Origin of the sequence: Photobacterium rosenbergii (assembly GCF_033022775.1) — a bacterium.
Taxonomy (GTDB): Bacteria; Pseudomonadota; Gammaproteobacteria; order Enterobacterales; family Vibrionaceae; genus Photobacterium; species Photobacterium rosenbergii_A.
Genome location: NZ_JAWJZI010000025.1, coordinates 1 through 44349 on the forward strand (window position 1 = coordinate 1; position 44349 = coordinate 44349).

The window sequence follows — 44349 nt, forward strand, 5'->3', positions numbered from 1 at the left end:
GGTGAATAGCGCAGTTTGGTAGCGCATCTGGTTTGGGACCAGAGGGTCGGGGGTTCGAATCCCTCTTCACCGACCACCATTGAAAAGCCTCGTCAAAAATGACGGGGCTTTTTTCATTTCTGCCACCCACTATCTATTATTTCCCCCCATCCGAGCCCAGCGAAGCGGGATTGCTGTGATCAGACACAATTTCCCTTTAAATCCAATAGTGTGATCTACTGCTAATAATCTTTCGTTACAGATTACCCGTCTGCTTTTTATGGTTAATCCGATATATCGCTTTGAAGTATAGTAATAGTACAGTGTTTGTTTCTATATTGTTAATCTGGGCTTTTTGCTATTTGCTTATTTATGCAATTGCAAAAAGTGTTAGCTATATCATATAACTGGATTTGCAGTGGCTTTGACTGCTAGTTATCTGTGTTATGTGTGGTGGTCTTACCTGCATTTGCTCCTGATTTCTTACTCTTCTTTCTCGTAATGTGATTATTTATTCTTTTTTTATTCGTTTTGCTGGTTTTTACGAATGCATTGTTGATTTTTTGTGAAATATTTGACAGATTGTGTTCTGAACATATATTCAGCAAATTATGCTGAAAGAAGGGATTCTCTTTTTCAGACAGGGCAGAACGCTGCCAAGCAGTTGGGGTCTGGTAATGGCTTTATTGGAAGTGAAAAACCTGCGTATCGAATACCCATCACGACATGGGGTTCATGCTGCAGTGAAATCGCTCTCGTTCTCGATTGAGCGAGGGGAGATTGTCGGCGTCGTCGGTGAGTCCGGTGCCGGTAAGTCAACCGTGGGTAATGCGGTTATTGATTTGCTTAGCCCGCCGGGTCGGGTGGCGAGTGGTGATGTATATCTTGATGGCGAATTGATTTCGGGCCTGACGGCCGAGCAGATGCGCTCGGTGCGCGGTTCTAAAATCGGCTTTATCTTTCAGGATCCGATGACCTCGCTCAACCCGCTGTTTACGGTTGAGCAGCAGTTGACCGAAACCATTGTGACCAACCTGAAGGTCAGTCAGGATGAAGCCGTCAAGCGCGCGATCAGCCTGATGGAGCAGGTGGGGATCCCGCAGCCTGAGCTGCGTATCAAGCAGTATCCGCACCAGTTTTCAGGCGGTATGCGCCAGCGGGTGGTGATTGCGATTGCCTTGGCTGGAGAGCCTGATCTAATCATTGCCGACGAGCCTACCACGGCGTTGGATGTGTCTATCCAGGACCAAATCCTCAACCTCATCCGCGATCTGTGCCAGAAGAAAAACGTCGGCTGCATGCTGGTGACCCACGATATGGGGGTCGTTTCCAATGTGACCGACCGCGTGGCGGTGATGTACCGCGGTGACTTGGTCGAAATGGGCGATACCGAGCAGGTGCTTTGCCGCCCTAACCATCCCTATACCCAGAGCCTGATCTCTGCGGTGCCGCGTTCCGATATCAAACTCAAGCGTTTCCCGCTGGTGAGTTATATCGAAGAAGCGCAGGAAATGACCCAGTTGGATGTCAAGAACCACTGGCTGGGGCAGAGCGAAGATCAGCGCAGTTATACCGGTGCCTTGTTGCAGGTCGAGAACGTTAACCTGCGTTTTGTTACCAAGGATTCTTTCTTTGAGAGCCGCCGCGAATACGTCCAGGCCAATAATGATGTCAGCTTTGAGATCTTCGAGGGTGAAACCTTTGGTTTGGTCGGTGAGTCAGGCTCCGGCAAGTCGACCATTGCCCGGGCTATTACCGGTTTGTATCCGCCTAACTCCGGCAAAATTACCTTTGAAGGTGTCGATTTGACGGCCCTCAAAAATGAAGCTGAGCGCCGTCCGCTGCGTCGCCAGATGCAGATGGTATTCCAGAACCCGTATACCTCGATGAACCCGCGGATGAGGATCGCCGATATCATCGCCGAACCTATCCGTTTCCACAAACTGACCGGCAACGAGAGCCAGACCCGCCAGATTGTCAACGATCTGCTTGATCATGTTGGTTTGGGCAGTGCGTCTGGTGTGAAGTACCCGCATGAGTTTTCCGGTGGCCAGCGCCAGCGGATCTCGATTGCCCGGGCATTGGCCACCCGTCCCCGCTTATTGATTTGTGATGAACCGACATCGGCGTTGGATGTATCGGTCCAGGCGCAAATCCTCAACCTACTCAAAGATCTGCAGGACGAGCTGAATTTGACCATGCTGTTCATCAGTCACGATTTGCCGGTGATCCGCCAGATGTGTGACCGTATCGGGGTCATGCAAAAAGGCACGTTGTTGGAGGTCGCCCCGACCGAGCAGCTGTTTACCAACCCACAGCATGAATACAGCCGCCAACTGATCTCGCTGATGCCCGAATTCAAGGGCATGAGCCAGGAAGGACTCAAGTTAGCTTAATCCATTCAAGCCGTTGGCTACAGCGGCACAGGACACAACAAAAGCAAACACAACAGCAAGGGAGTTACCTCCCCGCATAAAGGAGCTATGCAATGAAAACCATTAAGACCAAGTTGGCCGTTGCCCTAATGGCTGCCGGCCTGAGCTTAAGTGCCGCCGCCGCCGATATCAAGGTTGCCTATGATGCTGACCCGGTATCGCTTGACCCGCATGAGCAGCTATCTGGCGGTACGCTGCAGATGTCTCATATGGTCTTTGACCCATTGGTGCGCTACACCCAGGATCTGGACTTCGAACCTCGCTTGGCAGAAAGCTGGAAGCGTGTAGATGACAAGACATTCCAGTTTACTCTGCGTAAGGGTGTGAAGTTCCACTCCGGCAATGAAATGACTGCCGATGATGTGGTATGGACGTTCAACCGCCTGAAAGCGTCTCCGGATTTCAAGGCAATCTTCGAACCGTATACCGAGCTGAAGAAAGTTGACGATTACACGGTAGAGCTGATTTCTAAAGGGCCTTACCCGCTGGTATTGCAGACTGCTACTTACATCTTCCCGATGGATAGCAAGTTCTACAGCGGCAAGACGGCAGACGGCAAAGACAAGGCCGAGTTGGTGAAGCACGGTAACTCTTTTGCCTCGACCAATGTATCAGGCACCGGTCCTTTCATCGTGACAGCCCGTGAGCAAGGCGTGAAAGTCGATTTCGAACGGTTTGCCGATTACTGGGACAAAGACTCTAAGGGTAACGTCGACAAGCTGACGCTGGTCCCTATCAAAGAAGATGCAACCCGTGTAGCAGCACTGCTGTCTGGCGGTGTAGACATGATTGCCCCTGTTGCACCGAATGACCACAAGCGTGTGGAAAGTGCAAAGGATGTGGATCTGGTAACCCTGCCGGGTACCCGTATTATCACTTTCCAGATGAACCAGAATTCCAACGAAGCCCTGAAAGATGTGCGTGTACGTCAGGCGATTGTCCACGCGATTAACAACGAAGGTATCGTGAAGAAAATCATGCGTGGTTTTGCGACAGCTGCGGGTCAGCAGGGTCCTGAAGGCTATGCAGGTTATGATGATGCATTGGTTCCGCGCTACGACGTGAAGAAAGCCAAGGAGCTGATGAAAGAAGCAGGTTATGAGGACGGCTTCCGTCTAACCATGATGGCACCAAACAACCGCTACGTGAATGACGCTAAAGTGGCACAAGCCGCGGCGGCGATGCTGGCGAAGATCGGTATCAAGGTTGACCTGAAGACGTTGCCAAAAGCCCAGTACTGGCCTGAGTTCGATGTCTGTGCAGCAGATATGATGATGATCGGCTGGCACTCGGATACTGAGGATTCAGCGAACTTCTCTGAGTTCCTGACCATGACACGTAACGAGGAAACGGGTAAGGGCCAGTATAACTGTGGTCACTACTCGAATACTGACGTGGACAAGTTGGTAGAAGCCTCAAACGTGGAAACAGATCCGGCTAAGCGTGCCGAGATGCTACAGCAGGTTGAAGCGACTTTGTACAACGAAGCTGCGTTTGTTCCGTTGCACTGGCAAAACCTGGCGTGGGGTGCAAGCAGCAAGCTGAACATCAAGCCAATTGTCAATGCCATGAACTTCCCGTACTTCGGTGATCTGGTAGTTGAAGAAAAATAGTAAAACCGCCGTCGGGTAACCGGCTGGCTTGTCAGCACCGGCATTAGCCGGTGCTGTTTTTAAGGATGAAAAAAGGGGCAGGGAATGTTTACGTTTCTGGTCAAGCGCCTGTTTCAGGCACTGATAGTGATGTTTGTGATCAGTCTGGTGGCGTTTGCCATTCAGGATAACCTTGGCGACCCGCTGCGAGAGCTGGTGGGGCAGTCGGTATCAGAAGCTGAACGTCAACAACTTCGCGACGAGCTGGGTCTTAACGATCCGTTTATTACCAAGTACAGCCGTTTTGTCGCCAATGCGGTGCAAGGCGACTTGGGTACTTCCTACTTCTTCAAGCGTCCAGCGACCGAGGTGATCCTCGATAAGCTGGTTGCTACGCTGGAATTGGTGTTCGGGGCAACCCTGATCATAATCGTGGTGTCGATCCCGCTCGGGGTCTATTCGGCGATCCACCCCAACAGTTTCTTTACCAAGGTCGTGATGGCCTTCAGTAGTATCGGCATTTCGATCCCGGTTTTCTTGACCGCGATTATGCTGATGTATGTATTTTCGATAGAGCTCGGCTGGCTGCCATCCTACGGGCGGGGCGAGACCGCCAACCTTCTGGGCTGGGAGTCGGGCTACTTTACCCTTGATGGCCTGCGCCATTTGGTACTGCCGTGTGTCGCGCTGGCATCGATCATGCTGCCGCTGTTTATCCGCCTGGTACGCTCCGAGATGCTGGAGGTACTGAGTTCGGAATACATCAAGTTTGCCAAGGCCAAGGGATTGGCGATGAACAAGATCTATTATCAGCACGCGCTGAAAAATACCATGCTGCCGGTATTGACGGTGGGTGGTGTCCAGATCGGTACCATGGTCGCCTATACCATTTTGACCGAGACGGTATTCCAGTGGCCGGGGACCGGTTTCTTGTTCCTCGAGGCGATCAACCGGGTAGATACCCCCCTGATCACCGCCTATGTCATTTTTGTTGGCCTGATTTTCGTTGTCACCAATACCATTGTTGACCTGCTATACGGCTTGGTTAACCCGACTGTAAACCTGACTGGCAAGGGAGAGTAAGTTATGAGTAGTACCACAGTCGCTGCCCCAAGCCGCTGGGAGCGTTTCAAGCAGTCTGATTTCCTTTATTATTTCCGCAAAGATAAAGTGGCGATGCTGAGCTTTGCGGTATTCATGGTGTTTGCCGTCTCGGCGCTGCTGGCACCGGTGATTGCTCCGACCAATCCGTATGATCTGACGTCTATCGACATCATGGACTCGGAGCTGCCGCCTTCTTGGATGGAAGAGGGGGATAGCCGTTTCTTACTGGGCACCGATGATCAGGGCCGTGATATCTTTTCGACCATCCTGTATGGTTCGCGTCTGTCGCTGACTATCGGTCTGTTGGCGGTAGGGCTACAGCTGGTGCTGGGTGTGGTGATTGGCCTGAGTGCCGGTTACTTCGGTGGCCGGGTTGATAGTTTCCTGATGCGTTTTGCCGATGTCCAGTTGTCGTTTTCGACCATGATGGTTGCCATTATTGTCTCGGCGATTTTCCGAACTGCGTTGGGGGCCGAGTTGTTTGCTCAATACGCAGTAGTAATGCTGGTGGTGATCATCGGTATCGCTGAATGGCCGCAGTATGCGCGGACTGTGCGGGCTTCGGTGCTGGCTGAGAAGAAAAAGGAATACGTTGAGGCAGCCAAGGTGATGGGCTTCAAGGCGCCACGGATCATGTTCCGCCATATCCTGCCGAACTGCCTGTCGCCTATCTTGGTGATCTCAACCGTACAGGTGGCCAATGCCATCATGTCCGAGGCGGCGCTGTCTTTCCTTGGTCTGGGTCTGCCGGTTGACCAGCCGTCATTGGGCTCGCTGATCAGCATCGGCTTTAACTACATCTTCTCCGGTTCATGGTGGATCACTGCCTTCCCGGGGCTGGTTCTGGTGACCTTGGTCTTGGTTATCAACCTATTGGGTGACTGGTTGCGTGACGTGTTCAACCCGAAAATTTACAAAGGGTGATAGCAATACTTAGCGATATTCATTAAGTTGTTTCCATTGCTAACAAAAAGAGTGGAAACAACGATGATTGATATCGGGGTCAACCTGACTAACAGCCGGTTCGACAAAGACCGCGACGAGGTCGTGGCACGCGCTAAAGCAGCGGGTGTCCACGGCCTTATTCTTACCGGTACCAGTATCGATGAAAGCCAGCAGGCTTTGGCGATGGCCCGCCAGTGGCCGGGGTACACCTATAGTACCGCAGGGGTCCATCCCCATGACGCCAAAAGCGTCCAGGATTTGGCCTTGCCTGAGATCCGTGAGCTGGCTGCTCAGCCTGAGGTCGTGGCTGTCGGCGAGTGCGGGCTCGATTTCAACCGTGATTTCTCCCCCCGTCCGCAGCAAGAAGCGGTTTTTGAGGCCCAACTGGCGATGGCGGTTGAGCTCAACATGCCGGTGTTCATGCACTGCCGTGATGCCCATGAGCGATTTATGGCGATCCTCAAACCGTGGCGTGACAAGCTCCCAGCCGCGGTCCTGCACTGCTTCACCGGCACCCGCGAGGAGCTTCGCGACTGTCTGGCGCTGGATCTGCACATCGGTATCACCGGTTGGGTCTGTGACGAGCGCCGCGGCACCGAGTTGCGCGAGATTGTCGGCGATATTCCCGATAGCCGCTTGATGGTGGAAACTGACTGTCCTTACTTATTGCCTCGGGATTACCGGCCAAAGCCAAAGTCCAGCCGCAACGAGCCTAAGTTCTTGCCTCATATCGCATCGGTGATTGCCGAGTGTCGAGGCCAGCCACCCGAGCAGGTGATGGCCAATGCTTATGTTACCACCCAGGCATTTTTCAATATCGGATCACCTTCAGCACAATGAGAGTGATATGATCCAAATAAAGCGATTTAACCCATAAAAGGAGTATGCAGTGTCTGTATCTATCCAGGGCGCGTTTCCAGCACGCCGTATGCGTCGCATGCGTAAGCATGATTTCAGCCGCCGTTTAATGGCAGAAAATCAGATTTCTGTGAATGACCTGATTTACCCGATGTTTATCCTGATGGGTAAGAATCGTCGTGAGACCGTTGATTCCATGCCGGGGATCGAGCGTTTGTCCATTGACCTGATGCTCCAGGAAGCAGAATACCTGGCCACTCTGGGTGTGCCGGCAATTGCCTTGTTCCCTGTTGTATCGCAAGATTTCAAATCCACTTGCGCTGCGGAAGCCTTCAACCCTGAAGGTTTGGTCCAGCGTGCCGTGCGTTTGCTTAAAGAGCACGTGCCGCAGATGGGCGTGATCACCGATGTTGCCCTCGACCCGTTCACTATCCATGGCCAGGATGGCATCATCGATGAAGACGGCTATGTCATCAATGACGTCACCACCGAGGTGCTGATCAAGCAAGCTTTGTCCCATGCCGAAGCCGGGGCTGATGTTGTCGCGCCGTCAGATATGATGGACGGCCGTATCGGTGCCATCCGAGAAGCTCTGGAAGAAGCGGGTTATGTGCATACCCAAATCATGGCTTACTCTGCCAAGTACGCGTCGAACTACTACGGTCCGTTCCGTGATGCGGTCGGCTCGGCGGGTAACTTAAAAGGCGGTGACAAGAAGACCTACCAGATGGATCCGGCTAACACTGATGAAGCGCTGCATGAGGTGGCGATGGACGTTAACGAAGGTGCTGACATGGTAATGGTCAAGCCGGGTATGCCGTATCTGGATGTGGTTCGCCGGGTAAAGAGCGAGCTGCAGGTGCCGACCTTTGCCTACCAGGTATCCGGTGAGTACGCGATGCACATGGCTGCAATTCAGAATGGTTGGCTCAAAGAGCGCGAGACCGTGATGGAGTCATTGCTGTGCTTCAAGCGTGCCGGTGCCGATGGGGTGCTGACTTACTTTGCCAAGGCGGTTGCCGAGTGGTTGGCGGAAGATGCCGCAGCACGTCAGGCAGAATTGGACAAATTGAGCGAGAAGTAATGTAAGTGTTCACTTACTGATAAGATATGGCAGGGCCTGCGCGAAAGCGCTGGCCCTTTTTAATAGTGGCAACGCCCCTGCGCGCTAGGGTTTGACGTTGCGGTTGATCGGGTTTTGCAGCGAGATCAGGGTTTCGGTCGATTGGACCTCGTCGATAGCCTGCAGCTTGTCGATAAGCACGTACTGCAGTTCTTCTATCGATTTGCACATCAGTTTGACGAAGATATTGTAGGCCCCGGTGGTGTAGTAGGCTTCGACCACCTCATCGAGTTCGTTGAGCTTGCGCAGGGCTGAGTGGTAGTCACGGGCTGCATTGAGGTTGATGCCAATAAAGCAGCACACGTCGTAACCGAGCAATTTGGGATTGATGATCACCTCGGTACCTGTGATGATTTCGGCAGCACGCATTTTTTCAACCCGGACATGGACTGTGGCCGGGCTGACATTGAACCGCTTGGCCATTTCGGCATAGGGGGTGCGGGCATCGTTCATCAGGGTATTGAGGATTTCCCGGTCGAGATCATCAATTCGAATCTGGCTGGTCATGGTAGAAGCAATCCTTGGTTTATACGTGCTTGCTCATATCTTATACTGTCGCCCTGCTATGTCGCTAAATTATATTAAAAAATTATCGTTAGGCCCGCTTCTGGCCCTGCAACGGATAGACAGGACCCCTGACCTTTATGCGCTTGATTGCTTTTTTGCTTTTCCTTGGCTGGTTACCGCTCCAGGCGTCGGCCTATGACACCTTGGTGATCCATTCCTACCATAAGGGGATGCGCTGGACGGATGGGATCCAGGCCGGGTTGGAGTCGGTGGCCAGTGTCCAGGGGGTCTCGCTCCATGTCAATTACATGGACAGCAAGCGCTACCAGTCGCCGGCGTACCTCAATGAATTGTTGGATATCTACCGGACCAAGTTAAAACGGGAGAGCTACCGGGCCATCGTGGCCACTGATGACAATGCCCTGTGGTTAATCAACCAACTGGCCGAAGAGGTTGGCGAGACACCGGTGATATTGGCGGGCATCAATGATTATCACCCCCATAAGCACCGGCGGCTGAAAAAAGTTATCGGTATCCTCGACCAAACCGATGCCTCCGCCAATATTAGCCTGGCGCTGTCGGTCCAGCCGGATCTGCGTACCATCTATGTGCTGGCAGACAATACGGTCACCGGACGGGCGCTGTGGAAAGGGGTCAGTGAATTTCTCTCGGTTAACTTCCTCGACCTTGAAGTGATCCGGATCCAGGACAGTGACTTTGCGTCGGTGCTGGCCGAATCTGAAGGATTGCCTCCCCGCTCGGCAATCCTTTTCCTTAGTTATTTCCAGGATAGCCTGGGTCACTACATGAGCAGCGATGAGTTTCTTGAACAGCTAACGGTCCGGGCTTCTGCGCCGGTGTACGCCTCCTACAAATACATGCTTAACCATGGTGTGGTGGGGGGGGTGATGGTTAGTGGTTATGAAAAAGGTCTCCAGATCGGCAAGATGCTGGTCAAACTGTTCGATGACAAGGTCACCCGTTTTCCGACCTTTATCCGCAGCACGGGCAAGGAAATCTTTAACTACCCTGAGGTCGCCCGGTGGGGATTGGAAATTGATAACAACGAAACCCTGATCATTAATCAACCCCAGAGTTGGTTGCACCGCTACCAGAACGAAATTCGTGTATTGACCGTTGCCCTGAGTGTGATGGGTGGGGTGATTGCTTTGCTGGTAATGGTTATTCGTAGGTTGCGCAAAGGAGAGCAACGCTTGCAGCAGAGCCGGGCTTTGTTCGAAGGGGTATTCGATCAGAGTTTCCAGTTCATCGGTATCTTCGACAAGGCGGGGATGCTGGTATCGGGCAATTTGGCCCTGCACGAGCTGGTGGGGCGCTCGGTGGTTAAGTATGACCGGCCCTTGTGGCGGTGGTTCTGCTGGAGCCCGGAAGCAGCCTTGAAATTAAGTCGCGCGGTGGCCCAGGCCTGTAGCCAGCCGGTGCGGATGGAAATCGATATCCAGAGCCACGAGGATGGCAGCCGGATGCTGGATATTGTGATCAAGCGATTGCCCGCGGGGGAAAGTGGCGAGGTGCAGCTGCTGCTAGAAGCCCGTGATGTCACTGCTCGCCACCAGATGGAGGAAAAGCTGCGTGAGCGTGAGGCGAGTTACCGATTGCTGTACGAGCAGCAGCCAGTGATGCTGCTGACCGTTGATCGCCAGTCACGGATCCAATCGGTCAATCAGTTTGCCGCTGATCTGCTAGGTTACAGCAAGCGGGATTTGCTTGGCCACAAGATCGCCAGTTTCTATGAAGGGGATGAGCCTGTTCCGCAGCGCTATATCAGTTCGGCGCTGGATAATGTTGGCCAGCGGGTATGGCGACGCCAGCTACGCTACTGTTGCGAGGATGGTCGCACGGTCTGGATCCGCGAGACGATTCGCCAAGCCCAGAACCGCCAGCTGCTCGTTGTAGGGGAAGATATTACCTCTACCCGTGAGCTGGAAGAGCAGCTGGCGTATCAGGCTTGCCATGATTACCTGACTGATTTGTACAACCGTAATCATTTTGAGCTGTCTTTGGAGAGGGCGCTGGCAGAGGCCCGTGAGCACCGGGCTCAGCATGCTATGCTCTACATTGATTTGGACCAGTTCAAAATTATTAACGATACCGCCGGCCATGAAGCCGGTGATGAGGCGCTCAAGCAGGTGGCCATGCTGCTCAAGGGGATCACCCCGGAGCAGGCGGTGTTGTCACGCCTTGGCGGGGATGAGTTCGCCGTGATCCTGACCGACTGTCAGTTGGTTGAAGCGGTAGCATTCGGGCGCGAGATCTTGAACTTGCTCGAGGAGAGCGAGTTCTACTGGCAGACCGCCCGCTTTAGTTTCAGCGCCTCGATAGGCCTGCGGATGATTGACGAAACTGCAGGGTCGAGTCAGCAGGTCCATGCCCAAGCCGATACCGCGTGTTATGCCGCCAAGGATGAGGGCCGCAACCGCCTCCATGTCTATCACCCGGATGATGAGGAGTTGCGCCGTCGCGAGCTGGAAATGGAGTGTGTCAGCTTGATCCGCCGGGCGCTGTCGGAGCAGCGGCTGGAGCTCTATGCCCAGCAAATATCACCACTGAGTTCCTGCCACCAGGGCCACCATTATGAAGTCCTGGTGCGGATCCGCAATGACGAGGGGGAAATGGTGTCCCCTGGGCTGTTCATGCCGGCAGCCGAGCGTTATAACCTGGCTCATCGGATTGACCGCTATGTTGTGAGTGCGGCGATAGATTGGCTGGAGTCCCACCCTGATGCCGTGGCGTCTTTGGATATGTGCGCCATCAACTTATCGGGGCAGTCGATCGGCGACCGTGACTTTGTCCATTTCCTGCAGGACAAAATCCGCCACTCGCCCATACCGGCGCAGAAACTGTGCCTGGAAATCACCGAAACGGCGGCCATTGGCAATATGAGTGAGGCGATCCGCTCGTTTACCTTGCTCAAGGAGTTGGGCTGTCGGATCTCCCTCGATGACTTTGGCTCTGGGTTATCATCATTTGGCTACTTGAAGCGGATGCCGGTCGATATCATCAAGATTGACGGCATGTTTGTCCGGGATATCGCCGATGACGAAGTGGATTTTGCCATGGTGAAGGCGATCAATGAGCTGGCCAAGAAAATGGGCAAGCAGACGGTGGCGGAGTTTGTCGAGAACGAGGCAATCCTTGCCAAGCTTGGCGAGCTGGGTGTCGACTATGCCCAGGGTTACCTGTTCGGCCGCCCGCAACCTCTGCCTCTGTTGGTGGCTCAATTGAGCCAGCGTGAAGAGGTGGTATAATCCGCCGCCTAACGCTTGCCGTGTGTCGCTGGCAGGTACTGTATTTTCCGGAGTGTGCGTGTGCAACTAGCCTTAATTTGTGAGTCCCCTGAACGTCAACCTGAACTGGAGCTGCTGGCAGAGCGCTGGGGGCTATCCCATGATCCTGGCAGCGTATTTGCGTTGGTACTGACAGCGGAGCGGCTGGAGCTGCGTAAGCTCGACGAACCCAAGTTGGGCGCGGTATATGTTGACCTTGCCGGTGGTGCGGTGGCGCACCGTCGCAAGTTCGGCGGCGGCCGCGGGCAGGCGATTGCCAAGGCTGTGGGGCTAAAGGGTGGCGTGACCCCGACGGTTGTTGACGGCACTGCGGGGCTGGGGCGTGATGCCTTCGTGCTGGCATCGCTCGGTTGCAAGGTACAGATGGTCGAACGCCACCCGGTGGTTGCGGCATTGCTGGACGATGGTTTGGCGCGTGCTAAAGCTGACAGTGAGATTGGTGGCTGGATCAGCGAGCGTCTGAGTCTCCTGCATGCCTCGAGCCATAATGCCTTGGAGCAACTGGCTGCCGATCCTGACTTCGTCGCGCCGGATGTGGTGTACCTCGACCCGATGTATCCGCACAAGAAGAAATCGGCCCTGGTGAAAAAGGAAATGCGGGTGTTCCAGACCCTGGTCGGTGCTGATCTCGATGCAGATGGCTTGCTGGCCCCGGCATTGGCGTTGGCGACCAAGCGGGTCGTGGTTAAGCGGCCGGACTATGCGGAGTTTTTGGCGGGGCAAAAACCTGCCATGGCCATTGAGACTAAGAAAAACCGCTTTGATGTCTATGTAAAAGCAGCAATGAAGTAGCGATCCTTCGATGACGGCGGTATATTGTAAATGAGAATAGTTACTCCGGTCTGATGTTGGCCGGGCAGCCGGAGATGAGGGAATGGCAAAGTCGTTATGTAAATACCGCCGGGTTGAAATCGCGGCCCAGTTTTCCACTATCAGCCGGATTGTCAGTACTGCCAATTATATGTGCAGCAGCTGTACCCGGGTGGCGTCAGAGAAAGCTTATTTGTGTAAGCCTAGTGCTCTGAAACGACCTACTGACATGGCCCATGCGGTGAAACCAAGTCTGACCTCGGTAGAGACGGCAACAGTGTCTGAATTGCCTAAGGTCGCCCCTTTGCCAAGAGGCGCAGTCCAGGTTGCTGCAGTAGCGGCTGAGCTGGATACGCCTGCGTCGGTGGTTGCTTCCCACCCGGCAGTGGCTGCGAGCTGCAAAGAAGCCAAGAAAAAAGCTAAGCAGCTTAAGAAATTGAAGAAACTGGCAAAAAAGCAGAAGAAGCAGCTTAAGAAAGCAATGAAGATAACCCGTCGCTACCACAAGGCGCTGGAAAAGGCACAAGCATCGATCTAATTGTGAAAGACAGACATAAAAAAACCTCCTGGCGGAGGTTTTTTTGTTCTGGGCAATTATGATTCTTTGATCAGTACTGCGGTCATTAGGCAAGTGATCACAGAAACAATGATGCCAGAAACGATTAACCAAGGAAGCATATCCATAGTTAGGTATCCATCTGTTGAGCAACGGGAGCCCTATTGAAACCTGTTTACAAAATGCTAGCAATGGGATGGATATAGGTTGAAACGCCTGTTAACAATTGGAAACAAATATCCGCAATAGGACACATAAACTATTGCTTTTGAGTATAAAAAAGCACCCGTCCGGGTGCTTTTTATTTGCAAAATGTTATGTTGCTTTTTTGTTAGCTTTTGGCTGGCAGTGCTAATGTCAGGGCCTGGCGAGATAGCTCGGCGGCGCCTTGCTTGTCATCCAGTTGCTCCATCACCTCAACCAGATAGCCGTAGTCAGCCACATCGCTGCGTAGGGCGATAGCTTTCTCGAAATGCTCCTTGGCCTCTTCCAGTTTGCCTTCACGCATGAACAGCTGGCCCAGGGCACTGTGGGTGCTCGGGTTGCTGCTGTCATAGCGAAGCAAGTCCTGCAGGCGAACAATCGCCGGGTGGTTGTCAGCCAGCTTCAGGGCTGGAACAAGGTTGATCAGCGATTCGTCATTGTTCTTCTTCAGTGCATCACGAAGCACGGTATATGCTTCGCTGTCAGCGTTGTACTGGCTCATTAGCTTGACGAAACACGCCACTAGATCTGGACGCGCTTTGGCTTTGCGGTTCAGGCTGTTCCAGTGGCCCATCAAGCCCTCGCTACCTTGCTGCTTGGCAATATGGTGCATGATGCCACACTCGGCTTTCGCTTCGAGCTTGGCGGCTTCTTCTGCATCTACAACACCGGCTTTCTGCAGCTGAGGCAGCATAGCCAGCAAAGGTTTCCAGTCTTCCAGGCGGATGTAACAGTCTTTGAGCAAGGTCAGCAGCACCGGGTTGCGGCTGTGATCGCGCTTGATGTCCTGCAAAGTGGCAACAGCTTGTTCGAATTGCTGTTGGCGGTACTGAAGCTTGGCACGGGTCAGGGCAACCGCCAGACTCTGGCCATCGATCTCAGCCGCCAGTTTCAGGTACTCGTCACGCTGACTGGCATCACCTTGGCCTTGGGCGGCTTCGGCTGCAGCCAGGTAGTTCAGCAGCGGGGCATCACTGTGCTTGGCAGATTTCACCACCAGCTTTTCCGCTTGCTTCCAATCACCTTCGATAACCTTGGTCAGGCCCTCAGAGGTTTGCTGGCGTGCCTTGCGGGTCTTGCGGCCAGAGAACCAGCCGCGGGTTGAGCTACCCAGCGAGAATAGACGCTTGAGAATATTCTCCAATAGGAAAAAAGCACCGAACAGGACAACCACCAAGATGATCAGGGTAGTCAGGCTCATTTCCACTGTTTGGTTGGCTGCGGAGATCAGCACATAGCCTTGGTTTCCGGCCAGCATTGGGCCGACAACGATACCGGCGATCAGTGCGGCTACCAGCAATAGCAGTTTGATCATGCAGGGTTCTCCTCTGTGCTAAGCGGTTTCACCTGCTGGCGTAGGCGCTCGCTGATGGTATCTGTGATCAGCGCCTGGGACTGCAGCTTGCTTGGGTAGTCGGCTTCGATATTCTCTTGGCCAAGTGCTTCTAGCGTTTCGATGAAGCTCTGAACCGCAGGATCTTCCATGTCGTAGAACTGCTCAGCCCAGTCTTTGGCCATTGCCAGAGATGTGGTGTACAGCTCGCCCTGCTCGCGGTAAACCGATTTGATAGCGGTTTCCAGCTTGGATTTGATGTTTTCCTGCAGGTAGAAGTCTTGCTTCGGTGTCAGTAGCGGGATCACGCTGCCGTCACGCTGGCGGTAAGTGATGAAGTGGTCGCTGAAGTTTTTCAGCGAGGTCTTCAGGTTTTGCTTCCAGTCATCCACCGATGCAGAGACTTCGGTGGTCTCGACCGCTTCCGCTTCAGGCAAGATGGCATTGGCCAGTGGTAGTTTGCCAATCTCTTCCTGTAGGCTGGTCAGGCGCAGAACGAGACCGTCACGGTCAACGCGGGCGACAGCTTTCAGCGCGGTAATATCTGTGTGCATTGCCTGGCGAATTGGGGTGAGGCTAGGGTCGTTGAGTTCGGCAATACGGTGGTCGGCAGATTCTAGCAAGATAGTGGCACTGACAGTGTCGTGTTCAAGCCACAGCTTGCGCCCCGCCATCTTGACCAGGTAGTCCGCTTCAGCCAGCAGCCAGTCATTCGGGCGGCGGCCTTTCATTTCAGCCAGCGCCATCTGCAGTCCGGTAATGGATTTTTCCTGCTGCTCGATTGACGTCTCGGTACGCTGCAGGCTGTTGTTCACTTGGCTGAGCGTTTCTTGCTGGGAGGTCTTGAGAGAAGACTGGAGCTGGGATTGAAGCTGGGAGATTTCCTGCTTCAGTGCCGTCATTTGGCTGTTTTGGCTGAGGGTTTGCTGGTGGCCGTGGTAGTAAAGGCCGGCACCTAGCGCAATGACGAGAGCAATCGCGATCGCCCCGGTTTTGCTGCCACCCTGTTTTTCGCTCGGTTGACTGGCAGGGGCAGCGGCTGGCTGGGCTGCTTGTTCTTGTTTTTCAGCTGCTGGCTTTTGCTCAGGAGCCGGCTTTTTTTCAGCTGCTGGCTTGGGCGCTTGTGCCTTGGCACTGGCTTGTCCTTGCTTATTGGTATTGTTCGCTGCGGATTGTTGCTTATCTGCAGGGTTTTCATTATTGGTTTTTTTATCAGTCATCCGATTTTCCCATTGTGCCTATTTTGCTTAGGGTCGTGAACAGTGGGCCGTTGGCCGCACTTCCCACATTGGAAATTAAACGAAAACCAAGCCCGAGGGCTTGATCGGCGATTCGCTGGCTTGGTACGAATAGCTGGCAGTTAAGAAACCAAGCCTTGGCGCTGTCTGGTATGAGCTTGATCAGCTGGTCAAGTTGTTCACCACTGGTGACCACCAGGGTGTCAACATCGGCCTGCTGCCAATTCCGGCTCAGGGCCGGGCCATCAAGCGGTAACCAGCTGCGCTGGTAAGTCTCGCAATAGGAGACATCGGCCCCACTTTGGCATAGGCGCTGGTAGATCAACTCGCGCCCGCCGTTGCCGCGTAGAATGAGCGCTCTGCGCCCAGCCACATCAGACAATATCGGTAAGGCCAACAGCCCCTCACTGTCGCTGCGCTCGGACGGGGTCAGGACGGGTTGTCCTGTATAGTCTTGCAGCGCGGCGGCGGTTTTCTGGCCGACCGCTATATAATGCACGTTTTTTGGCCAGCTGGCACCTACCGACATCATGTAATTGTGCGCTAGGTTGGCTGCGTGAACACTGACGGCAATCAGGAAATCGCCACTTTGCAGTTGTGAGAGGGCATTGGGTAGGTCTTGCAGTTGCTGCCCCGGCTGAATTTCCAGCAGGGGCTGGGCAATGGCACTGATCCCCGCAGCGGTCAGCTGTTGGGTTAGCTGGTGGCATTCTGGTGCCGGGCGGGTGATCAGTATGGTCATCAGGCGTTGCCGTACAGCTCGTCGAGAATTGCCTTGGCACCGTCGCCTAGCAGTTGGTCGGCCAGCTGGACACCGAGCTGCTCGGCATCATCGCGGTGGCCACGGATCTCGCCGCGGACAATCTGGCTGCCATCAGGCTCGCCAACCAGGGCGCGAAGCCAGATCTGGTCGCCTTCCAGCACCGAATAGCTGCCGATTGGTACCTGGCAGCCACCTTGCAGGCGGTTGTTCATCGCACGCTCGCACAGTACGCGGGTCTCTGTATCACTGTGGTTGAGAGCATCCAGTAGGTGGCGGACACGCTCGTCATCAAGGCGGCACTCAATACCGACAGCACCCTGGCCGACAGCCGGTAGGCTGGTTTCCGGAGCGATGGCATCTCGGATACGGTCTTCCATCTTCAGGCGCTTGAGGCCAGCACAGGCCAGGATAATGGCATCGTATTCACCGTCATCCAGTTTGCGCAGGCGGGTATTGACGTTGCCGCGCAGATCTTTGACAACCAGATCAGGGCGCTGGGCGCGCAGCTGGCATTGGCGGCGCAGGCTCGAGGTGCCGACCACGGCACCGGCCGGTAGCTGCTCTAGGTTGTCGTATTGGTTGGACACGAAGGCATCACGTGGATCTTCGCGCTCGCAGATGGTGACCAGTCCCAACCCTTCCGGGAATTCAACCGGGACATCTTTCATCGAGTGCACGGCAATATCGGCGCGGCCTTCCAGCATCGCGACTTCCAGCTCTTTGACAAAAAGCCCTTTGCCTCCCACTTTGGCAAGTGGGGTATCGAGAATAATGTCACCTTTGGTGACCATAGGAACCAGTTCAACCTGGAGGCCCGGGTGGGCTTGTTCCAAGGCAGCTTTGACAAATTCGGCTTGCCACATAGCCAATGGGCTCTTGCGCGTGGCAATACGGATTGGAGTATCGGTCATAGGATCGGATCCATATATTTAGTTGGGCACTATCATTATTGCTTCTAATCCTACCACTACTGGGCAGTGATGGTAATTGATGTGTTGCTGTCAGTGCGTTGGGGCAATATTGTCTTGCTATAAACTGCAATTAATGTGATATTTGTCACATATGTCCTTGGCAACATACAGATAACCGATCGTAAAGTGGCGGTTTGGTGAACTTGTACTAGCTTGAGGGGAGGCGACACGGAAAGGTCAGCTGGCAACATTTCAGTCCATTCATAATTTGTCATAAAACGGCACTATCTTTACGGTTAATACAAAAACTGTTAGATTGATCACGTTTTTACTCCTAGGTCGAGCCATCTCAACCGCTTTAATGACAAGATTTGGGCCGCTCTCAAGCTGGTAGCTCTTGGAAGAGTAATTTGCAGAACTATATCGAAACGCTTAAAGGTAGACTGGACCAGCTCAACGAGCTAAGACTCGAGCGGGCGCGTGCTGCTATGACGCCTCAGTCTGTGCAGGTTTTTAACCTGTTGCCGGTTCTACTTCACTATAATCACCCGGCGGTGCCTGGCTATCTTGATCAGGATGTTCCGGTGGGGATTGCGTCTTTTACTGCCTCCGAGCAGCAGCAACAGTTAATCGATGACTGTGGCTTGGCTTGTGCTACCCCAATTTCTCCTCCTGTTGTTGATATTTTTCCTATCCAGGGCCTTTATGCCATGGGCAGTACGGCCTCGCTTGGCCAGAGCCTGACCAGCGATCTGGATATCTGGGTCTGTATCCGTACCGATATGCCTGCAGAAAACCGCCAGGCGCTGGAAGCTAAGTGTGCGGTGATCTCAGAGTGGGCATTGGCGCAGGGCGTTGAAGCTAACTTCTTCCTTATTGACGAAAACCGTTTCCGCGATAACTTTTCCGAGCAGATGACCGGCGAGAACTGTGGTTCGAGCCAGCACTTGTTGTTGCTGGATGAGTTCTACCGTTCAGCGGTGAACCTGGCTGGCCAGCGCCTGCTGTGGTTCATGGTGCCGCCAGAAATGGAGGAGTGTTACGATGACTACATCTGCTATCTGGAAAATGGCGGGTATATCCATCGTGATGAATGGATTGATTTTGGTGGCCTGTCCCGCATTCCGGCCGAGGAATACTTCGGCTCCAGCCTGTGGCAGCTCTACAAGAGTATCGACTCGCCGTATAAATCGGTATTGAAAGCGATCCTGCTTGAAGCCTATTCCTGGGAATACCCGCATACCCAGCTGCTCAGTGTTGATGGTAAACGTCGCTTCTTTGCGATCGACCGCACTGAGTTCTGTATGGACGCGTATTACCTGATGCTGGAGAAAGTGACCCGTTACCTCGAGCGTATCGACGATCACCGTCGCCTCGACTTGGTCCGTCGCTGTTTCTACCTCAAAACTCATGAGAAGCTGACCCGCGAGCCTGCGTCTGGCTCGGTGCCGTGGCGCCGCAAGGTGTTGCAGGAGCTGACTGACGAGTGGCAGTGGCCGCAAGAGGTGCTTGTCGAGCTGGACCGTCGCCGCGACTGGAAGGTCGAGCAGGTCAAGAGCGCGCACAACGAATTGCTTGATGCCCTGATGCTCAGCTACCGTAACCTGATCCGTTTTGCTCGTCGTAACAACATTACCTCGGCGATCAGCCCGGAAGATATCAGTATTCTGGCGCGTAAGCTGTATGCCGCGTTCGAGGTGCTGCCGGGTAAGGTAACCTTGCTCAACCCGCAGCTGTCTCCGGACTTGCACGAGCAGGACCTGAGCCTGATCCAGGTGCCGGCCGGTCGTACCAACACCGCAGGGTGGTACCTCTACAAGCAGTCGCTCGATCCGATCGCCATTATGGGGCGCCCGGCGCTGGAGCATAACCGCTACCTCAGCAAACTGGTGGCTTGGGCCTATTTCAATGGCTTGCTGACCGAATCTACCTGCTTGCATAGCGTGGTCCGCAATTCGGCGGTGGATATCGATAAGCTCTATCAGCTGGTGAGCGATATTCGCAACACTTTCCCGATCCGTCGTCCGCAGCCGAGCCTGCAGGCGCTGTCGAGCCCGTGTGAGATCCGCCAGCTTGGCTTGTTCATCAATTTGGAAAACGATCCGACCACCCGGCTGCGCAACCGCTCGGTTAAGTTCGATTTCAAGAATACCGATATCTTCAGCTACGGCCCTGAGCAGATGTGCTTAGTTGGCAGTGTCGATTTGGTGTATCGCAACTCGTGGAACGAAGTACGTACCCTGAATTTCACCGGCGACAATGCCATGCTTGATGCGCTGAAGACGGTGCTGGGCAAGATGCACCAGGATGCGCTGCCACCGGAGTCGGTGGACGTATTCTGTTACAGCAAGCACATGCGTGGTTTGATCCGTAACTTGGTGTACCAGCTGGTGGCCGAGTGTATCGAGATGCGCCTTAAACCGGTTGAGCAGGAAAAACGCCGTCGCTTCAAGGCGATCCGTATTGCCCGCCAGACCCATGGTTTGTTCTTCGAGCGCCGTGGTGTATCGGTCCAGAAGCTGGAAAACTCGGTCGACTTCTACAGTTGTATCTCGACCAATAAGCTATTGGGCTCAGCCAATTTGGTGATGGGTAAGACTGATGAGCCGCATCCGCCGGAAATCGTTGATGCTTATGCCAGTGAGGGGTTGATCCAGTTCTTTTTCGAAGACTGCGACTCAGGGTTCAATATCTATATCCTTGATGAGTCGAACCGGATTGAAGTGTACCGCCAGTGCAGCGGCGATAAAGACGAGATGGTACACGGGGTGAACCGCTTTTATACCTCGGCCCACGACCGTTTCAGCTACAGTGCGAACTTTATCAATTTCAACCTGCCGCAGTTCTACGACATTGTTCACAGCGAAAGCGGTGAGCCGCAGGTACTGCCGTTCAAGAGTGGCCAGCAGCCGTCGCGCCGTCCGGTGGTAGCCCCCCAGCCGTTGATGAATGCCAATATGACGCGCTGAGAAAAATGAACTCAGAAACACAAAGCGGAAGCCAAGGCTTCCGCTTTTTTGTACCGGCTTTGTATCAGTGACCTGCTGGCGAGATCACCAGTCGACGGTCTCACCGGCGTGCAGCGAGCATTCCTGTTTGACCAGGGCGATCAGCTCGTTGCCGCTGCGGGTACAGCGCCATTCGCCGTCATTGTACTTGAAGTGGTAGCCACCGGACTTCGACGCCAACCAGATCTCGTGCAACGGCTCCTGGCGGTTGATCACGATTTGGCTGCGGTTCTCAAATTCCAGCGTCAGTACGTTGCCGGTGGTCTCGTATTCGATGTCGGCACCGGATTCGTCGATGCCTTCTTCGATGCTCATCAGCACTTCATCTGCTAACTTATGAAATTCTGTATCATTCATCCCCGATCGTCCTATTGCTTTTCCTAGTGTGGGTGCGATTATAGAGGGCAATGAAATGATAATCACTGGCTTTCAAAAATGCGTAAAGGTTTATTAGCAATTTTGGTGTTGGGCGTACTGGCCCTCACCGGTTGTGGTCAGAGCGGGCCACTGTACATGCCTGACGACAGCGAGCAACAACAGCAAAACGATCAATAAACGGTTCAGACAGGGAAGAGACTACATTGGATTACTTTAATTATCAGCAAGACGGCCAACTATGGGCCGAAGACATTCCACTGGCCGAGCTGGCTGACCGTTTTGGCACACCGCTGTATGTGTATTCGCGTGCGACGCTGGAGCGCCACTGGCATGCGTTTGACCAGGCGGTGGCCGATCATCCCCATCTGATCTGCTATGCCGTCAAGGCCAACTCCAATATCGGCGTACTTAACGTGCTGGCACGACTAGGCTCGGGTTTCGATATCGTTTCGGGTGGCGAGCTGGAGCGGGTGGTTGCCGCCGGTGGCGATCCGGCCAAGGTGGTGTTTTCCGGTGTCGGCAAGACGGCAGCGGAAATGAAACGTGCGCTGGAGCTTGGCATCAAATGTTTCAATGTAGAATCCGAACCTGAGCTGGAGCGCCTCAACCAGGTGGCGGGCGAGCTGGGCAAGGTGGCACCGATTTCACTGCGTATCAACCCGGATGTCGATGCCCAGACCCACCCGTATATCTCGACCGGTCTGCGCGATAACAAGTTCGGCATTGCCTTTGACCGGGCGCCGGATGTGTACCGCTTGGCCCACAGCCTGCCTCATCTTGAAGTTACGGGGATGGACTGCCATATCGGCTCGCAGCTGACGGCTATTGACCCGTTTATCGATGCTACCGATCGCCTGCTGGCCCTGATTGATACCCTCAAAGCGGAAGGTATTGTTATCCACCATCTTGATGTGGGGGGCGGCTTGGGCGTGACTTACAGTGACGAGCGCCCGCCTCAGCCTTCGGAATACGCCAAGGCGCTGATGGAGCGTTTGACCGAGCATCGTGATCTTGAACTTATCTTCGAGCCGGGCCGTGCAATCGCAGCGAATGCCGGGGTAATGCTGACACAGGTAGAATACCTCAAGCATACCGAGCACAAGAACTTCGCTATTGTCGATGCCGCGATGAACGATATGATCCGTCCGACGCTGTACCAGGCGTGGCAAGACATCGTGCCGGTAGCCCCACGCGAAGGTGAAAAGGTGACCTATGATTTGGTGGGACCTATCTGTGAGACCGGTGACTTCATCGGTAAGGATCGCCAGCTGTGCCTTGAGACCGGTGATTTGCTGGCGGTGCGTTCGGCGGGTGCCTATGGTTTTGTGATGTCATCGAACTACAACACCCGTGCCCGTGCGGCAGAGATCATGGTTGATGGTAATCAGGCCCATGTGGTGCGTGAGCGTGAAGAGCTGGCGCAGCTGTGGCAGTCCGAGCATCTGTTGCCGGAATAATGAGAAGGAACAACATGCAGGTCAATTTTTCGAAAATGCATGGGTTGGGCAACGATTTCATGGTCGTTGACTGTGTTACCCAGAACGTGTTCTTCTCGCCGGATGCTATCCGGCGCCTGGCTGATCGCCACCGCGGCGTGGGGTTCGATCAGCTGCTTGTGGTAGAGCCGCCCTATGATCCTGAGACGGATTTCCACTACCGGATCTTCAATGCCGATGGCAGCGAGGTCGAGCAGTGCGGCAATGGTGCGCGCTGCTTTGCCCGTTTTGTCTGGATGAAAGGGTTGACCAATAAGTACCACATTTCGGTCAGCACCAAAGCTGGCAAGATGGTGCTCAAGCTAGAGAATGACAACCAGGTTACCGTCAACATGGGTGTGCCTGAGTTTGATCCGGCGAAAATCCCTTTCCGCGCTAAGCAGAGTGAGAAAACTTACATTTTGCGTGCTGGCGAAAAAACCGTGTTCTGCGGTGCAGTCAGTATGGGGAACCCCCATTGTGTCACTGTGGTGGATGATGTCGATACCGCGGATGTCGAGACGCTGGGACCGCTGTTGGAATCTCATGAGCGCTTCCCTGAGCGAGTTAATGCGGGCTTTATGCAGGTGATCAATCGCAATGAAGTTAAGCTGCGGGTTTATGAACGTGGTGCCGGTGAAACTCAGGCCTGTGGCAGCGGAGCTTGTGCCGCGGTAGCCATTGGCCGGGCTCAGGGCTTGCTAGATGATAGCGTGAAGGTGTCGCTGCCGGGCGGCGACCTGCAGATCCGCTGGCCGGGCGAAGGCAAGCCTTTGTATATGACAGGTGCGGCAACGCATGTGTTTGATGGACAAATTGTATTATGACCGATATTTCTCAGCTGGACGTGTGCACTCCTGAACAGGACACTGTCTCGTTGGACGAGCAGGCGGTGGCAGACTTTTTGCTGGCCAACCCTGATTTCTTTGTTCGCCATCCGGCGCTACTGAGCCGGATCCAGGTCCACCATGCCGACCGCGGTGTGGTGTCGTTGGTGGACATCCAGCTTGAACGCCTGCGCAGTAATGTCGGTGAACTGGAAGAGAAAATTACCGGCTTGGTCGGGGCGGCAACCAAGAACAGCCAGCTCTACCATACCTTTGCCAAGGCGCAGCAGCAGCTGTTCCAGACCCACAATATCTACCAGGCATTGAGTGTACTGGATAAATTGGCCGATGAGCTGGGGCTTGATGTCAGTCTGCGTCTGTTCGACAGCTTGGATGATAACTTGTTTCTCGAGCGTCGCAGCTTCGATAGCTTCAGCCGCTCACGTCTGTCATCTCGTCCGGTCTACCTCGGCCGCCTGCGCAAGCATGAGGCGGAAATGTTATTTGAGCAGCCGCCGCAGTTGGGCTCTTTTCTGGTATTGCCGCTTGGCAATGACAGGCCGTTTGGGGTCCTGAGCTTCGCCAGTGTCGATGGCGGTCATTTCCAGCCGGAGATGGATACGCTGTTTGTCGAGCAGCTGGCCATGGTGCTGGCCAAACTCATTCACCACTGGGAGTATACCCGCGAGGTGATTGAATGAGCCTGCCTTCCGGTTTGGAAAAGCCGTTGCAGCGATTCTATGAATACCTGCGCAGCGAGCGGGAGCTCAGCCTGCATACCCAGCAGAACTACAAGCGTCAGCTGACAACAATGGCCGAGCAGCTGGTCTCTTTGGGAGTCGATAACTGGCAGGCTGTGGATGCCGGCTGGGTGCGCCAGTTGGCCTCCAAGGGCATGCGTGATGGTCTCAAGGCCAGCAGCCTGTCGATGCGCCTGTCGGCGCTGCGCAGCTTCTTCGATTACCTGGTACAGCAAGGCGTGCTCAAGGCCAACCCGGCCAAGGGTGTGTCGGCGCCGCGCAAGGCGAGGCCGCTACCAAAGAACCTCGATGTCGATGAAATGGATCAGTTGCTCAGTGTCGATGAGGATGATCCGCTGGCTATCCGGGATCGGGCCATGATGGAGCTGATGTACGGTGCCGGCTTGCGTTTGTCGGAGTTGGTCAGCCTGGATGTCAAAGATGTTAGTCTGCGCAAGGGCGACTTGCGGGTGATCGGTAAGGGCGACAAAGAGCGCGTAGTACCGTTTGCTGGTCTAGCCCGCGAATGGGTCGGTCATTGGCTCAAGGTGCGTGGCCAACTGGCGGCTGCCGGTGAGCCGGGGCTGTTTGTCTCCAAGCTCGGGCAGCGCATTTCCAACCGCAATGTCCAGAAACGGATGGCGGAATGGGGCCAGAAACAGGCTGTTTCCAGCCATATCAACCCGCACAAGCTACGCCATAGTTTTGCGACCCATATGCTCGAGTCATCGGGGGATCTGCGGGCCGTCCAGGAACTGCTGGGCCATGCCAACCTCTCGACTACTCAAATCTATACCCACCTGGACTTCCAGCACCTGGCACAGGTGTATGATGAAGCTCATCCCCGCGCCAAGCGCAACAAGCGCTGAACCGGGGCTTTTTCGAGAGTAACCGCTGATGCAGTTTTACCGCCGCTTGTCTGCGCCAAAAGCGCTGACCTTCGATCTTGACGATACCCTCTATGATAACCGTCCGGTGATCCGCCGTGCCGAGCAGGCGATGCATGACTGGCTGGCGGCCCACCACCCGCGTACGCAAGGCGTTGGGAAGGTGGGTTGGCTCGAGTTGAAAATGCGCCTTGCCAAGGCAGATCCTATGCTGCGTCATGACGTGACCCAATGGCGCTTCGAGTTGCTAAAAATTGGCTTTATGCAGTTGGGCTACTCTTTGTCGGCAGCCGAGCAAGCAGCAAACGAAGGTGTGGCGGTGGTGCTGGAGATCAGAAACCAGGTCGATATTCCTGAAGAAACCCACCGGGTACTGGCCTTGCTCAAGCAGCAGTTGCCATTGGTGGCGATTACCAATGGCAATGTCGATGCGGACAAAATCGGGCTGGCGCAGTATTTCGATGATGTCTTGATGGCGGGCCGTGATGGGCTGTCGAAGCCCGAGCCCGATTTGTTTGCCAGTGCAGCGGCAGGGCTTGGTCTGGCGCCGGGCGATATCCTCCATGTCGGCGACCATCTGGTGACCGATGTCGGCGGGGCCAAGCGCAATGGCTTCAAAGCCTGCTGGTTCAACGACCAGCAGCGGGTACTGAGCCGCGAGCCGCGCGCCAAGTGGCTGCCGGATGTCGAAATCAGCCAGCTTTCACAGCTATTGACTCTGGTGAGTGACTAATTAGAGCTATTTAACTTGAGCTTCATTTTTCTGGATGAAGTTTCAAAACCTACTCGCCATGGATGGCGAGTCAGAGCTACATGGATGTATCTATGCGTTTTTGAAACTTCTTTCCAGATGAATGAATTACATGGCTCGTCTATTGAAGAAACAAGCTACTGCAGCAGGGACTGCTTCGGTTTGCTGCTTATCAAATGGTCGACCGAGATCATCCCTGCCCCCCAGAATACGTTGACCAGCATCATCATGCCCCACAGCTGGTGGTCGAAGAACCCTTTCTCCCACAATAGTGGGTATGACACCACCGCAATGATATTGAATACAAACAAAGCCAGCGCCATCGGGCGGGTAAACAGGCCGAGCGCCAAGAATACCGGCAGGATCAGCTCGGCTGCGGTACCCATGTAGGCAGCAATTTGCCAGGGCAGCAGCGGCACCTGGTACTCATACTCGAATAGGTAAAGGGTACTGTCCCAGCTGTTGTATTTCACCATGCCCGATTTGAAGAAGACCCATGCCACCCATAGCCGGGTGAACAGCAGTAGGAACGGGATCAGTGGCTCGGTGATCCGCTGGGACGTGGTATCGATTTGTTTGAGAAAATTCAGCATGCGCATTCTCCCTCAGGCAAGCCGTGGATACGGGTAAAGAATTGCTGTTGGATAAGTTCGCCGAGAATGGCCAGCATGGCTTCATCAGCTTCCCCCAATGGTTTCCCCTGCTGGCATAAGCGCAGCAGTGCTGTGGCCGACGGGGTCGTTGCCAACACCTGCATCCCTTGTGGACGGTGCTGGATAATGACCGACTCCGGCTGGCTGAGGTCAATTTGCTCAATCTGGTCCTGGGTGATCATCTGCCACAGGCTAGCAACTGGATATGGGGCGTCGAAGCTGTAAACAGGTTCGGCCACTTCCATCACCAACTGGGCGAGATTGTCCTCGGTGATCAGTGCTAGTTGCTCGAACGGAAAATCCGAGTTGATCGGAATATGCTGGCTGGCACGATCTACCAGCCATTCGAGGCGAGCCAGATCTGCCAAATAAGGGACAGCCTCAACCAAGGCGGGTTGGTTGTTGATGGTATCGCTGAAGCCGTCGCCGTAGTCGGTGACATTGCCTTCGCCAAGTGGCTGGATGAGGACATGTTGGCGGGCGATCTGGGCAAAGCATTCCTCCCCCACCACGGCCTTACAGCACGGGTAGGTGGCTTCAAGCACCTCGGACAGGCTGATAATAAAATTATTACGGTAGACCTGGATCAGTTGCTCCGGGCCGAATGAACTGTCAGCGATAGTTTCGCTGGCCGAGCTGGGCCGGTAATGCAGTGCTTCGGCGAAATCCTGCTGCAGTTGATGGAGGTTGTTAGGCTGCGGAGATCCCATCATTGGCCTCCTTGGCGATAATCTGTTGCGCTTTTTCTGCTTCCCCAAGCAATACATCAAGCTCTGGAATATCGAGGTCCCACTCGATCAGTGTCGGTACCCCGCCCAGCGCGGCGAAATGTTGGCGTACCCACTGGCGGTAGAGTTGCCACACCGGTTCGCTGACAGGTTTACTGTGGGTATCTATCCAGATCTCCCCTTGCTCGAACTGTTTGACCGTAAAGCCGGCCAAGTGGATCTCTTTGACGGTGCGCGGGTCGATGGCATCGAGGTAGGTTTGGCAGTCAAAATCATGGTTGAAGCTACTGACATAGATGTTGTTGAGGTCGAACAACAAACCACAACCGGTACGTTGCTGGACAGCCCGCAGAAATTCCCACTCTGGGATGGTCGAGTGGTTGAAGCTTAGGTAGCTGGACGGATTCTCAACCAGTAGCTGACGTCCAAGGGCATCCTGTACCTGTTCGACCTTGCGGCAGAAATGGGCCAAAGCCTCTTCGGTATAAGGGAGAGGTAGCAAATCATTGAAGTACTGGCCGTCGACCGAGCTCCAGCTGAGGTGATCGGAGACTGCTATTGGGTCGATTTCCTCGACCAGTTGCTTGAGCTGGCTGAGGTGCCGTTTGTCCAACTCGTCGGCTGAGCCGAGGGACATGCCGATCCCGTGGCAGCTGATGGGGTAGTGGTTGGCGATATCCCGGAGCTGCTGGCGGGCCGGTGAGTTGACCGTGAAATAATTCTCGCTATGGATTTCCAGCCAGCCTATATCTGGCTTTTCGGCGAGAAAATGATGGATGTGGGGGGAGCGAAGCCCCACCCCTACCATCTTGTCATAAGACAACCTGCTCAATTACTTAGCCTCTGTTGAGCCGCCGGCTAGGCGATCACACAAACCTTTAGGAACCATCACGAAGGCATCTTTCTGGCCATCGGTTTTCGAGGTACCGGCACAAGAGCTGGTTTTGGTGGCACAGTCATTCTTACCGGCCTTCACGACGCCGTAGCACTTCTCTTTCTCTTCTGCGGCTACCGCTGCTGTGGTGGTCATGGTGGTACCGGCTAGGGCAAGTAGGCCTGTTACTGCGGTGGCGAGTGCAATGTTGGTGGTCTTTTTCATGTTCTTTCCTCTTAAATACGCTGACTGTTGCTGGAAAATGCAACATTTCCTTTTGGGTTAACTGGCACTTCTTGGTGCTCTCGGTACATAAGAAAGGGCGAGTTGGGAATAACTTTCACGCTTTCTTAAGTTTTTTTAACTTTTCGTTAACTTTGCGCAATTCCAAGCATAGAACAAAACGATTTGGCAAGAGTTTGATTAGGTGAAATTTTTGTTGCCCGTTATTGACGGGGTTGCCATCTATAGAGGCGGGTATCTCGGCGGTTAGGGAGGTTTCTCGCATCGCGGGGGGCTTTGTGGTTATAATCATCACCATTGTATAAATAACCAGTAGAGAGCGATGGACGTTTCACTTCTGTTAGATGGCCTGAATGACAAACAACGCGAGGCGGTGGCGGCACCGTTGGGTAACCACCTGGTTTTGGCCGGCGCCGGGAGTGGCAAGACCCGGGTCTTGGTCCATCGCATTGCTTGGTTGATGACGATAGAGCAGGCCTCGCCTTACTCCATCATGTCGGTGACCTTTACCAACAAGGCTGCTGCCGAGATGCGTGGTCGAATTAATGAATTGATGCACGGCTCGTCGGCGGGGATGTGGAACGGTACTTTCCACGGCCTGTGTCACCGTATGCTGCGTGCCCACTATCTTGATGCAGGTCTGCCGGAAGATTTCAATATCCTCGATTCCGAAGATCAGATGCGTCTGCTACGTCGCCTGATCAAGGCCCAGAACCTGGACGAGAAGCAGTGGCCAGCGCGCCAGGCGGCGTGGTATATCAACGAGAAAAAAGACGAGGGGCTGCGACCACAACATATTGATACGTTCAATGATCCGGTCGAGCAGACCTGGTTGCGTCTCTATACCGCCTATCAGGAAGCCTGTGATCGTGCTGGCTTGGTTGATTTTGCCGAGTTGCTGCTGCGTGCGTTCGAACTGCTGCAGCGCAGCAAGCATATCCGCGAGCACTATCAGGCCCGCTTCAAGCACATTTTGGTGGACGAGTTCCAGGATACCAACAACATTCAGTTTGCCTGGCTGCGTCTGATGGCAGGCCCTGATTGTAACGTGATGATCGTGGGTGATGACGACCAGTCTATCTATGGCTGGCGCGGTGCCAAGGTGGAAAACATCCAGCGTTTCTTGAATGACTTCAAGGGTGCGAGCTCTATCTTCCTTGAGCAGAACTACCGTTCGACCGGCAATATCCTAAAAGCGGCCAACGGCCTGATCGCCAACAACAACGAGCGCATGGGCAAGAACCTGTGGACCGATGGTGCAGAGGGTGAGCTGATCTCGATTTACTCGGCCTTCAATGAGCTGGACGAAGCCCGTTTCGTGGTTGGCAAAATCAAAGAGCTGCGTGATCAGGGGGGGGCGCTGAGCGAAGCGGCCCTGCTATACCGCAGCAATGCCCAGTCGCGGGTATTGGAAGAAGCGTTGATCCAGGCCGGGATGCCATACCGCATCTATGGCGGTATGCGCTTCTTCGAACGTCAGGAAATCAAGGATGCCCTGTCCTACCTGCGCCTGATCGCCAACCGCAACGATGACGCCTCGTTCGAGCGGGTAGTGAATACCCCGGCTCGCGGTTTGGGTGATCGTACTCTGGAAACTATCCGCATGGCAGCCCGCGACCGTGGCGCGACGATGTGGCAGGCCAGTGTGGCCCTGCTGGAAGAGCAAGTGCTGGCTGGCCGTGCCGCCAACTCCTTGCGCCGCTTCATCGAGCTGGTCAACGCACTGGAAGACGATACCCGCGAGCTGCCGCTCTACCAGCAGACCGATGAGGTGATCCGCAACTCCGGCTTGCGCGCGATGTACGAGCAGGAGAAAGGCGAAAAAGCCCAGGCCCGTATTGAAAACTTGGAGGAGCTGGTAACGGCAACCCGCCAGTTCGAGATCCCGGAAGAAGCCGAGGAGATGAGCCCGCTGTCGGCGTTCCTGTCCCATGCGGCGCTGGAAGCCGGCGAAGGCCAGGCCGATGACTTCGAGGATGCGGTCCAGCTGATGACCATGCACAGTGCCAAGGGCCTGGAGTTCCCGGTGGTATTTATGGTCGGTGTCGAGGAGGGGATGTTCCCGAGTTCGCGCACGACCGAGGAAGTGGGCCGTTTGGAAGAGGAGCGCCGCCTGTGCTACGTGGGTATGACACGTGCGATGCAGAAGCTCTACATCTCGTATGCGGAAATGCGCCGCCTGTACGGCAAGGATAACTTCCACAAACCGTCACGCTTTATTCGCGAGATCCCGGAAGAGTTCATTGAAGAGGTGCGGATGAAGGCCAAGGTCTCCCGCCCGGCCAGTAGTGGTCGTTTCAGCCAGAGCCAGGTGAACGAGAACTTCAACCAGACCGGATACAGCCTTGGCCAGAGGGTTCAGCACCCGAAATTCGGTGAAGGTACCATCATCAACTTCGAGGGCAGCGGTGCCCAGAGCCGGGTTCAGGTCGCCTTCAATGGCGAGGGGATCAAATGGCTGGTCACCCAGTATGCCAAGCTTGAGCCGATGTAATTACCGGCTGGCACATTGTCGAGACTGAAATAAAAACCGTGGCATTCGCCACGGTTTTTTTATGCCGGGTAGCAGCTTGATCTATTGCGCGACGACCTTGCCTTCGCGACGCGGATCAGCAGCGCCGGTCAGGGCTTTGTCGCTGAGCTTGATGGCCTGGACACCGGAGTTGAGCTCCTTGATCTGGACTTTGAAGCCAAGCGCCTCCAATTTCGGCGCCCATTGTTCGGCTGGGGTACTGGCTTCGAGTTCAAACGGGCCGAAGCGGTTGTTCATGTTCGGCAGGTTGATGGCCTGTTGCAGATCCATGCCCCAGTCGAGGTGGGCCACCAGGGTTTTGGCGACATAGCCGATGATCTGGCTGCCACCCGGTGAGCCGATGGCAAGGTATGGCTTGCCTTTTTTCATCACGATGGTCGGCGCCATCGAGGAGCGCGGCCGCTTGCCCGGCTCGACCCGGTTGGCTATCGGCATGCCCTTGTCATGGCTGCGGAAGGAAAAGTCGGTCAGCTCGTTGTTGAGCAGGAAGCCGCGTACCATCACCCGCGAGCCGAAGCCGTTCTCGATGGTGGTGGTCATTGAAATGACGTTGCGGCCCTTGTCGACAATCGAGAAATGGCTGGTTGAGGGTAGCTCCAGTGATTCGTCCATGGCATAGCGCATGGCGTGATCCCATGGCGGGTTACCCGCTTCTGCCGTGGTCAGGGCTTGGTCGCTGTTGAGCAGGGTGGCACGCTGCTGGAGGTAGTCATCGGCCAGTAACCCTTTGGTCGGCATCGGCACATAGTCGCTGTCGGCCATGTAACGTCCGCGATCGGCAAAGGCGAGGCGCGATGCATCGCCGAGCAAACGCCAGCTAGTGAGGTTATCCGGCCCCAAATCGCCAAGCGGATAGTGACTGAGCATACCCATGATTTGTCCCAGAGTTAGGGCTCCGGAGCTTGGCGGCCCCATTCCGCAAACTTCATACTGGCGGTAAGGCGCGCAGACCGCAGGGCGCTCCTTGACTTGGTAGGTCGCCAGATCCATGGTACTGAGAACACCCGGGTTACCTGGGGCGGTGCGGACCGCCTTGACGATGTCCTTGGCAATCTCGCCGGTGTAGAAGGCGCTGGCACCGCGCTCGGCAATTTGCCGCAGGGTATCGGCATAATCCGGGTTTTTCAGGGTTTGCCCGGCTTGAATAGCCGTGCCGTCTTCATTGAAAAAATAAGCTTTGGTTGCGGCGAAACGCTGCAGGTGGGCTTTGTCCTTTTCCACTAATGCCGCCAGCCTAGGGCTCACAGTAAAGCCCTCTTTGGCAAGCTCGATGGCGGGCTCGAACAGTTTTTTCCAGTCCAGCTTGCCGTGGCGCTGGTGGGTGTACCACATCAGCCTGACGGTACCCGGGGTGCCGACCGAACGGCCACCGACCACGGCATCGAAGAATTTCAGTGGCTGGCCTGTTTCATCTTGGAATAATAGCGGGGTGACAGCAAATGGGGCGGTTTCGCGGCCGTCGAAGGTAGTCAGGGCTGTTTTCTTTTGATCCCAATAGACCATAAATGCGCCGCCGCCAATACCGGAGGATTGTGGCTCGGTCAGGCCCAGCACCAGCTGGGTAGCCACCATGGCATCGATGGCGTTGCCGCCCAGGCGCAGGATCTCCGCACCGGCTTCGCTGGCGTAAGGATTGGCAGAGGCAACCATCCAGTCCTTGCCGGTCACGGCTTGTTGCTCGGTCAGGCCGGTTGCCGCTTCAGGAGCAAGCTGATCAGCACTTTGCTGGCTGTCTTTGGCTAGGGAGGTTACAGGCAGAGTCAGCAGGCAGGCTGATAATAAGGCTATCCGATGTTGGTTCCATTCCATGGTCAATATACTCCTTACTTAGGCTGTAGTTAGCCTAAGTAAGGACAGGGGGCATGTCTAACCGTTGGTTGTTTTTTGTGCTGCGGGTCAACCTGTGTGGCAGACAGTATCGATGATTAAGCAGAAATGATGCTGACTAAAATCAGGCTGCCGATCACGGTGAAAAGCGCACCGCAGGTAGCATCAATCCAGGGTGTCCATTGCTTGAGTTTTTGCTGCAGGCGGGCTCCGGTTAGCAGCCAGGCTAAGAGGGCGAACCACAGGAACGAGGTGACCCACAGCAAAGCGATGGCTGTGGCTTTGCCACCAAGGGACATACTGGCTGGCACTAGTGTCGATAGCAGGCTGATGAAAAACACCAGCGCCTTGGGATTGAGGATATTGGTGGTAAAGCCTTTGGCCAGCGCTTGTTTGCGGTTGGCAAGCACTCGCTGTGTGGGTTTGGCTGCCTGGCCTTGTTCGGTTTGGTGGCGCTGCTGCCAGTGTTGCCATGTACCTTTCAGGGCACCGACACCGAGCCACAGCAGGTAGCTGCCGCCAGCGGCTTGCAGTAGGGCAAACAGCATCGGGTGCTGGTGGATCAGCAGGCTGGCCCCAGTAAGGCTGAGAATGGAATGGAGTAGGATCCCGAGTGACAGGCCAAGGGCGATCATGATGCCGGTTTGGCGGCCGTAGCGCCCGGCATTTTGGACCACTAAGGCGAAGTCGGGCCCCGGGCTCATCAAGGCGACGATATGAACGGTGACTAGGGTGGCAAGGGTGGTTACTTCGTTGATCATCGTGTGTACGGTATCCTTCAAACATCAGGGCACAATGCCCAGCAAGACGTAGCATGCCTTAGCCGCGCGGTGGACGCTTGTAAAAAAATGACAGTGGTTGCGGTACTGCGTATTGCTGGCGGGTTATTTTATCTGCGAAGGGGCAATGCCGTAGGTTTGCTTGAAGGCATGGGTGAAGTGGGCCTGATCGTAAAATCCCACGTGGTAGGCCACCTCGGTACTGGTGTAGCCTGCTTTCAGTAGCGCCATTGCATGCTCCAAACGAAGCCTGCCCAACCAAGCATAGGGAGTCATGCCGGTGGTTTTCTTAAATTGGCGCAGCAGTTGTGACGGGCTGAGATCGCACAGGCTTGCCAGCTGCTCAAGGCTAATCTTCTGATCCAGGTGAGCCATCACATAGTCGCGCAGCTGGGCGAGATCTTTGGATCCAAGAGGAGGAACATTGGCTTCGCGGACTTGGCCGTAATGGTTCAGCATGTAGGAAAAGGATTCGATCGGCAAACTGTCTCTGGCAAGCTGTGACATCAGCGGGCTGTCCAGCTGCTGGTGCAACTGGGTTAGCTGCTGGAACAGGGCATGGTCGGCGATCTTGTTTTGCGGGAAGCTGTACAGGCCCTTACCTGAGGACTCTTCGGCCTGCTGGCTGAGCCAGTCGGGGGTGATGCTGAAGACCTTGACCTGGTATCCGGTTTGCTCGGTGGGTTGGCCGTCGTGGATTTCGTCCGGTGGCATGATCACCAGCTGACCGGCTCCGGCAATGTGCTTGCTGCCGTTGTAGAAATATTGTTGTTGGCCCTGAGTGATCAAACCCACATGGTAGTCGAGGTGGTAATGGCGCTTGAATGCAAAGCTCTGGTAGTGGGCATCAATCAGGCTGATGTCGTCAATGGGGCTTTTGCGATGGCTGATTTTATTCATATCTCGCTCCCCGTTGCAGTTCATGGTCGGTTATGAGTACACCATAGCCATTGCTGCGGCGCTTGTAAAAAATCAACGGTGCTGCTTGCTAATAAAGCAGCACCGCATTTTAGTTCGAGGCCAATTTAGCTGACGGCAGTTTGTTGTTTGTTGCTGCGGTGGTTGCGCAGACCTTCGACGCTGAAAATGATCAGTGCCGCCCAGATAAAGGCAAAGGTATAGCCTTTGTCGGCAGTGAAGCTTTCACCGTAAACGCTGATCGCCAGCAGGAACATCAGGCTCGGGCCAATGTACTGGAAAAAGCCCAGGGTCGAGAGCTTGAGTTTGGTGGCAGCACCGGTAAAACACAGCAGCGGCAGGGTGGTGACAATACCGGCTGCCATTAGTAGCAAGTTGGTACTCATTGGGTTGGCCGTCCAGTCCGAGGTGGCGCTGTTGGCAAAGATAAACACATAGCCGAGTGCCAGGGGCAGCAACAGGCTGGTTTCCATGAACAACCCGGTTGCCGCATCGAGGTTGACCTTCTTGCGCAATAAACCGTAGAGACCGAAGCTAGCAGCCAGTGCCAGGGCAATCCAAGGCAGAGAGCCGAATTGGATCAGCTGGACCGCAACCCCGGTGGCTGCCAGGGCGACCGCGACCCACTGCAGCGGACGCAGGCGCTCACCCAGGAACATCATCCCGAGCAGGACATTGAGCAGCGGGTTGATGTAATAGCCTAGGCTGGCATCCAGCATATAGTTGTTGTTCACCGCCCAGATGAAAATCAGCCAGTTTCCCCCGACCAGCAACGAGGTTGCCAGCAGTAGCATCAACACCTTCGGCCGGCCCAGTACGGCTCTGACCTGTCCCCAGCCCTTGCTGACAACCAGCAGCAAGGCTAGAAAGATAAACGACCAGATCACCCGGTGGCTGAGAATTTCCATCGCACTGACATGCTGAAGGGATTTGAAATAGATCGGTGCTATTCCCCACATGGTGTAGGCCGATAGGGCGAGGATGACGCCGCGTTGGGTCTGGGTATTTTGCGCTTCCATGGTTACCTGAAAAGTTGGTGCCGAGCGGGCGGGGAGAAATAAAAATTCAGTTGTGTATGCACGGGCAGTATAAATCGTGATCGATCTCAATACTATTGCCTTTTTCCTCTACAACTATAGCCGCAGGTAGAGCAAATGATTTGAATCGGGTGTGACTCCCATCAGTGATCTGAATGGTATAGAATAGCCAGCCTTGTCCATCTTCAGGTGCCCCGATTTGGGTCGCCAGTGCCAATGAGAACGTTATGCCAGCAAGCCAGCCGAGCCAGACCGAGAGCCCAATGACCTGTCAGCAGGTCCTGCAGGAGGTATTCGGCTACCAGGAATTCCGCGAGGGCCAGCAGCCTGTTATCGAGGCGGCGGTGTCCGGTCAGGACTGCCTGGTGATCATGCCGACTGGTGGCGGCAAGTCGCTGTGCTATCAAATTCCTGCCTTGCTGCGTGACGGTCTGACCCTGGTGGTCTCCCCGCTGATTTCCCTGATGAAAGATCAGGTCGACCAGCTCAAGGCCAACGGGGTGGCTGCTGCCTGTATAAATTCCACCATGTCGTGGGAAGAGATGCAGGATACCTTTCAGGCGATGGCACAGGATCAGTTGAAACTGGTCTATGTGTCTCCCGAGCGCTTGCTCAGCCGCGATTTCTCCGAACGCTTGGCCAGTTTGCCACTCAGTATGATCGCGGTCGATGAAGCGCACTGTATCTCGCAGTGGGGCCATGACTTCCGCCCAGAGTATGCGGCGATCGGCAGTTTGCGCCAGGCTTTCCCGGAGGTGCCGGTGATTGCCTTGACGGCTACTGCGGATGAGACCACGCGCCAAGATATCGTGGCCCGTTTGGCACTGCAGGATCAGCATACCTACCTCGGCAGCTTCGACCGGCCGAATATCCGCTATACCCTGCAGGAAAAGTATAAGCCAATGGCCCAGCTGATCCGCTATCTATCCGGCGTTCGGGGCCAGTGCGGCATTGTCTACTGCAACAGCCGCAAGCGGGTTGAGCAGATCAGCGAAAAGCTCAACGAGGGCGGGATCCGTGCCGCGGCGTACCATGCCGGGATGGAGCACGATGAACGGGCCTGGGTACAAGAAGCATTCCAGCGTGACGATATCCAGATTGTGGTGGCGACCGTGGCCTTCGGCATGGGGATCAACAAGCCCAACGTGCGCTTTGTGGTCCACTATGACATTCCGCGCAATATCGAATCCTATTACCAGGAAACCGGGCGGGCTGGCCGCGACGGCCTGCCGGCAGAGGCTATTCTGCTCTATGACCCATCGGATCTTGCCTGGCTGCGCCGTTGTCTGGATGAAAAGGAAGAGGGTCCACAGAAGCTGGTGGAAAGCCACAAGCTCAATGCCATGGGGGCGTTTGCCGAGGCCCAGACGTGTCGTCGTCAGGTGTTGCTCAATTACTTTGGCGAGGCGCGGGAAGAGCCGTGCGGTAACTGCGACGTCTGCCTTGACCCACCCAAGCACTTTGACGCGCTTGAGGTATCGCAGAAGGCCTTATCCTGTGTCTACCGGGTGAACCAGAGCTTCGGTATTACCCATGTAGTGGAAGTGCTGCGCGGTATGCAGAACCAGCGCATACGCGAGCATGGCCACGAAAAGCTCAGCACTTATGGTATCGGCCGCGAGCACAGCCACGAGTTTTGGGTCAGCATTTTGCGCCAGTTGATCCACCGCGGTTTCCTGACCCAGAATATCGTGCGCAGTTCGATTTTGCAGTTAACCGCCAAGGCTCGTGACGTGTTGCGGGGTGAAGTACCACTCGAGTTGGCGGTACCGAGGTTGGATATTGCGGCTCGCAGTGCCAAGAGCGATAAAATGGCCAACCGCCAATACGACAAGAAGCTGTTTGCCAAACTGCGCAAACTGCGCAAGGCGATTGCCGATGAGGAAGACTTGCCGCCGTACGTGGTCTTCAATGATGCCAGCCTGATGGAGATGGCCGAGCGTTTGCCGACTTCGGCAGGGGAGCTGTTAGCGGTCAATGGGGTCGGGCACCGTAAGCTGGAAAAATACGGCAATGCCTTCCTGGGGCTTATCGAAGATCATCTCACCGCAGGTGAAGAAGTGGGTTTTGGGATCGGCTAGCGGGAAACGGCAGATAAAAAAATACCGGACAATCCGCGTCCGGTACAAAATGCGTTTTAGATACAACCTGGGGCGAGGCCCCGGCATGCTCTGTTCGCTACAAAACAGCTTGCGTATTTGGTGAGAATGTTAAATTCACCGATTGCTAACCCGGTCTCCCCGGTTGGCAACAGCTTCATAAAACCATGAACCTCGCCCCTTGGCTAGAGGCTGGTTATTGCTTGATACGCAGAGAAACAATTGGTTACAGGAAACCTTCTGTAGCTATTCATGGCAAAAAGGAATAAAGCACTATGACAGCAAGTCCTGACTTTTGCTGCCGCCGTTTGGATACGGTGGCACGTTTGCTTGAAATCGGTGGGCCAGACATCGACTATGATAATTTTGCCCCTATTGCCAATGTGTTGCTCCAGTTGCTGGGGATGACAGTGGTGGAAAAAGAGCCCAATGCTGACTTGCATGTGTGGCTGGTGGATTTCGAAGGCTGCCGATTGCTTCTCAAGGGTGAGCACTACAGCGGCCAGATGTGGCTGGAGGGGCTTGACAGTGATGCCGAGGAAACGCTGTTATTCTTGGCTGGGCTATTAGGAAAGCGGTGAAACACTGGGCAAAGCGGTGGTTTGCTGTATAATCCCCGCCTTCGGTTGCTACTGGCAGTGTGAGAGCTGGCGGTGGTTTTTTTGGGTTCCCTCTCCCCCAATGACAAAAAGGTCTGACAATGACGACTTCTCAATTTTCGCCCGCGCAGCAGCGCAAGGCGCTTTCTTTGCTGGTGGCGTTCCACCTACTTATCATCGCATCGAGCAACTATTTGGTGCAGCTTCCCTTTACCGTGATGGGGCTCCACACCACCTGGGGTGCTTTTACCTTCCCGTTTATCTTTTTGGCAACAGATTTGACGGTCCGTATTTTTGGCGCGGCGATGGCAAGGCAGATCATCCTGCGGGTAATGATGCCGGCGTTGGTGATTTCCTATGTCCTGTCGGTCCTGTTCTATCAGGGCGAGTATCAGGGGCTCGGTCATCTTGGTGAATTTAACCTGTTTGTGGCGCGGATAGCGATTGCCAGTTTCATGGCTTACCTGCTGGGTCAGATCATGGATGTATCGGTGTTCAACCGCCTGCGCCAGACCAAGAAATGGTGGGTGGCGCCGAGCTGCTCGACCCTATTTGGTAATGCGCTCGATACCTTGGCTTTCTTCTCGATAGCGTTCTACAACAGCCCGGATGCCTTTATGGCTGAAAACTGGGTCGAGATCGCCTTGGTGGATTACGGCTTTAAATTACTGATCAGCCTCGGTCTGTTTGTACCAATGTACGGTGTGCTGCTCAATTACCTGATTGGTAAGCTGACCACCTTGTCCCCGGCCAAACCGGAAGGTGATAACCAGCCGCGCAACACCTTGGGGGTTTAGCTTTCCCTTCATCGGGTTTCGAACCATAATAAGCACAGTTTAAGGCCAGCATTGCTGGCCTTTTTAATAGGAGGAAGTATGCATATCCGAGAGGCCAGTATTGAAGAAGCGGTCACCGTGTTAGCCGCCATTACTGAGTTTGCCCGTCCTGCCACCGAGGATGAAATCAAGCAACGACTACGCGGCCATCGGGCACTGATTTTGGTGGCCGAGTTAAACGGTGAAATAGTCGGGGTAAAAATCGGTTATCAGCTATCGGAAGAGTGTTTTTATAGTTGGTTGGGTGGCGTTGCGCCGGCCGGCCGTCGGGGTGGGGTGGCCCAAGCATTGTTGGAAGCGCAGGAAGAATGGGGAGTGGCACAGGGCTACCGGGAACTGAGGGTGAAATCCCGTAACCGCTTCCCTGCGATGCTGCGTTTATTGCTAAGAAATAACTATAAAATTGAGCACTTGGAAAAGAAAGACGGGATTGAAGATTATCGCCTGCATTTCATCAAACAACTAAATGACAATTATTCTCAATAAAATGCTTGCATCTTAAATGAGAATGGTTATTATTAACTTGCACTCAACGAGAACAGTAACAAAGAGTTCTCGATTGAAGGCACGACATTGCTCACATTGCTTCCAGTGTACTTTAGCTAGGGTGGGTTTTTAGTGTAGGGCTGAAAACACAATCCCTTCTGCTGAGCGGCAACTACTTCCAAGTCTTGATAAGGGAAAGTAGTGCCGCTTTTTCTTTATCTGCGATTTATTCGCTTTCTATGCTTTACCCAAGAGCGTTAGGCTATCTTGACGAGTTCTTTGACCAGTTTATTGATCCCTTCTGCGGCCTCGGATATGCTGCCGGCCAGCATATAAGCAGGCGTCGTCAGCAGACGGTGTTTTTGATCCAGCACGTAGTCACTGACCGGGCATTTGATATGCTCCCCGCCCATTTCGGTAAAGACCTTGGCCGTATCCGGATCGGTGCCGATCGTCCCCTTTGCGCCAGGGCCATAGATAAGTGGGATCATTGCCGGGGCAATACACAGGTAACCGGCGGGTTTTTCCTCTTCGGCAAACGTCTGGCAAACCCGTTTGACCTCGGGATGAATCGTGCACTCGCTGCCCTTGAAGGCAAAGTCAGAGAGGTTCTTGGCGGCACCGAAGCCGCCCGGAAGCAGCAGGGCGTCATACTGGCTGGGATCCAAGGTCGCTAGATCATCGATTTGACCGCGGGCGATCCGGGCCGCTTCGATCAATACATTTCGCCTTTCTGGCATTTCTTCACCGGTCAGGTGGTTGATCACATGGTGCTGATCCATATTCGGGGCAAAGCAGTGCCAGCTGGCCCCTTCTTGCTCGATAGCAAGCAGGGCGAGGACGGATTCATGGATTTCGGCACCGTCAAACACACCCGAGCCGCTCAAAATAACTGCGATTTTCTTCATAATGGCTCCCTTTATCGTCAGATTTGTCTGTTTTTACTCTCAGTTCATCTTATTTCAGTATGGCTTGTTAACTTTTTCCACAATTAACGATCATTTCTGGATCGTGGATCTATTGAGCGATATGGATTTAAGTTGTTGTATTTAATTGTTTTTATGTCTGTGTTTTTTGTGGTTTTAAAAATTGATCAACGCTTTAAAATGAACTACCAACAAACTTATCCACAGATAGGGTAGCCAAATAGGAAAACAGCAGTTAACAGTTGGTGGTAGTCATGGCATCCTAGTGAGCTAACTCTTTCATCCCCCGGATATAAGAATATCTTTATGGCAACTATCCCAGAAAATCCACTTATTCTGATTGATGGATCATCTTATCTTTATCGTGCCTACCATGCTGCGCCTAACTTCACTAATTCAGACGGTGAACCAACCGGTGCGGTGTATGGTGTCGTAAACATGCTGCGCAGTCTGTTGCGCCAGTTTTCCACCGAGCATATTGCTGTCATCTTTGATGCGAAAGGAAAAACATTCCGAGACGAGATGTACCCGGAATACAAGGCCAACCGTCCGCCAATGCCGGATGATCTTCGCTCCCAGATCGAGCCGCTTCATGCCGTGATCAAGGCCATGGGCCTGCCGCTGATTTCGATTTCCGGGGTAGAAGCCGATGACGTGATCGGTACCTTGGCCAGCCAGGCGTCGAAAGCCGGGATGCCGGTATTGATCAGTACCGGTGATAAAGATATGGCCCAGCTGGTTGATGAGAATATTACCCTGATCAACACCATGACCGGTGTGGTGATGGATCCGGCTGGGGTGGTTGATAAGTTTGGTATCGGCCCAGAGCTGATCATAGACTACCTTGCCCTGATGGGAGATAAGGTCGATAACATCCCTGGTGTACCGGGAGTTGGTGAAAAGACGGCCAAGGCATTACTGACGGGTATAGGCGGTTTGGATGCGCTGTACGCTAACCTTGACGCTATTGCGCCGTTGGGGTTCCGTGGTTCGAAAACCATGTCTAAAAAGCTGCTGGACAACAAGGAAGCAGCATACTTGTCCTATGATCTAGCGACGATCAAACTGGATGTCGATCTGGACGTCACCCCTGAACAGTTGGTGAAAACCACGCCGGACACCGATGAGCTGACCAAGCTGTTTGGCCAGTTGCAGTTCCGTCGCTGGCTGGCAGAAATGCTTGATGGCAGTGACGGCCGTATTGTGGCTGATGAAAAATCGGCAGCGCCGGCTGAAGCCAAGCCGGTTGCCCCGGTGATTGACCGCAGTGGTTACGAAACTGTGCTGGATGAAGCGGCATTCAACCAGTGGCTGGAAAAACTCAATACGGCTGAAGTCGTAGCGTTTGACACTGAGACCGATGGCTTGGATTACATGACGGCTAACCTGGTGGGTGTGTCTTTTGCCGTGGAAGAAGGCAAAGCGGCCTACGTGCCGGTAGCCCATGACTACCTCGATGCTCCGGCTCAGCTTGACCGTGACTGGGTGCTGGCCCAGCTTAAACCGCTGCTGGAAGACCCAAGCAAGGACAAGGTTGGTCAGAACCTCAAGTTCGATGCCAGTATCCTTGCCCGCTACGGTATTGAGATGCAGGGGATCCGCTTTGACACCATGCTGGAGTCTTACGTCTTCAACAGTGTGGTCGGCCGCCATGATATGGATAGCCTGTCGCTGCGCTACCTTGAGCACAAGACCATCAGCTTCGAGGACATTGCCGGCAAGGGCAAGAAGCAGCTGACCTTCAACCAGATTGATCTGGAGCAGGCTGGCCCTTATGCGGCAGAAGATGCCGATATTACCCTGCGTCTTCACAACGTATTGCTAGAGAAAGTGAATGCCGATGCCAAGCTAAAATCGGTATTGGACGATATCGAGATGCCATTGGTACCGGTTCTGTCGCGGATGGAGCGTACCGGGGTATTGATTGACAGTATGCTGCTTGGCGCGCAGTCGACTGAGATCGCCGTGCGCCTTGATGAGCTGGAAAAGCAAGCTTTTGAGATTGCGGGTGACGAGTTTAACCTGAGCTCGCCAAAGCAGCTTCAGGTTATTCTGTTTGAGAAAATGGGCCTGCCAGTTCTGAAGAAAACCCCATCGGGTACCCCTTCGACCAATGAAGAAGTGCTGCAGGAGCTGGCACTGGATTATCCGCTGCCGAAGCTGATCTTGGAATACCGTAGTCTGGCGAAGCTGAAATCGACCTACACCGATAAGCTGCCGAAGATGATGAACCCGGCAACAGGCCGTGTTCATACGTCTTACCACCAGGCAGTGACTGCAACCGGCCGTTTGTCGTCAAGCGATCCTAACCTGCAGAACATTCCGGTTCGTAACGAAGAGGGGCGCCGTATTCGCCAAGCCTTTATTGCACCGACCGGCTACAAGGTACTGGCGGTCGATTACTCGCAAATCGAGTTGCGTATCATGGCACACCTGTCGGGCGATCAGGCCCTGCTGGATGCCTTTAACCATGGTAAGGATATCCATGCTGCAACGGCTGCCGAAATTCTGGGGATCCCGCTTGACTCGGTGACCAGCGAACAGCGTCGCCGGGCCAAGGCGATCAACTTCGGTCTGATCTACGGTATGAGTGCTTTTGGTCTGGCCAAACAGCTGGATATGGGCCGTAATGAAGCGCAGGATTACATGAATGTGTACTTCGAGCGCTACCCAGGCGTACTGGAATACATGGAAAGCACGCGCAACCAAGCCAGCGAGCAAGGGTATGTTGAAACCCTGTTTGGTCGCCGTTTGCACCTGCCTGATATCAAGTCGCGCAACGGCATGCGTCGCAAAGCGGCTGAACGTGCCGCAATCAATGCCCCGATGCAGGGTACCGCAGCCGATATCATCAAGCGTGCCATGGTGTTGGTCGATGAGTGGGTCGGCCAGCAGCCTGAAGGGCGTGTTCGCCTTCTGATGCAAGTTCATGACGAACTTGTATTTGAGGTACAGGAGTCGGAGGTCGACAACGTTTCTGCCGAGGTTCGCCGTTTGATGGAATCGGCGGCTGAGCTGGCTGTTCCGCTGATCGCCGACGCCGGTATCGGTGATAACTGGGATCAGGCGCACTAAATCAGCCTAATACCCAATCCCTAGAAGAAATAGCCAGCCATGCTGGCTATTTTTTTGCTGAAATTATTCGTTCAGTGACTTACGAGGTTTAGAAATTACTTACGAGATCTTGAAAAAAAACTACAAAAAGTCTTTTCAAAACTGAGCAATTGATATACAGTTAGAGGCGTAGGGTACAGAGGTAAGATGTTCTATCTTTCAGACCTTTTGTTTCACGTTATTGGATTTGGCTGATTCAGCCGCCCTGGTCATTTGGCCAGGGCGTTTTTTATTGTGCCAAAGAAAAATCCATCTCCCCCCAAACTCCCCGTTTGTATTTTGATCATTCTGGCGCTGATTGGTTGCCAACTCACCTATTTAGTTACCGAATATCGATACTGGAAGCTTTTGTTGCCAGGCTTTACTCTCATTGCTGATTTTTTCCTCTCTAATTTTTAGAGTAATTACTTTAATTTTGCTGGGCAGGTGGCTATAATCTTGTTTGCTTCTTGTTCATATTTGTTTTCGGTAGTGGGTTCAAAGCCGGCTAGCCAGCAAATACATGAAATCGCCATCCTGGATTTGGGGTGGCTTTTTTTTATCCAGCCTGTCATCAAACTGTAATTTTATTCCATTTTGGGATGTCAAAATCCACTTGCTATCATCTTTATTTTTGATAAAAAACAACTTTCCCCTGGATTGTGCGCCAACAGTCTAAAACTGGATATTTGCGGCGGGAAATCAAGGCAGGATCTGAGTTGCGATGTTGCCCAAAACACACTTATGGGATAAAAAACTTGCGTTGGTAGGGGAAATCACTGATGCTTTCGAAACAAATATAAAAACCTCCTATTTCTCTCCCATTGCCCCGCCTTGCTGGTGGGGTATTTTTATGCCGTCAAGTCACCGGCTGCCGTTGCAGCGGCAACAAATAAAAAAGCCCCCGTTTGGGTAACTCCTATCAATTAAGATGTTTGGAGCGAACCACATAGCGGGTTTTACTGATACGAACGGTCCTTGATTTG

37 protein-coding genes are annotated in these 44349 nt (G+C 54.1%); 22 read left to right on the forward strand and 15 right to left on the reverse strand.

From position 1 onward, the window contains the following. The first annotated feature begins 656 nt into the window (after window positions 1–656). The 6 genes from R2X38_RS24775 (at window position 657) to hemB (ending at window position 7997) form a co-directional block, all read left to right on the forward strand. On the forward strand, window positions 657–2375 hold the full coding sequence (locus tag R2X38_RS24775) for an ABC transporter ATP-binding protein (RefSeq protein WP_317525010.1): 1719 nt from the start codon (window positions 657–659) through the stop codon (window positions 2373–2375). Between the two features lie 92 nt (window positions 2376–2467). Then, window positions 2468–4027, forward strand: a complete 1560-nt coding sequence (locus tag R2X38_RS24780; protein ID WP_317525012.1) for an ABC transporter substrate-binding protein — start codon at window positions 2468–2470, stop codon at window positions 4025–4027. 84 nt (window positions 4028–4111) lie between these two features. Next, complete coding sequence (locus R2X38_RS24785) at window positions 4112–5089, forward strand: ABC transporter permease (RefSeq protein WP_317525014.1); 978 nt, start codon at window positions 4112–4114, stop codon at window positions 5087–5089. A 3-nt stretch (window positions 5090–5092) separates the two neighbouring features. Beyond that, window positions 5093–6034, forward strand: a complete 942-nt coding sequence (locus tag R2X38_RS24790) for an ABC transporter permease (protein WP_317525015.1) — start codon at window positions 5093–5095, stop codon at window positions 6032–6034. A 63-nt stretch (window positions 6035–6097) separates the two neighbouring features. Next, window positions 6098–6895: a 3'-5' ssDNA/RNA exonuclease TatD gene (tatD, locus tag R2X38_RS24795; protein ID WP_317525016.1), complete on the forward strand. Its 798-nt coding sequence runs from the start codon at window positions 6098–6100 to the stop codon at window positions 6893–6895. 49 nt (window positions 6896–6944) lie between these two features. Beyond that, window positions 6945–7997 (forward strand): porphobilinogen synthase, encoded by a 1053-nt coding sequence (gene hemB, locus R2X38_RS24800; protein ID WP_317525017.1) that lies wholly within the window; start codon window positions 6945–6947, stop codon window positions 7995–7997. Window positions 7998–8081: 84 nt separating this feature from the next. On the opposite strand, the gene asnC is transcribed toward hemB, so the two are convergent. Then, window positions 8082–8543, reverse strand: coding sequence for a transcriptional regulator AsnC (gene asnC / locus R2X38_RS24805; RefSeq protein WP_107300322.1), 462 nt, complete (start codon window positions 8541–8543; stop codon window positions 8082–8084). Between the two features lie 137 nt (window positions 8544–8680). Here asnC and R2X38_RS24810 point away from each other — a divergent pair, with 137 nt between their 5' ends. The 3 genes from R2X38_RS24810 to R2X38_RS24820 all read left to right on the forward strand — a co-directional run bounded on the left by R2X38_RS24810 (window position 8681) and on the right by R2X38_RS24820 (window position 13199). Then, window positions 8681–11812 (forward strand): EAL domain-containing protein, encoded by a 3132-nt coding sequence (locus R2X38_RS24810; RefSeq protein WP_317525019.1) that lies wholly within the window; start codon window positions 8681–8683, stop codon window positions 11810–11812. Window positions 11813–11872: 60 nt separating this feature from the next. Further along, window positions 11873–12643: a class I SAM-dependent methyltransferase gene (locus R2X38_RS24815; protein WP_317525020.1), complete on the forward strand. Its 771-nt coding sequence runs from the start codon at window positions 11873–11875 to the stop codon at window positions 12641–12643. 82 nt (window positions 12644–12725) lie between these two features. Continuing rightward, window positions 12726–13199, forward strand: a complete 474-nt coding sequence (locus R2X38_RS24820) for a hypothetical protein (RefSeq protein ID WP_317525022.1) — start codon at window positions 12726–12728, stop codon at window positions 13197–13199. Window positions 13200–13548: 349 nt separating this feature from the next. Here the strand turns inward: R2X38_RS24820 and R2X38_RS24825 are convergent, their stop codons facing one another. Genes R2X38_RS24825 through hemC form a run of 4 tightly spaced genes read right to left on the reverse strand, consistent with a single transcriptional unit; the run spans window position 13549 to window position 17666 of the window. Continuing rightward, complete coding sequence (locus tag R2X38_RS24825; protein WP_317525024.1) at window positions 13549–14736, reverse strand: heme biosynthesis protein HemY; 1188 nt, start codon at window positions 14734–14736, stop codon at window positions 13549–13551. Next, the gene (gene hemX, locus R2X38_RS24830; protein ID WP_317525025.1) at window positions 14733–15974 is read right to left on the reverse strand and encodes a uroporphyrinogen-III C-methyltransferase; all 1242 of its coding nucleotides are present in this window, start codon (window positions 15972–15974) and stop codon (window positions 14733–14735) included. Before hemX ends, R2X38_RS24825 begins: the two co-directional genes overlap by 4 nt. Further along, entirely contained in the window at window positions 15967–16734 is a 768-nt protein-coding gene (locus tag R2X38_RS24835) for a uroporphyrinogen-III synthase (protein WP_317525027.1), read from the reverse strand. The genes hemX and R2X38_RS24835 overlap by 8 nt, the downstream gene beginning before the upstream one ends. Further along, entirely contained in the window at window positions 16734–17666 is a 933-nt protein-coding gene (gene hemC, locus R2X38_RS24840) for a hydroxymethylbilane synthase (protein ID WP_317525028.1), read from the reverse strand. Before hemC ends, R2X38_RS24835 begins: the two co-directional genes overlap by 1 nt. A 410-nt stretch (window positions 17667–18076) precedes the next feature. Here hemC and R2X38_RS24845 point away from each other — a divergent pair, with 410 nt between their 5' ends. After that, window positions 18077–20635 carry a class I adenylate cyclase gene (locus R2X38_RS24845; protein WP_317525030.1) on the forward strand — a complete coding sequence of 853 codons (2559 nt, stop codon included), beginning with the start codon at window positions 18077–18079 and terminating at the stop codon, window positions 20633–20635. Window positions 20636–20719: 84 nt separating this feature from the next. Here R2X38_RS24845 and cyaY read toward each other — a convergent pair whose 3' ends face one another. Then, window positions 20720–21031 (reverse strand): iron donor protein CyaY, encoded by a 312-nt coding sequence (gene cyaY / locus R2X38_RS24850; RefSeq protein WP_107300313.1) that lies wholly within the window; start codon window positions 21029–21031, stop codon window positions 20720–20722. Between the two features lie 78 nt (window positions 21032–21109). On the opposite strand from cyaY, the gene lptM reads away from it, so the two are divergent. From lptM to yigB, 6 genes are read left to right on the forward strand one after another with little or no spacing between them, the layout of a single operon-like run. After that, window positions 21110–21229, forward strand: a complete 120-nt coding sequence (lptM, locus tag R2X38_RS24855) for an LPS translocon maturation chaperone LptM (RefSeq protein ID WP_107300312.1) — start codon at window positions 21110–21112, stop codon at window positions 21227–21229. A 26-nt stretch (window positions 21230–21255) separates the two neighbouring features. Further along, complete coding sequence (gene lysA, locus R2X38_RS24860; RefSeq protein WP_317525031.1) at window positions 21256–22509, forward strand: diaminopimelate decarboxylase; 1254 nt, start codon at window positions 21256–21258, stop codon at window positions 22507–22509. Between the two features lie 14 nt (window positions 22510–22523). After that, the gene (gene dapF / locus R2X38_RS24865) at window positions 22524–23354 is read left to right on the forward strand and encodes a diaminopimelate epimerase (protein WP_317525032.1); all 831 of its coding nucleotides are present in this window, start codon (window positions 22524–22526) and stop codon (window positions 23352–23354) included. Continuing rightward, on the forward strand, window positions 23351–24055 hold the full coding sequence (locus R2X38_RS24870) for a DUF484 family protein (RefSeq protein ID WP_317525033.1): 705 nt from the start codon (window positions 23351–23353) through the stop codon (window positions 24053–24055). Before dapF ends, R2X38_RS24870 begins: the two co-directional genes overlap by 4 nt. Then, window positions 24052–24963 (forward strand): tyrosine recombinase XerC, encoded by a 912-nt coding sequence (xerC, locus tag R2X38_RS24875; RefSeq protein WP_317525034.1) that lies wholly within the window; start codon window positions 24052–24054, stop codon window positions 24961–24963. Before R2X38_RS24870 ends, xerC begins: the two co-directional genes overlap by 4 nt. 28 nt (window positions 24964–24991) lie before the next feature. Continuing rightward, window positions 24992–25714, forward strand: coding sequence for a 5-amino-6-(5-phospho-D-ribitylamino)uracil phosphatase YigB (gene yigB, locus R2X38_RS24880; protein WP_317525035.1), 723 nt, complete (start codon window positions 24992–24994; stop codon window positions 25712–25714). Between the two features lie 155 nt (window positions 25715–25869). Here the strand turns inward: yigB and R2X38_RS24885 are convergent, their stop codons facing one another. Genes R2X38_RS24885 through R2X38_RS24900 form a run of 4 tightly spaced genes read right to left on the reverse strand, consistent with a single transcriptional unit; the run spans window position 25870 to window position 28212 of the window. Further along, a complete protein-coding gene (locus R2X38_RS24885; RefSeq protein ID WP_317525036.1) occupies window positions 25870–26325 on the reverse strand; it encodes a DoxX family protein in 456 nt (151 codons plus the stop codon). Continuing rightward, entirely contained in the window at window positions 26319–27098 is a 780-nt protein-coding gene (locus R2X38_RS24890; protein ID WP_317525037.1) for a DNA-binding domain-containing protein, read from the reverse strand. The genes R2X38_RS24885 and R2X38_RS24890 overlap by 7 nt, the downstream gene beginning before the upstream one ends. Continuing rightward, on the reverse strand, window positions 27076–27921 hold the full coding sequence (locus R2X38_RS24895; protein WP_317525049.1) for a DUF692 domain-containing protein: 846 nt from the start codon (window positions 27919–27921) through the stop codon (window positions 27076–27078). The genes R2X38_RS24890 and R2X38_RS24895 overlap by 23 nt, the downstream gene beginning before the upstream one ends. A gap of 24 nt (window positions 27922–27945) precedes the next feature. Further along, the gene (locus R2X38_RS24900; protein WP_317525038.1) at window positions 27946–28212 is read right to left on the reverse strand and encodes a DUF2282 domain-containing protein; all 267 of its coding nucleotides are present in this window, start codon (window positions 28210–28212) and stop codon (window positions 27946–27948) included. 340 nt (window positions 28213–28552) lie between these two features. Here R2X38_RS24900 and uvrD point away from each other — a divergent pair, with 340 nt between their 5' ends. After that, window positions 28553–30724: a DNA helicase II gene (gene uvrD, locus R2X38_RS24905; protein WP_317525039.1), complete on the forward strand. Its 2172-nt coding sequence runs from the start codon at window positions 28553–28555 to the stop codon at window positions 30722–30724. An 81-nt stretch (window positions 30725–30805) separates the two neighbouring features. On the opposite strand, the gene ggt is transcribed toward uvrD, so the two are convergent. From ggt to rarD, 4 genes are all read right to left on the reverse strand, one after another. Further along, the gene (ggt, locus tag R2X38_RS24910) at window positions 30806–32572 is read right to left on the reverse strand and encodes a gamma-glutamyltransferase (RefSeq protein ID WP_317525040.1); all 1767 of its coding nucleotides are present in this window, start codon (window positions 32570–32572) and stop codon (window positions 30806–30808) included. Window positions 32573–32688: 116 nt separating this feature from the next. Next, window positions 32689–33348: a LysE family translocator gene (locus R2X38_RS24915; RefSeq protein ID WP_317525050.1), complete on the reverse strand. Its 660-nt coding sequence runs from the start codon at window positions 33346–33348 to the stop codon at window positions 32689–32691. Window positions 33349–33474: 126 nt separating this feature from the next. Continuing rightward, window positions 33475–34269 (reverse strand): AraC family transcriptional regulator, encoded by a 795-nt coding sequence (locus R2X38_RS24920; protein ID WP_317525041.1) that lies wholly within the window; start codon window positions 34267–34269, stop codon window positions 33475–33477. A 125-nt stretch (window positions 34270–34394) separates the two neighbouring features. Continuing rightward, window positions 34395–35306: an EamA family transporter RarD gene (rarD, locus tag R2X38_RS24925; RefSeq protein WP_317525042.1), complete on the reverse strand. Its 912-nt coding sequence runs from the start codon at window positions 35304–35306 to the stop codon at window positions 34395–34397. A 245-nt stretch (window positions 35307–35551) separates the two neighbouring features. Between rarD and recQ the strand changes: the two genes are divergently transcribed. The 4 genes from recQ (at window position 35552) to R2X38_RS24945 (ending at window position 39344) form a co-directional block, all read left to right on the forward strand. Next, window positions 35552–37405 (forward strand): ATP-dependent DNA helicase RecQ, encoded by a 1854-nt coding sequence (gene recQ, locus R2X38_RS24930; RefSeq protein WP_317525043.1) that lies wholly within the window; start codon window positions 35552–35554, stop codon window positions 37403–37405. A gap of 293 nt (window positions 37406–37698) precedes the next feature. Next, window positions 37699–38004, forward strand: a complete 306-nt coding sequence (locus tag R2X38_RS24935; protein WP_317525044.1) for a DUF3630 family protein — start codon at window positions 37699–37701, stop codon at window positions 38002–38004. A 119-nt stretch (window positions 38005–38123) separates the two neighbouring features. Next, window positions 38124–38819, forward strand: a complete 696-nt coding sequence (locus R2X38_RS24940; protein WP_317525045.1) for a 7-cyano-7-deazaguanine/7-aminomethyl-7-deazaguanine transporter — start codon at window positions 38124–38126, stop codon at window positions 38817–38819. A gap of 78 nt (window positions 38820–38897) precedes the next feature. Beyond that, complete coding sequence (locus R2X38_RS24945; RefSeq protein ID WP_317525046.1) at window positions 38898–39344, forward strand: GNAT family N-acetyltransferase; 447 nt, start codon at window positions 38898–38900, stop codon at window positions 39342–39344. Window positions 39345–39601: 257 nt separating this feature from the next. Here R2X38_RS24945 and elbB read toward each other — a convergent pair whose 3' ends face one another. Further along, window positions 39602–40252 carry an isoprenoid biosynthesis glyoxalase ElbB gene (elbB, locus tag R2X38_RS24950; protein WP_317525047.1) on the reverse strand — a complete coding sequence of 217 codons (651 nt, stop codon included), beginning with the start codon at window positions 40250–40252 and terminating at the stop codon, window positions 39602–39604. A gap of 324 nt (window positions 40253–40576) precedes the next feature. Here elbB and polA point away from each other — a divergent pair, with 324 nt between their 5' ends. After that, window positions 40577–43345: a DNA polymerase I gene (gene polA, locus R2X38_RS24955; protein WP_317525048.1), complete on the forward strand. Its 2769-nt coding sequence runs from the start codon at window positions 40577–40579 to the stop codon at window positions 43343–43345. Window positions 43346–44349: the final 1004 nt, after the last annotated feature.

Excerpts from the sequence above, each read along its gene's own strand:
- rarD (WP_317525042.1), bottom strand. The coding sequence starts at position 35,306 with ATGGAAGCGCAAAATACCCAGACCCAACGCGGCGTCATCCTCGCCCTA.
- R2X38_RS24945 (WP_317525046.1), top strand. The coding sequence starts at position 38,898 with ATGCATATCCGAGAGGCCAGTATTGAAGAAGCGGTCACCGTGTTAGCC.
- R2X38_RS24780 (WP_317525012.1), top strand. The coding sequence starts at position 2,468 with ATGAAAACCATTAAGACCAAGTTGGCCGTTGCCCTAATGGCTGCCGGC.
- R2X38_RS24790 (WP_317525015.1), top strand. The coding sequence starts at position 5,093 with ATGAGTAGTACCACAGTCGCTGCCCCAAGCCGCTGGGAGCGTTTCAAG.
- R2X38_RS24890 (WP_317525037.1), bottom strand. The coding sequence starts at position 27,098 with ATGATGGGATCTCCGCAGCCTAACAACCTCCATCAACTGCAGCAGGAT.
- xerC (WP_317525034.1), top strand. The coding sequence starts at position 24,052 with ATGAGCCTGCCTTCCGGTTTGGAAAAGCCGTTGCAGCGATTCTATGAA.
- R2X38_RS24920 (WP_317525041.1), bottom strand. The coding sequence starts at position 34,269 with ATGAATAAAATCAGCCATCGCAAAAGCCCCATTGACGACATCAGCCTG.
- uvrD (WP_317525039.1), top strand. The coding sequence starts at position 28,553 with ATGGACGTTTCACTTCTGTTAGATGGCCTGAATGACAAACAACGCGAG.
- R2X38_RS24895 (WP_317525049.1), bottom strand. The coding sequence starts at position 27,921 with ATGGTAGGGGTGGGGCTTCGCTCCCCCCACATCCATCATTTTCTCGCC.
- tatD (WP_317525016.1), top strand. The coding sequence starts at position 6,098 with ATGATTGATATCGGGGTCAACCTGACTAACAGCCGGTTCGACAAAGAC.
- polA (WP_317525048.1), top strand. The coding sequence starts at position 40,577 with ATGGCAACTATCCCAGAAAATCCACTTATTCTGATTGATGGATCATCT.
- R2X38_RS24825 (WP_317525024.1), bottom strand. The coding sequence starts at position 14,736 with ATGATCAAACTGCTATTGCTGGTAGCCGCACTGATCGCCGGTATCGTT.
- R2X38_RS24900 (WP_317525038.1), bottom strand. The coding sequence starts at position 28,212 with ATGAAAAAGACCACCAACATTGCACTCGCCACCGCAGTAACAGGCCTA.
- dapF (WP_317525032.1), top strand. The coding sequence starts at position 22,524 with ATGCAGGTCAATTTTTCGAAAATGCATGGGTTGGGCAACGATTTCATG.
- R2X38_RS24775 (WP_317525010.1), top strand. The coding sequence starts at position 657 with ATGGCTTTATTGGAAGTGAAAAACCTGCGTATCGAATACCCATCACGA.
- R2X38_RS24820 (WP_317525022.1), top strand. The coding sequence starts at position 12,726 with ATGGCAAAGTCGTTATGTAAATACCGCCGGGTTGAAATCGCGGCCCAG.
- lptM (WP_107300312.1), top strand. The coding sequence starts at position 21,110 with ATGCGTAAAGGTTTATTAGCAATTTTGGTGTTGGGCGTACTGGCCCTC.
- R2X38_RS24870 (WP_317525033.1), top strand. The coding sequence starts at position 23,351 with ATGACCGATATTTCTCAGCTGGACGTGTGCACTCCTGAACAGGACACT.
- yigB (WP_317525035.1), top strand. The coding sequence starts at position 24,992 with ATGCAGTTTTACCGCCGCTTGTCTGCGCCAAAAGCGCTGACCTTCGAT.
- hemX (WP_317525025.1), bottom strand. The coding sequence starts at position 15,974 with ATGACTGATAAAAAAACCAATAATGAAAACCCTGCAGATAAGCAACAA.
- cyaY (WP_107300313.1), bottom strand. The coding sequence starts at position 21,031 with ATGAATGATACAGAATTTCATAAGTTAGCAGATGAAGTGCTGATGAGC.
- R2X38_RS24785 (WP_317525014.1), top strand. The coding sequence starts at position 4,112 with ATGTTTACGTTTCTGGTCAAGCGCCTGTTTCAGGCACTGATAGTGATG.
- asnC (WP_107300322.1), bottom strand. The coding sequence starts at position 8,543 with ATGACCAGCCAGATTCGAATTGATGATCTCGACCGGGAAATCCTCAAT.
- R2X38_RS24935 (WP_317525044.1), top strand. The coding sequence starts at position 37,699 with ATGACAGCAAGTCCTGACTTTTGCTGCCGCCGTTTGGATACGGTGGCA.
- R2X38_RS24835 (WP_317525027.1), bottom strand. The coding sequence starts at position 16,734 with ATGACCATACTGATCACCCGCCCGGCACCAGAATGCCACCAGCTAACC.
- R2X38_RS24810 (WP_317525019.1), top strand. The coding sequence starts at position 8,681 with ATGCGCTTGATTGCTTTTTTGCTTTTCCTTGGCTGGTTACCGCTCCAG.
- hemC (WP_317525028.1), bottom strand. The coding sequence starts at position 17,666 with ATGACCGATACTCCAATCCGTATTGCCACGCGCAAGAGCCCATTGGCT.
- elbB (WP_317525047.1), bottom strand. The coding sequence starts at position 40,252 with ATGAAGAAAATCGCAGTTATTTTGAGCGGCTCGGGTGTGTTTGACGGT.
- ggt (WP_317525040.1), bottom strand. The coding sequence starts at position 32,572 with ATGGAATGGAACCAACATCGGATAGCCTTATTATCAGCCTGCCTGCTG.
- recQ (WP_317525043.1), top strand. The coding sequence starts at position 35,552 with ATGCCAGCAAGCCAGCCGAGCCAGACCGAGAGCCCAATGACCTGTCAG.
- R2X38_RS24940 (WP_317525045.1), top strand. The coding sequence starts at position 38,124 with ATGACGACTTCTCAATTTTCGCCCGCGCAGCAGCGCAAGGCGCTTTCT.
- R2X38_RS24885 (WP_317525036.1), bottom strand. The coding sequence starts at position 26,325 with ATGCTGAATTTTCTCAAACAAATCGATACCACGTCCCAGCGGATCACC.